This is a genomic window from uncultured Flavobacterium sp. (assembly GCF_963974175.1).
In the GTDB taxonomy this organism is placed as follows: domain Bacteria; phylum Bacteroidota; class Bacteroidia; order Flavobacteriales; family Flavobacteriaceae; genus Flavobacterium.
The window spans coordinates 1-56,659 of sequence record NZ_CAXBBR010000011.1 but is presented as its reverse complement, the minus strand read 5'-3'; the positions used below and the strand labels follow the sequence as shown (position 1 = coordinate 56,659).

The window sequence follows — 56,659 nt, the reverse complement described above, 5'->3', positions numbered from 1 at the left end:
TTCACAAGCCGAAGCTTTAGATCAATTTTTGACGTCAATAGATTCAAAAGTTGCTGCAACGATTGCCTTAGAAGCTGATGATGAGATTCTGGTAAAACGTTTGTTAGAAAGAGGTAAAACAAGTGGAAGAATTGATGATCAGGACGAAGATAAAATTCGTAATAGATATCAAGAATACAATGAAAAAACAGCGCCTTTAATGCAGTATTATAATGATCAGGGGAAATTTTATGCTGTAAACGGAATAGGAAGTATTCAAGATATTACGGAGCGTGTAAGTGCCGTTATTGATAATTTATAAGAAGCAATTTCCAGCTGTACGTTACAAGTACTTGCTCATAAAACTATTTTCTAAGTCATAAAAGGAGCTTCCTCTGGTCGCTCTTTTCTATCAAGAAAATTAAAGTTTTATAAGCTGCGTGCTTTTCACTACCATCTGGGCTATAAAAATATGGAGATACTAATAATACTTTTTCTAATTCTATTGAATGGAGTTTTCTCTATGTCAGAGATAGCATTAATATCTGCTAGAAAAAACAGATTAGAAACATCAGCAAAAAAAGGGAATAAAAGTGCTCAAGCCGCATTGGATTTGGCTAATTCTCCCAATAAATTTTTATCTACTGTACAAATAGGAATAACCTTAATAGGGATTCTAACGGGTATTTATAGTGGAGATAAGATAACAACAGATGTGCAAACATTCGTTGCTGGTTTTGCAATATTGAAACCGTATGCAGCTACTATTGCAGTAGGAGTTGTAGTAGTAGTATTAACGTTTTTTTCATTGGTGTTAGGAGAATTATTGCCAAAGAGAATTGGGTTAAACCATCCAGAAGCGATTGCTAAGAAGGTAGCAATGCCGATGAAGTTTGTTTCAATTGCTACGGCACCGTTTATCTGGTTATTGACGCATTCTACAGAGTTTTTATTAAATGTGTTACAGATAAGACCTACTGCAGATGGAAAAGTAACCGAAGAGGAAATTAAAGCCATCATTAAAGAAGGTACTGAAGGTGGAGAAGTTCAGGAAATAGAACAAGATATTGTAGAACGTGTTTTTCATATTGGCGACCGAAAAATAAACTCATTGATGACCCACAGGAAATCAGTTGTTTTTATACCATTGCATTCCGGAAAAAGCGAGGTAAAGAAAGCCATGCTTGAGGAGTTACACTCGATATACCCTGTATATGATAAGGATGATGATGATATTGTAGGGGTTGTAAACTTAAAAAATATCTTTGCTCATATAGATGATGAAGATTTTAATTTAAAAGAGATTATGACCGATGCTCCTTTTATGATGGAGTATACCACTGCTTATAAAGCTTTGGAGAAGTTTAAGAAAACGGGTATTCATTATGCTTTTGTATCTGATGAGTATGGTGTTTTTCAAGGAGTAATCACTTTAAACGATATTCTGGAAGCATTAGTAGGAAATGCCTCTGATTTTTATAAAGATGATTTTCAGTTAGTAGAAAGAGAAGATGGGAGTTGGTTAGTAGACGGACATTATTCGTTACATGATTTTCTTACGTATTTTGAATTGGATGATTTAGTAGGAGATTATGATGTAACTACCGTTAGTGGTTTAATCATGACGGAGCTTTCTCATATTCCAAAACAAGGAGAGAAGCTAATCTGGCGAAAATTTGAGTTAGAAGTCATTGATATGGATGGCATAAAGATTGATAAAGTGATGGTGAAATCATTACGAATATAAAGAAAGTGTTCAGTATTTGGTGTTCAGTTAATCTGTTCGCTTAATAAGGCTCATTTATAATAATAAAGTGTTGTTTGTTTTAGGACTTGTTTTGCAGTATTTGCTACAAACTAAGAACGGATGACGGAATACTAAAAAAATGACAGAAGATTTAAAATTAATAGGAGGACAGCGTGTGGCTGTCAGGTACTTTAGATCACTGTTGAATTAAAAAAAAGAGTTATGACTGAAGGGAACTTCGTAGATTACGTAAAAATATTTGTTTCATCCGGTAAAGGAGGAAAAGGATCTACGCATTTGCATAGAGAGAAATTTATTGAAAAGGGAGGTCCTGATGGAGGTGATGGAGGTCGTGGAGGACACGTATATCTAGTAGGAAACAAAGGACTTTGGACTTTATTTCACCTTAAGTTTGCACGTCATATTAAAGCTGGAAGCGGTGGTGATGGTAGTGGGGACAGAAGTACAGGAGCTGATGGTGATGATAAATTCATCGAAGTGCCTTTAGGAACAGTTGTAAAAGACAAAGAAACTGGTGAAACCTTGTTTGAAATCACTGATGACGGCGAGAAACAAGTGTTGTCTAGAGGAGGTAAAGGTGGTTTAGGAAACTGGCACTTTAGAAGTTCTACAAACCAAACGCCAAGATATTCTCAGCCTGGATTACCAGGAACGGAGATGGACGTAATTTTAGAGCTTAAAGTTTTAGCAGATGTAGGTTTAGTAGGTTTTCCAAATGCGGGTAAATCAACACTATTGTCTGTTCTAACATCAGCGAAACCAAAAATTGCGGATTACCCGTTTACAACTTTAAAACCAAATCTTGGAATTGTAGCTTACAGAGATTTTCAATCTTTTGTAATTGCAGATATTCCGGGTATTATAGAGGGTGCTGCAGAAGGAAAGGGATTAGGACATTATTTCTTGAGACATATCGAAAGAAATTCAACACTATTATTCTTAGTTCCTGTGGATACACCAGATATTAAAGGAGAATATGATATTTTGGTAAACGAACTAACAAAATACAACCCAGAAATGCTTGATAAAGAGCGTATGGTTGTTATCTCTAAATGTGATATGCTGGACGATGATCTAAAAGCAGAACTGAAAGAAGAATTAGACGTTTCCTTTAAAGGAATTCCTTATATGTTTATCTCGTCTGTTGCCCAACAAGGATTGACAGAATTGAAAGACAAACTATGGAAAATGTTGAATGATTAATTAATCATTTTTTACTTATAAAAAAACCGTTTCAAGAAATTGAAACGGTTTTTTGTTTTCTGTTTAATTTGAGACTTGCACTTTAATTCCTTTGGTATGACTAGAAAATTCAGGGGCATACATGCTTTGTATTGTGCTAATTCCATTAGAGAAGTTTCCTTTGTTATTAACTCGAACATCATATTCTAAAACGTAGGTTCCTTTATTGATTTTGTTAAAAAAGAAATGAGTCGCAGCATCTTTAGTGCTTTCATAGAATCCTAAATTATCTTTGTACTGATAACTTGATAAAACATCAACAGGCTCAAAACAAGAAGCTCTCATGTCTTTCAAATGTACAAATTCCATATCTTCTTTAGTAGAGATGATTAAACGCACAGTAACTAGATCACCAATATTTAATGGATTATTAGTTGTTATTTTTTGTAACACTGTGTCTTTATTTGTGTTTTTCTTTAGGTATAACTCTTTAGAAATAGACAAACTAGTATCCGAATTGGTTTTTATTTTGTCTAAATCTTCAAAATACTGCCAGTAAACACCTCCGTAACCTGGAACTTTGGACTTGTTTTCTATTTTAATAGTTGCCATTTCTTTTGTGATTTCAGAGGCTTTCCAATTCAATTTTAAGTAACCTGTTTCTGCTTCTTTTTCATTTGCAGTTAATTTTTTTGTTAGAATTTTTTCGTCTCCTAGTTTGATAATAGTATTGTCTTTTACGCTCAGCCAATCGGTACCTTGCATTAGTAATGCATATACAGCTTCAGTTGTGGCTTTTGTCGTAGGCCAGTTTTTAGCTTGCTTGTTTTTTAATAACCAAACTTTCATAGCATCCACTGACTCAGTGTCATCGCTAACTTCCATAAAAGCTTCAATCAGTAAAGCTTGCGTTTCTATAGGTGCTTGATACCAATACCAACCTGCTTTGTTAGCAATCCAATACATACCCCAATCTTCGTTATTGGAAGCCGTTTCTTTTAAACTTTCGATTATTATTTTGGCTGCAGCGGGTTCTCCAAAACGATTCAACACTAATGCTGCCATTCCTTTTTCGTATAAAGAATAACTTAGCCAATTTTCTTTGGCACTGTCAACATATATTTTGGTTGCTTTTTTCAAAGTATCCGAAAGTGGATACGTTGCTAAATAGAAACTTCGGGTATAGAGGTAATGCAAGTCGGAGTAGGGATGCATCCAAATCATTTTTTCGCCGTTTTTTAGATTGCTCGTTCTTTGTTTATGGTTTTCTAAGAATTTGATATCAAGGAACGGGATTCCGTTTTTGGAAATTTCATCTATTTTCGCATTGGTAGCATCATCAGTATTCAGTTTTTTCAAATGACCTAATCCTGCGAGAATATGTCGTGTGATGTATTCGTTTTCTTCATTACCACCATACCATGGGAATCCTCCAGAAGGTTTTTGTTTTTGTTTTAATTTGTCAAAAGTAGCTTCTTGAGCACTTTTCATTTTTTCTAAGTCGAAAAGTAAGGCTAGTTTGGTTTTTTTGTCGGCTTCGCTTTGCGTATCATTTATCCATGGTGTTTCAGCAAGAAGTATCGATTTTAGTTCTTCGTTTTCTTCTAGTTTTGAATTGTATTTTTTGTTTTTTCTCCAAGTTTCAAAAACAGCGGCGATTTTTGGATTGCTATTAATGACTTCTCCAGCCAAAGCATTTGCATAGAAACGAGCAAAGGTTTGTTCAGCACCTTCGTGTTCGTATTCCATTAAGTAGGGCAAGGATTGCAACGCAAGCCAAGCGGGATTTGACGTATATTCTAGCGTGAATTGGTGATTACGTAAACTTGTGGAAGTATTAGTTTTTAGGTTTTCAAAGGTGTATTCTTTCTTTGAGTTTTCTCGAACCCATAGAGGAATGCTTTCCGTAACGAGCATATTGTTAGTCAAAACGGGTATGATGTTTTCTTCACCATCAGAATAGTTGTCGGCTTTAGCTAAAACCTTGTACTGTACTCCTTCTAGTCCTTCCGGAATATAGATGTTCCAACTTACAGTCGTATTTCCAAATTCAGGTATTGAATAATTTTTCAAACTTTTTGTGTTCAGCATTTTACTATCGATAGATTCCATAGTTGTAGCGTCAAAAAGTTGTAAAATGGCAATCCCAATTTTGGGCTCGCTGGTAATATTTGCAATTTTACTAATAATTTGAATACTGTCTTTTTCTCTAAAGAAACGAGGGAAATTGGGTATTACCATTAGATCTTTTTGTGTAACAATAATTTTTTCCAGATAACCAGAAACTGCTTTTTTATTGTGGGCAAATAGGCGTAATTTCCAAGCTGTTAATTCCTCAGGGGAGGTGAAATTGAAACTAATGTTTCCTGATTTGTCCGTTTTTAAATTTGGATAGAAAAAAGCAGTTTCTGATAGATTAGTTCGGCTTTTAATTTGAGAAAGAGCTTTTAATGCCTTATTAGTAGTGATTATTACCGCTCCATTTTCTCCTTTTGTTCCATATCTAGTCGTTGCTTGTTCTTTCTCTAGAACTTCGATGGAAAGAATGTTTAAATAGTCTAGCATGATAGCTTGGTTTTTAGAGGCAAAGTTTCCATCAATGATATAGATAGCATTTGCGATTTCTTTATTTTTTGCAGCTGTCTTTATCATGTTTCCCGCAGCACTCCCTTCTAGAGATAGTTCTATTCCTGCGGTATTGTATATTTGATTGTCTTCCTCAACAATTTTCATGCCGGCAGCGCCTCTAATTGTTTCAGCACTTGATTTTCTGTCAAATGCGGGAGCAACAGATAATACTGCATCCGGATCTCCTTTTATAATTTCAGCACCTAATTGTTTATTCATTATTTGAGTAGCATAACCGAATGATTTTTTGTCTTTATCGATACCGTAGTCTGTCGCTACAACTTCTTCTAAACTTCCAGATTCGGGTTGTAAATTAATATTCATTTTGTTATTCTTATCGACAAGAATTGTCTGAGTCTGGTAGCCAATATAAGCAATAACTAAGGTTTCTGATTGTGAAGCATTGATTTCAAAATACCCTTCGTAATTACTAGTTGTAGCTGTTTGAGTTCCTTTTATTGTGATGCTGGCGCCGGGCAATGGATCTCCGTTTTCATCCGTAATAATGCCGGAAATCGAGTTTGTGTTTTCCAGGTTTTTATTTTGTTTCGAAAGGTATTTTTGATACTGAGCTATTGTTGCGTAGTCTTTTGCGTCAGAGAAATTAAATCCAAACCACATTAGTTGGGTTCTTTTATCAATAATAACTGGGCTGTTTGTGGGAGTGTTGAAATTTCGTAGAGAAGCCCAAGTTTTATCAAAACCAAGTTTGTTTCTATAGGAAATGCTATTGTATACATATCGGTCGAGAGTTAGCGGATTCCAATACCCTTTAGCAAACTGGTCTAATGAACTATCGTACATGGAAGCTAATACTTCAGACTCTAAGGCAGTATTGGTTGGAGCTAATTTAAAAGACCAATTTTCAATATTTCCGGGTTGTATTTTGTTTCTAAAGCTTTCGACAGTAAAATCTAAGCTTGTTTCTTCCGCTTTTAAAAATACCTCCAGTTCCTTAGTAAAGGATTGGTTTTCAAATATGGACTCTAAGCCAATTTTTATTGATTTTTCAAATTGTCTTTGTAAAGAGATTTTAAGTAGGAGTTCGTTGTTTTCTAATGTTTTATTTTCATCATAAAAGAGCTTATTAGCATACGTCGCCATTATTTTGAAATAGTGGTTAGGAATGACGGACTTGATGTTAAGCAATAGAAAGCCGTCTTTTTTTGGATTGTTATTAAGTTGCTTAATCGAAAAAAGTTCGTTAAAGTTTAATTTTTCTGAACTTTGTTTGATTTTAAATAGTACTTGTTTTTCTAACGGAAGCTCATTGATGTCTGTAGCCGTAAATACCACTTTATAATAGCCTGATTGGTAATTTGAGATAAAATCAAGTGGAATAGTTTTGTCTTTTTCTGTGTCAACCTTTTTAGAATAGACTAATGTTCCCAATTCTTTTTCGTCTACTGGTTTTTCATTATTTTCGAAGGGGAATAAGCTTTCAAAATCCTGTTTTGAAATGGCTTCAATTTCAGGAATGGGCCAGACTCTTGGCTTAATTTTATTTGGAAAATCCTTAAGAAAGTATAGATTGATTTCACCCTTAATTGCTGCAAACTGGTCGTTAAGGTTTTTACTGTTAATCTCGACAGCGGTTTTATCTTTGGTGTTGATTTCTTGGGGAACAGTTATGTCAAGATTCATGGTGTGATAACCCACGTTGATTGTGCGGGTTGCCGTGTGTGTTTCACCGTTACTATCTGTTACATCGGCATCAATTATGAAATTATAAATAGGACGGTCTTCTTTTGGAAAACGTTGGTTAGCATTGGCAATAAAATCAATATTGAACTTGCCAAAGGCATCTGTGGTTGTCTCCCCACTACCAGTTGATCCTCCTTGTCCTCTATATCTATAAGAATTGTCATGGACACTATACACCATATAGGAAATTTTGTATTTTACCTTTGAGCCAGATATATTCGCTCCCGAAAATGATTTGGCGGCACCTTCGACTCGAATATTTTGATTGATTTGATAGCTCTCTTTTATAGGTTCAAAAACAACTTCAAATTTGGGGCGTCTGTATTCCTCAACCCTAAAGCGAGTCCTTGAATTTTCAAAATTCACCGTATCCCAAAATGGATGTTCACCTCTTTTACTGCTGTCCGGCTCCTCTGCTTGAAATGTGAAATTGCCGGTTAGCCCATTCTGTGGAAGCTGAAATTCCCCAGAAAAAGAACCAAAAGAATTGGTGGTCACTTCAAAATTTTGGATGTTTTTATTATTGTTGTCTTTAACGATAATTTTCATCAAAACATTTGGGACGATACTAGTTTCATTTGCTTTTTTTTGGAAAGCAATTCCCTTATAATAAACGGTTTGTCCTGGTCGATAAATGGCTCGGTCTAGATAGAACTCAATTTTGGCATCAGTACTTTTTTTATAGGAAGTATTGTTTTCATAGCGATTTCTATTAGAAACAGTTAAGGTGTCATTCTCCTTTGTTACTATTATATCAAAGTAGTTTTGAATACTGTCATCCCGTTTAGAACTAGCATAACCATTTTTGTCAGTGACTATTTCTGTGTTATTAAATTTTATAGAAGCTTTCTCTATTGGTTTTCCCGTTTTTCGATCCAATATTTGGTAATAGTTAGTTTCATTTTTATAATCAGTCAGTACGGTAAGGTTAGTTACAGTGATCGTTTCGTATGCAAATGCTTTAGTATTTTTTATATCTGAATCGCTTTCAAAATAAACTAAATAGCAGCCAGTTTCAAGTTGAGGCAGTAGGATTTCAGTAGAAGAACTGAAGTAGTCATTCTTATTTGGTAATGCGTTTGTAATGCTTTTCGCTAAGGGGTTTTTCTCGATTATAGTTGCGGCAATGCTATCTTTTTTTCTGTGCATTCTCCAGTCGTTAAGTTTTGAGATCGTTTTCTGATCAATTTTGAAGTAAGATATGCTAAGTGTATTTATGTTTTTATAAATTACGAATGTTCTTGTATTTTCGTTATTATAACTTTTCTCTAAAAGTTGAATGCTTAGACTTTTCTTTTCTAACTCATGTTTTCTTTGGAAGGCTCGTTTGTAAGCATTAGATCTGCTTTTTGTAGACAAGATAGTGTCGAATAATGCGATTGCTTTTTGGTTGTAATCAGGATGGCTGTCTTTTGATGCAAGTGTCGTGTATAGATTTGCCTTTTCAACTTGGATATCCTGTAAGAGTAAAAGAGGAATACCCGTTTCTTGTATTTGATCTAAAGCATTTAGATAATCGGTAGCATTTTTGTTTAAATAGGTGTGACAGAATTGCATGCGCGAGAAGCGATTGTCTAAGGAGTTGTTGTTATTTTCTTTTTTTTGATATAAAGTGATGAGTTTTTTTAAATTGTTATCCTTTACTAAATCGAGGTTTAAGGATTGAAAGGTATTTGAATCACCGTATAAAGTATCTTTTGACTTTGCGAAAATGGAGGTTTCTATATTCCAAGAACTTAGAGTTTGAGTAAGATAATTAATGTTTTCATTCAATAGGTACTCATATAAATTTTGTTCTTTTAACTTTTCTGGATAATAGTAATCAAATAGAGATTGATAGGACTTCAAAGAGGTTTTTTTTAAAATTGCTTCGTTTGTGATGCTTTTGGCGAATGCAATGCCAATTTGCTTTTTGAAAGTTTTATTTGACCATAAGAGAAAATCAGTTGCTGAGCTGTCTGTGGTGGTTCTATAGTATATTTTACCGTTATTTTCTAAATAGTAATCATTCAAACATTTCGCATACACATAATTGAGTATTGCTTTTGATGGCTCTGAAACGGTTTTTATTTGGCGTTTTAGATTGTTTAAAATTTTTGTTTGAGCTTCTTCTTCTACTGTTTGGATGTATTTTGAATTATAAAAGAAACATCGTATCAGCTGTTCTTCATTATTACTGGAAACGGCTTTGTTGTATATTTTATCTACGAGAGTACTTGCAGATTTAATTTTGCCTGCTTTTTCTAATTCGATAACGGCATCCCATTTTTTGTCAAATTGTTGGGCTATTGCGGGCAGAGACGTCAAAAGGAAGAATAGGAATAATTTTTTCATGCAGCTTTATAAAATGTATTTTTTTTTGTTAAGTGAATATAAGACTATTTATTGTAAGTTTTTATTTATTTTCTGTTGTGATTATTATAACCAGCATTTATAATAATGAGTAGAAGTGTGTTTTTTTTGGGTTTTTCGCAAAAGATATTAGAGAGATTAATACCTCTTCTTGAAGAATTAAATCGCATCTCTGCAATAAATGAGGTAGATTTTTCAGTTTAAAATGTCAAAGCTTTCATAATGATGCAGGATTACAATTATAAATTTCCTTATTTTTGAGGAATGAAACAAATTGTATATCTCATTTTATTCTTACCAATGATGATTTGGTCCCAATCTAGTTTTGATAAAGCAGAAAAGTTATTCAAAGAAGAGAAGTACGAACAAGCGCAACCTATCTTTGAAGCATTGCTGAAAACGGATCCATCTAATTTAAAAACAATTGAGTATTTAGGTGATATTGCAGGTAGTCGCAAGTCATGGGAAGAAGCTATAGATTATTATGGAAAACTGAAGGACTTAAAGCCATCAGAGGCCGATTATTTTTACAAATTTGGTGGGGCTACTGGGATGCGTGCTTTGGAAGTAAATAAATTTAGAGCTCTTGGAATGATCGATGATATTAGAGAATCATTCGAAAAAGCAATTAAACTTGATCCAGGGCATATTGATTCGAGATGGGCTTTGATAGAGTTAAACATTCAATTGCCAAGGATTGTTGGTGGGAGTGAAGGTAAAGCAATACGATACTCGAATGAATTGTTGAAATTGTCTCCAGTTGATGGTTATATGTCAAGAGGTCGTATCGAAGAATATTATAAAAGGTATAAGGCCGCAGAGTTTCAGTACAAAAAAGCAATTGCTGTAGGCAGTTCTGTAGAAGGTTATAAAATGCTCGCCGACTTATATAAAAATAAGATGAACCAACCGGAGCGAGCCAGAGTAACGTTGGAAGAATTTAAGAAGAAAAATCAGGCCAATAAGTAATAATTTTGTCTGGTTAATTTAACATACAAACGCATAATCGAATAAACATAAATGAGAACACATTTCATCGCCATAGGAGGGAGTGCTATGCACAACCTAGCATTAGCATTACATAATAAAGGATATAAAGTAACAGGAAGTGACGATGCAATCTTTGAACCTTCTAAATCACGTTTAGATAAAAAGGGAATTCTACCAGCTGAATTGGGTTGGTTCCCAGAAAAAATAACAAATGATATTGAAGCAGTAATTTTGGGAATGCACGCTAAAGCGGATAACCCTGAATTATTGAAAGCACAGGAATTAGGACTGAAAATTTATTCCTATCCAGAGTTCCTATATGAGCAATCAAAAAATAAAACACGTGTAGTTATAGGTGGTTCTCATGGGAAAACAACTATAACATCCATGATTCTTCATGTAATGCATTACCATGATATTGCTGTCGATTATATGGTAGGGGCACAATTAGATGGTTTTGATACTATGGTTCATCTTACCGAAGAAAATGATTTTATCGTTTTAGAAGGAGATGAGTATTTATCTTCGCCAATTGATAGAAGGCCGAAATTCCATTTGTACCAGCCTAATATTGCTTTGATATCAGGAATTGCTTGGGATCATATCAATGTCTTTCCTACATATGAGAATTATGTAGAACAGTTTGAGATTTTTGTCGAAAAAATTACCCGTGGCGGAATTCTAGTTTATAATGAAGACGATGCAGAAGTGAAACGTGTGTCGGAAGCAGCTGTGAATCCAACCCGTCGACTAGCCTATACTACTCCAAATTATAAAGTGGAGAACGGAACAACTTTACTAGAAACTCCTGAGGGCGATATGCCTATTGAAGTTTTTGGAGCTCATAACCTAAATAATTTGGCTGGAGCCAAATGGATTTGTCAAAACATGGGTGTTGATGAAGCTGATTTCTACGAAGCCATTGCTAGTTTTAAAGGAGCTTCAAAACGATTGGAAAAAATTGCCGAAAGTAAAACGACTGTAGCTTATAAAGATTTTGCTCATTCACCAAGTAAGGTTGCGGCGACAACCAAAGCTGTAAAAGAACAATATCCAGATAGAACTTTGGTGGCTTGTTTAGAATTGCATACGTATAGTAGTTTGAATTCGGAATTTTTGAAGGAATACGAAGGAGCATTGGAATATGCAGATGTTGCGGTTGTTTTCTATTCCCCAGACGCGGTAAAAATCAAACAATTGGAAGAGGTGACCTACGATCAGATTGCTCAAGCTTTTAATAGAAAAGACTTGATTATCTATACAAATCCAAAAGACTTCAAAGAGTATCTGTTTAATTTAGATCTAGGAAACTCAGCATTACTGTTGATGAGTTCAGGAAATTATGGAGGATTAAATTTTGATGAGGTAAAAGGATTGATTGAGTAATTCTTCAATGGATTAAAAATGGACGATAACATAAGGGTCAGTAAAACGACCAGCGAAAATGAGGGTTTTATAACTTTGGTAGCAGCATTAGATCAAAGTTTATGGGAAAGTTATCCAGAACTGAAATCTGATTATTGGGGGAATAATATTTTAGAAATAAACCCTAATGTTGTGGTAATGTATCGAGATAATAAGGCGGTTGCTTGTGGGTGCTTTAAGAAAAAGGGAAAAGATGCGATTGAAATAAAGCGTATGTTTGTTTTACCTGAAGCTAGAGGTAATGGTTTTGCACAAAATATTTTGAAGGAACTAGAACAATGGGGTGTAGAGTTAGGGTTTTCGTTTTCAGTTTTGGAAACTTTATATAAGCAGACAGAGGCTATCGGTATGTATCAGAAATGTGGCTACGCGATAGTTGAGAATTATGAGCCCTACGTGGGTTTGAAAAATAGTATTTGCATGCGGAAACAAATTTAAAGAATTAGCCAATGTCTGAACACGCTTTTTTCCCTATTACTAATTGGTCCGAGGACGATAAACCACGTGAAAAACTAATGCTGAAAGGCAAAGGTGCATTGAGTGATGCTGAATTAATTGCTATTTTAATTGGTTCTGGAAGTCGAAATGAATCGGCGGTAGATTTAAGTAAAAGGATTTTAAAGAGTGTGGACAACAATCTGAATGCCCTAGGTAAGTTGTCTATTTCACAGTTAATGGTTTTTAAAGGAATAGGCGAGGCCAAAGCAATTTCCATTATCGCCGCTTTAGAATTAGGGAGGCGAAGAAGATCTGAAGATGCGGTAGAATTGATTAAAATCACTTCTAGCAAAATGATTTTCGAGATTATGCAGCCGATAATAGGTGAATTGCCGCATGAAGAGTTTTGGATTGTCTATTTGAATAATTCAAACAAGATTCTGTCAAAAGCGCAATTGAGCAAAGGCGGAATAACGGGGACTTTGGTAGATGTGCGATTGGTTTTTAAAACGGCGCTAGAAATGGGAGCAACTGGACTAATACTATGTCACAACCATCCGTCAGGAACTTTAGTGCCCAGTGAAGCCGATAAACAAATTACAAAGAAGTTAAGAACTGCCGGAGACAGCCTAGAAATAAAAGTGTTAGATCATTTAATTGTTGCCGAGTTCGGTTATTATAGTTTTGTTGATGAAGGAATATTTTAAAAAAAAGTATAGCATGAAAGTTACGAATATAAAAGATGTCTTTTTTGACTTAGATCATACGCTTTGGGACTTTGATAAAAATTCAGAGATGACCTTTGAGGGGATTTTTCAAAGAAATCATCCTAGTGTTGAAATAAAGATATTCATTGAGAAGTATGTGCCGATAAATCAGGCGTGCTGGAAATTGTATCAATACGATAAGATTTCACATGAGGAGTTGCGATACAATAGATTGAAGCATTCTTTTGATGCAATCAATTATTCCGTGTCTGATGAGCAAATTGAAAGCATAGCGCAGGAATACATCCAATTATTACCAGACAACAACCATCTTTTTGATGGGACCTTTGAGATTTTGGATTATTTAAATAAAAATTATAAGCTACACATCATTACTAATGGTTTTGCGGACGTCCAACATAGAAAAATTAAAAATTCTAAGTTGCATGACTATTTTCATACCATCACAAATTCTGATATGGCAGGGGTAAAGAAACCCAATCCCATTATTTTTGAATATGCGTTAGACTTGGCCAAAGCCAAAAAAGAAAATAGTATTATGATAGGAGATTCTCTGGACGCTGATGTGCAAGGAGCTTTAGATATGGGGCTTGACGCTATTTTTTTTAATGAAAAAAAGACACAGATTGGGAATCATATCAAACAAGTAAACCATTTATTAGAATTAAAAAATTACCTTTAAATTATGAAAAAATATATTTTATTACTTCTGTTCGTTGTTGCAGGAAATGGTTACTCGCAGTCTGTAAATGATTATAAAGCGGTAATTGTTCCCGTGAAATTTGATTTCCTGAAAAAGGAAAATCAATACCGTCTTACGACCTTGTCAAAATTCAATTTAAAGAAAGCCGGTTTTGAGGCTTTTTATAGCAATGAAACGACGCCAATGGGGTTTGGCGAAAGATGTGATTTGTTGTATTTTGATTTGCAAAATGAAGGAGGTTTTTTGATTACTAAACTATTCATTACTTTAAAAGACTGTAATGGAAAGATTGTTTTTCAATCAGCTACTGGAAGAAGTAAAGAAAAAGATTATGAAGCGGCTTATACAGAATGCTTTAATGAAGCTTTCGAATCTGTACAAGCTTTAAACTATAAGTATGATGGCACTAAAACTGAATCTAATATTGGCATGAAGTCAATCAAAGAAGAGGTAGTTGAAGTGAGAGAAGTGGTAGTTGAGAAAGTTGCCGTACCGGTGAAGGAAATCAACTCAGAAACATCCGTTAAGTTCCTTTATGCACAGCCTGTAGCCAATGGATATCAATTAGTAGATACTACGCCAAAAGTGGTGATGAAAGTATTTAAAACATCTAACCCTAGTTGTTATATAGCAGTAAAAGGGGATAATCAGGGAGTTTTAATTGCTAAAGGAGCAGATTGGTTTTTTCAATACTATAAAAATGAAAATTTAATTTCAGAAAAAATCGAAGTTAAGTTTTAAATAGATTCATAATTCAGAAAATAAAAAAGTTCTAAGAAGTACAGCTAAGCGGTACTTCTTAGAACTTTTTTACTTAATAACCGTATTTTCCTTTCCAGCGATTTTTCAAAAAATCTCTGGTTGTATTTTCTCTGGAGTTGTTGCCAGGAACATATAATGGTGTGTTTTTGACTGCGTCAGGCAAAAATTCCTGGTCGGCAAAATTATTGGCAAAATCATGTGAGTATTTATATTCGTCACCATAACCTAATTCTTTCATTAGTTTAGTAGGCGCATTTCGCAAATGGATAGGGACGGGTAGGTCACCAGTTTGCTTCACTAACTGTTGGGCTGTGCCAATAGCTAAATAGGAGGCATTACTTTTTGGAGACGTAGCTAAATAGATGGCACATTGGCTTAAGATGATCCGGCTTTCTGGATATCCTATCGTTGCAACTGCTTGAAAAGTGTTGTTGGCCATTATAAAAGCAGTAGGGTTTGCATTCCCAATATCTTCACTTGATAGAATAAGCATTCTTCTAGCGATAAATTTCACGTCTTCCCCTCCTTCAATCATTCTGGCAAGCCAATAAACAGCTCCATTAGGATCGCTGCCACGAATCGACTTTATAAATGCCGAAACGATGTCATAATGTTGTTCGCCACTTTTGTCATACAATACTGTGTTTTGCTGTACTAGTGCAAAAACCCTATCGTTAGTGATGATAATTTCAGTGTCAGCGGATGCATTTACGACTAGTTCAAAGATATTTAATAGCTTACGTCCGTCGCCACCTGAAAGTCGCAATAACGCCTCCGTTTCCCTTAATTCGATGTTTTTAGAGGCGAGAAGCACGTCCGTTTTCAAAGCGCGTTGTAATAAGGACTCTAAGTCGTCCTTTGTGAAAGCATTTAGAATATAAACTTGACAGCGGGACAATAAGGCGGGAATAACTTCAAAGCTGGGGTTTTCGGTTGTAGCACCTATTAATGTGATCCATCCTTTTTCAACGGCGGCTAATAAAGAATCTTGCTGTGATTTACTAAAACGATGAATTTCATCTATAAATAAAATCGGATTCTTTGTAGTAAAAAGACCTCCGCTTTGTTTTGCTTTTTCAATTACATCCCTGATGTCTTTCACGCCTGAATTGATGGCACTTAAAATATAAAAAGGACGTTTTGATTCTTGCGCAATGATTTGTGCTAATGTCGTTTTACCCGTTCCCGGCGGTCCCCATAGTATTAGTGAAGGGATAATTCCTTTTGCTATTTGTTGGGTCAAAGAACCATTTGGTCCCACAAGATGGGATTGACTTATGTAGTCGTCTAGTTTTTGGGGGCGTATTCTTTCTGCTAACGGTGCTTCCATTTTGTAAAATTACTATTTTTATTTGAAGCTATTCCAGCTCTACACTATATCTTTTGTCTCGTTAAGAAACGAAACAAAAGGATGCCGTTTCGATCTGGGCTAATTAGTCGATTCGTTGATTTTAGGGACGGATAGATTCCATTTCCGGATTGTTTATTTTAATATATGACAAAATAGCACTAAATTGCTTTTGGACATATATTTGATTTGTCTTTTAAAATAAAAAGACCAAGATGGATAATCATTTTAAGTTTACCAATGCTGTTGTAGGAGTGCCACTTTTTTTCGTGTTGTTCCTTTGGTTTATCTATTGGATGGAAATTCGATTTGGATTTGATTTTGATAGAAACGGAATTTATCCTCGTACATTCTCTGGTTTACAAGGAGTCTTTTTTAGTCCTTTCATTCACTCAGATTTAAATCATCTTTATAATAATTCGATGCCTTTGCTAGTTTTACTGGCCGCTTTACAGTTTTTTTATGCAAAGCAATCGTATGCGGTTATTGGATATGGAATTTTGTTTTCTGGGATTTTGACTTGGTTAATTGGGAGGTCAAACTATCATATTGGTGCCAGTGGGTTGATCTATGTTCTAGTCGCCTTTATCTTTTTTAAAGGAATATTGACCAGATATTATCGTTTAGTTGCTTTGTCCCTGGCTGTGATAATAATGTATGGAGGAATACTTTGGTATGTTTTTCCAAAGGTGGATGACACCATTTCCTGGGAAGGGCATTTGGCAGGTTTGATTACTGGTTTTGTGCTTTCTTTCGTTTACAAGACACCAGAGTATAAAAAACCAGTCAAATACGATTGGGAACAGCCTGATTATGATCCATCCGATGATAGATTTATGCAGCGTTTTGACGAGAAAGGGAATTTTGTGAATAGTCCAATAGTACAAGAAGAGGAGGAGCCTGAAGTAGTGTTAGGTTATTTTACTTCAAATGTAGCGGTGGATTATGAGATTGTTGAAAATAAAAAAAATGAATCAAAACCGGAGTCTTAATTCATTTTTTTTATCTAGAATTTCCTTTAATAAGGTTAGCTTCTTTGTCTTAGTACTTCGTATAAAAAAGCACCACAAGCAACGGATACATTTAAAGATCCAATGGTTCCAAACATAGGTAGTTTAGCTTTTTCGTCTACGATCTTCAATACTGATGGGTTTACGCCACGATCTTCAGATCCCATTATAATTGCTACGGGCTCGTTTAAGGAAACGTTATAAATAGTAGTGTCTGTCTTTTCAGTTGCAGCAATAGTTTTAATTCCGCTCGCTTGCAAAAGAAAGATAGCGTCTTTTATGTGTTCTACTTTACAAATAGGAATATTAAATACAGCTCCTGCTGAAGTTTTTACGGTATCTCCATTTACGGGTGCTGAGCCTGCTTTTTGTACTATAATACCATTTACCCCAGTACATTCAGCAGTTCTGATGATTGCACCAAAATTACGTGCATCAGAAATCTGATCGAGTATAAGAAATAATGGTTTTTTTCCGTTTTCAACCACTGTATCAATCAAGGTCTCTAAATCAAAAAAGGAAATAGGAGAGATGCTTGCTACAGCACCTTGGTGGTTGTTAGGCGTTAATCTGTTTAATTTTTCTACAGGAACATAAGAGAAGTTTACATTGGCACGCTTCATCACTTTCATTAAGTCTTTCATTAATTCGCTGCTCGCTTCTTTCTGAATATAGACTTTGTCTACTGTAGTACCTGCTTGAATAGCTTCGATTATTGCTCTAATCCCAAATATTTGATGTTCTTTTTCCATGGCGCAAAGATATAAAAAAAAAGCACGAGTTTTTGAATGGAAATTTTAATAATATTTAATCGGATTATGTTGTTCGGTTTTTGTGGTCGTAGCTACTGAGGATCATGGATTGTAGTTGCCATACAGGAATATCGGATAATGGAATGAACACTATTCGCAAGTTATTAGTTAAGTAATATTTGAAGAAAGAAAGCTATGTTTTTTTATTCAGGTGATATTAATTTGATATTATATTTTGTTGAGATTTCACAATAAAAAAGGCTACCCATTGGGTAGCCTTTAATAGATTGTAATCTAACAATAGTTTCTTAGTTTTTATCCCAGAAAAGTTTTGTTGTTTGTTTATCACCACCTATTGCTGTAGAAGCAGCAGTATAGTTAGTTTTATTTAAGTTTTGTTCGCTAATAGGATATGTATATCTTGTAGGAACAGGTAGTCCAGATACAGCAGGTAGGTTGAAACCTGGCATGTCATAAGTTCTCCAAGCAGTCCATGCTTCAAAACCTCTGTTGTACATTGCTAACCAAAGTTGGTTACCAATTTTTACTTTCCATGTTCCTGGTGCTGTAGCATAAGCTACGTTAGGATTAAGTAAGTAAGCTGCTACACCTGTAGCTCCCCATTGTTCAAATGAAGCTGTAATACCTTTATTGTAAAAACCTGCTGCTGAAACTGGAGTTCCTGAAATAGAACGTTCAGCTGCATCTGCTAAATAGAAGTTTACTTCTGCGTAGTCTAATAAAGATGCTGGATTTGTAGGGTCAATAACGGTGCTACTTACGTGAGTGTAAGATGTAAAGCTATTGTTTTCACCGTAAGGTCCACCTTTGTAAACTCCTGTACCTAGATTTTGATCAAAGTAAACTGATCTTCTTGGATCACTAAGGTTATTCATGAAGTCAACTAAAGTGTTAGCTATAACGAAATCAGATCTTCCAGATTGTACTAAGTCAACCCATACTGGATTAGTATTAGGAGAAGCGCTTTCGTATTTCAAAGCTGCATTGTCTGCATTTGAACTAAATACTCCACCACTAACAGCAGTTGTAATTGCTGATTGTGCTTTAGCTGACATTGCTGGAACGTCTACGATACGGATACCCATTCTCAATTTCAATGAATTACCAAACTTTTTCCAAGAAGCTGGGTTTCCAGCATAAATTGGATCTGAAGCACCAAAACCAGTATTAGTTAGATTTGGAATTGCAGCATTTAAACGTGTAAGTAGGTCAGAGTAAATAGTAGCTGCATCATCATAAACAGGTAAAACATAAGTACCTGGGTTTAATGATTGAGAATAAGGAATATCTCCAAAAGTCTCAACTAAGTTAGCCCAAGCATAAACACTTAAAATTTCGATTTGAGCAAGTCTTGAATCTTTAGTTGCTTGAGTAAAACTAGGGCTGATAGCAGTTGCTTCAGTATTAGTTTTTGCAGTAGATAAATCTAGAATCACATCTCTGTACATTTCAGACCAGTGTGCATTCGTGATGTTACGTGTATTGAAGTCATAATTTGCTTCATCTACATACGTTGTTTCAGTCCAGTGTTGTCCTAACATTCTAAAGATGTTAGTGTTTACATTGGTACTTGTCATTTGATCAACTAAACTTTTGGTAGCATTGTTGTATAAAAACGATGCATCAACCTTAGTTGGATTCTTGGGATCTCTATTTAAGTCTTCGTATGCGTCATTAGATTGACACGATACTAATGCTAGAATAGATAACGCTGTTAATATTATTTTTTTCATAATTTTTTTTTTTAAAACTGTAATTTAAGACTTGCTCCAATTTCTCTAATAGAAGGGTAAGCACCAGATTGGTAACCTTGAACGTTTCCAGAACTTAAACCAGCTTCAGGATCTGAATATGGAGTGTTTTTGTCGATAATCCATAAGTTTCTTCCGATGATTGAAAGGGAAGCAGTAGTGAAAGGTAATCTGTCTAATGTTTTAGCACCAAAGTTATAAGTTAAACTTGCTTCACGCAATTTAATATATCCAGCATCGTAAACATGCAGTTTATTAGGAGCTCTTGCGTAACCCCATGCGTTTGCATAGATGTTAGCATTAGCTCTTACTGTATTTGTTGTTCCATCAGGAGCAACACCAGGTAAGATAACACCACCTGAATTAGCACCGTAGTTACCAGGAGTACCTGTAACGATATCTCTTACTGGGTTTCCTAGTTCGTTATTTGCAGCAGAGAAATCATACATCCCTGTAGCGTAACCATACCATGTGTCAAGAGAGAAAACATCTCCACCTTTTTGCATGTCAAGTAAGAAACTTAAATTTAAGTTTTTGTAAGTAAAGCTGTTGTTAAGACCAGCTTTCCAGTCAGCATTGATATCACCAATTACATTGTTACTAGAACCTGTTCTTTGGTATGTACCAATTCTACTTGCAGAACCTGTTTGGTTGATAATAGGTTGACCATTGTCAGCGTAAATAAAATCACTACCTCTTATTGTTCCGTAAGGTTGTCCTGGAGTTGCATTGATTGAAATTCCACCTTGTAAACTAGCTAATTGCAAGTTTTCAATTCCGTTTAATAATTCAACAACTAAACTTTTGTTTTGTGTCCAGTTTAAGTTTAAATCCCATTTGAAATCAGTAGTTTTAAATGGAGTAGCATTAAATTGTACTTCAATACCTTTGTTTTCGATAGTTCCAGCATTTAATAAAGCTTGAGAGTATCCAGTTGAAGTAGATAATGGAATAGCTGTAATTTGGTTGATGTTTTGATTGTTGTAATATGATACGTCAAAACCAACACGTCTATTTAAGAAAGACATTTCTAGTCCAAGTTCATAACTTTCTTGTCTCTCAGGTAAAAGATTCAAGTTAGCTTGAGCACCAGGATTCGATGCGATTCCAGTTCCGTTAAATGGAGTTCCAATATTGAATGTATTAAATACATTGTAAGGATCTGTAGCACTACCAACTTCAGCGTAATTTGCTCTTACTTTACCAAATGATAACCATGGAGCGTCAACTAGTTGAGAGAAAACTAAACTTCCAGATACTGAGAAATAATCAAATCTGTTGTTAGCTTTTGGTAATGTAGAAGAACGGTCAGATCTGTATGATCCTTCTAAGAAAGCAAAACCATCATATCCTAAACTTGCTCTAATATATTCACCGTCAACCATGCTGCTTGAATCATATTCTAATGGAGCATTGATAGGTGTTACACTATTTGAAAGAGAATATAAACTTCTTAAGTTTAATCCACCATTAGTTTGAGCAGAGATACTGTTTCTTACATTGTTTCTTAAGTTGAAACCAATGTTTCCTTCTAAGTTTAATTTTTCAGTTAAATCTTTATTGAAATTTAACATTGCATCATAATTATATTCAGAAACATTACTGTTACGTCTGTAGTATGAAGATACATCAGAACTTCCAACATTGATTCTTTCTTCCTGTAATTCACTGTATGTGTCAAAAGAGAAACGTACCATAGCACTTAACCAATCAGTAATTTTGTTGTCTAATGCAACATTACCAAAATATCTTGATCTTGTATCAGTCTCGTAGTTTTCGTAGAAAGTCCAGTATGGATTGTCTGAATAGATAGGTTTTAGGTTGCTTGGACCATTAGGGTTCCATGTGATGTTATCTCCTGTAAGGAAGTAAGCATCTTTTTGCGCTCCAAAATCAACGTTCATTTGATTCCATTGTCTAAATTGTTGCATAACGTTACCAGCAGAATAACCAGTACCGTTTCTACCTTTACCGTCAGCTTTTATAAAGTTGAAGCTAGCAGAAGCAGTTAATTTATCAGAAAGATCTTGTGATCCAGAAAAAGTGATTGTGTTTCTTTTAATATTACTGTTTGGTAAGTTACCTTCAGCTAATAAGTTAGTAAAACCTAATCTAAATGAGCTCTTGTCTGTACCACCATCTAATGAAACAGAGTTAACAGCAGTACTACTTGTACCCCAAACTGAGTTTGGATTGTTTTTACCAGCTACCCATGGAGTTGCTTTTCCAAAAGTTTCAGTTAATTGTGGGTAAATTGAGTTCCATTGGTAAACCAATAAACTTGGGTCGAATGCAGCTCCGTAAGAAGCATCTTCAGTAAATGGAGTTGTTAAATCATCAATACCATCTCCGTTGATATCAGCTAAGTTAAAGTAACCATCAGCAGAATCATAATAAGGACCATAACCTGCTCCGTATTTGTTTTGATACTTAGGTAAAGTTTCTTTGTCAGCATTTCCTAAAGTTAAACTAGAAGATATAGTTACACCTAGACCTTTACGGCTTCTTCCTTTTTTAAGGACAATCATAACTACACCATTAGAAGCACGAGAACCGTATAGTGCGGTTGCAGCAGCTCCTTTTAGAACGTTAATAGACTCAATGTCATCTGGATTGATATCAGACGCGGCATTACCGTAGTCATAACCACCTCTACCAGATTGTTGAGATGCACCGTTAGAGTTACCGTTGTCTATTGGCACTCCATCAACAACAAATAAAGCTTGGTTATTACCAGCGATTGAGTTGTTACCTCTAATAACCACTTGAGTAGACCCACCGAAATTTCCCGATGTTTTAATGTCTAAACCAGCAATTTTACCAGAAAGTGAGTTTACAAAATTCGAGCTTTTTACATCAGATACTTCGTCACCACTAACTTGTTGTGTTGCGTATCCAAGTGCTTTTTTCTCTCTTTTAATACCTAAAGCAGTTACTACAACTCCTTCAAGTTCTACTGCAGTTCCAATCATTGTAACATTTACAACCGTTGAACTAGCAGCAAGTGATTGGGTTTTCATCCCAATGTAGCTAAAAAGTAAAATTTGACTTGGAGCAGCTTTAATTGCATATTTCCCGTCAAAATCAGTTTGTGCGCCAGATTTAGTTCCTTTAACTAATACACTTACACCTGGTATAGGCATTCCTGCATCATCGGAAACAACACCTGTCACGGTTCTCTCTTGCGCAAAAGTTAGTTGCGCCATCAGTACTACAAGTAGTACTAAGATTCCATTGAACTTTAGTTTCATTTTTAATTATTTTGAATTAGTGACACAAAACTCTTAATAATTTGTTAACATTCCTAATAAAAGAAAAGCTTTTTTATGCGCGCATCTAAAATTTAACATTGTAACTTATATGGATGATTGTGTTATAAAAATTTATTTTTTGACTTTGAACGCCTCCATTTGCTATTGATATTTTTAGTATTCCGCTAGGTGTTTGTACGCCAAACCCTATTCCGAGACCTAATAAATTTGTTGTTTTTTTCGGTGTTGTAGTGTCCTGAAGCCAGCAGTAGTCTAGGATTGTGTGAAAGTAGACGCTAGGGGAAACGATGTAGCGGTACTCTGTTATGATAGCGGTCATTAAGTTTGCTGACAAGCTATTTTCTATAAATCCTCTGATGGAATTTACGCCGCCAAAGCGGTGTAATTCATTGTTTAGGTAGTTTGAGCTTTGTAAATAATAATTCTGAGTTTTTAGGTTAATAGTATGTTTCGAGTTCAAATAGAAGTTGTGCATAGCCTCTAGCTCGATGAAGAATTGCTTTTGTTTTTCGCTGGATTCTGTTTGATTATTTAATTCTCTCTTTCCTAGTCCTGTTTTAAAGAAGAGGGCGGACTTTTTGTAAAAAAGTGTATTGCCATTTTCTAATTTTGAATAGTCTATAGTAGCGGTTGTAAATTTATTGTTAAAATCTGCGATGATTGAGCTATTGGAGTTTTGTATGTCGCTAGATGTAGTTGATTGATACCCTATATAGGTGCGGGTATTATGATCGGCAATATAGCTGATGGCGATTTCGGTTTTAGTGTTTTGAAAAAGGCTGTCTTGTTTGAAAATGTTTAATTGTGCTTTTAGTCCAATCGGAGTTTTGAATAAGTAGGGTAGTTCTAAGGAGGTGTTGAAAATTCTTTGCTTGTTACCGTCGGTTTTCCAGTAGAGTGAAAATTTTTCACCTACTTGTAAGGTGTTTTCTAAAGTTATGTCGAGGTACCCATTGAGGGTTATTTTTTTATTCTCATTATTGCTGAATCCCAAGTATCCATCAAAAGTGTTTGATTTTTTGTTGTCTAGATACAGGTAAACTTTAGTAGAGTCTTTTGTAAATAGAATTTCGGGATATTTTGTTTGAGATACAAAACTAAATTTTTGAAATTCATTGTAGATTTTAGTTACGATGTCTTGGTTAAAGGTTTTGTTTCTGTATTTGCGATTGATTTGTGTTAGATAGCCAGCGGGGAAGTTCTTGTTTTGTTCCTTATTCTTGTGTTTAATAACAATAGCGTTTAATTGTCGTGCTTTTTCTGATTCGAATTGTAGATCAGTAAAGAGGGTATTGCTTTTCTGGTGAATATTTGTTAGTTTAAGTTTAGCGAGTGAATAGCCTTTTCTTTCTAGGGCAGCGGTGTTTTCGTTTAAAAAGCGTTCAACATCGGTATATGGTAGAAAAATGCTGTCTTGTGTTGGGGCGGGTGTTAGTAGTTTAGTGATTATCGGATCAGTTCTTACATATATATGTAGGAGTTCTATTTTAACTCCTAAGCTAAACCATGTTATATAGGTAGAGTCATTTTGTGTGAGTTGTTCTATTACTCTGTTTTCAATGTATCCTAGTTTTGAAAGTTTCTGAGAGGTGGCCTCGATTTCGTTGGTTATTGATTTTATATTTTTGTGCTTGGAAATGTAGTTTAAAGAGTCAATTATTTTACTTTCTAATAAGGAGTTTGCTTTTAATTGCAGTTCAAAGTTTTGAGCGTAGCAATTTATGCTAAAAGTCAGTAGTAAAATAAGAAGTAGGGAATATTTCAATTTATTTCTAAGTTTTTATAAAAGTAGTGCAAATATCGAAGGTTTGTAGTAAAAATCAAATTGCGCAGTGAGTGTAGGTGAAATAGCTTCAAAATGAGCAGTGCGTTCTTGCTTCATCGTGGATAAGCGAGATTCTTTATAGCGTTAAATGACAAATGTTTACTTGAAATTAAATTTAATGAATTAACGTTTGCAGAGTGAAAAAGATTTCATACATTTGCAACCCCGTAAAAAGCGGGAATTAAATATACATAATAAATTTTTAGTATTAATTATGCCAACAATTCAACAATTAGTAAGAACAGGAAGAACTCAGATGACTAAGAAGAGTAAATCGGTTGCTTTAGATTCTTGTCCTCAAAGAAGAGGGGTTTGTACGCGTGTTTACACTACAACACCAAAAAAACCAAACTCTGCAATGCGTAAAGTAGCGCGTGTACGTTTGACAAATGGTAATGAAGTAAATGCATACATCCCTGGTGAAGGACACAATTTACAAGAGCACTCGATAGTATTAGTTAGGGGTGGAAGGGTAAAAGATTTGCCAGGAGTTAGATATCACATCGTTCGTGGTGCACTTGATACGTCAGGAGTAGCAGGAAGAACGCAAAGAAGATCTAAGTACGGAGCAAAACGCCCAAAAGAAGCAAAAAAGTAATTTAAAACGTTATTCTTGTAGTGACACGATTTTTCGTGCTGGTATAGGTGTAGCATTTTATTAAAAAAAAGACATGAGAAAAAGAGCGGCAAAGAAAAGACCACTTTTACCAGATCCAAGGTTTAACGACCAATTGGTAACACGTTTTGTGAACAACTTAATGTGGGACGGTAAGAAATCAACAGCTTTTAAAGTATTTTATGATGCAATTGACATTATAGAGGCTAAAAAGCAAGATGCAGAAAAACCATCATTAGATATTTGGAAAGATGCTTTAGCAAACGTTATGCCTCACGTAGAAGTACGTAGTCGTAGAGTTGGTGGAGCTACATTTCAAATTCCAATGCAAATTAGACCAGACAGAAAAATTTCTATGGCAATGAAGTGGTTAATACTTTATGCAAGAAGAAGAAATGAAAAATCGATGGCTCAAAGGTTAGCTTCAGAATGTTTAGCTGCGGCTAAAGAAGAAGGAGCTGCTGTTAAGAAAAGAATGGATACTCACAAAATGGCAGAAGCTAATAAAGCGTTCTCTCACTTTAGATTTTAATTCATAAGAAATGGCTAGAGACTTAAAATATACAAGAAATATAGGAATTGCTGCTCACATTGATGCTGGTAAAACAACAACAACAGAGCGTATTCTTTTTTATACTGGTAAATCACACAAAATTGGTGAAGTACACGATGGTGCTGCAACAATGGACTGGATGGCTCAAGAGCAAGAAAGAGGTATTACAATTACTTCTGCTGCTACAACTTGTGAGTGGAATTTTCCAACTACACAAGGAAAGCCGTTACCGGAGACGTTACCTTACCACTTTAATATTATTGATACTCCAGGACACGTTGATTTTACCGTAGAGGTGAATCGTTCATTACGTGTATTGGATGGTTTAGTTTTCTTGTTTAGTGCTGTTGATGGTGTTGAGCCTCAATCAGAAACTAACTGGAGATTAGCGGATCAATATAGAGTTCCTCGTATTGGTTTTGTTAATAAAATGGATAGACAAGGATCTAACTTTTTGATGGTATGTCAACAAGTAAGAGATATGTTAAAATCAAACGCAGTTGCGATCACTTTGCCAATTGGTGAAGAGAATGATTTCAGAGGTGTTGTGGATTTGGTGAAAAACCAAGCTATTGTATGGCATGAAGAAGGTTTAGGAGCAACTTATGATATTGTGCCTATTCCTGAAGATATGCTTGAAGAAGTTAAGGAATACAGATCGATTCTTATTGAAGCAGTAGCTGATTATGATGAGAATTTGCTTGAAAAATTCATGGAAGATGAAAACTCTATTACAGAGGAAGAAATCAACATTGCATTAAGAGCAGCTGTTATGGACATGGCTATCATCCCGATGATTGCTGGTTCTTCTTTTAAAAACAAAGGTGTTCAATTTATGTTGGATGCAGTTTGTAAATACTTACCTTCTCCAATGGATAAAGATGGTATCGAAGGGATTCATCCCGATGATGCTGAATTATTAGAAGAAGATCAAACTAAAATATTGCGTAAGCCAGATGTTAAAGAGCCATTCGCTGCTTTAGCATTTAAGATTGCTACTGATCCTTTCGTAGGTCGTTTGGCTTTCTTCCGTGCTTATTCAGGACGTTTAGATGCGGGTTCTTATGTATTGAACACACGTTCAGGAAATAAAGAAAGAATCTCAAGAATATACCAAATGCATGCTAACAAGCAAAACCCAATCGATTATATCGAAGCAGGTGATATTGGAGCAGCAGTAGGATTTAAAGATATTAAAACTGGAGATACATTGTGTGATGAAAAACACCCAATTATTCTTGAGTCAATGAAATTCCCTGCACCGGTAATTGGTATTGCAATTGAGCCTAAAACTAAGGCTGACGTAGATAAAATGGGTATGGCTTTGGCTAAATTAGCTGAAGAGGATCCAACGTTTACAGTTAGAACAGATGAGGCTTCAGGGCAAACTATTATCTCAGGTATGGGTGAGCTTCACTTAGATATCTTAGTTGATAGAATGCGTCGTGAATTCAAAGTTGAAGTGAACCAAGGTGAGCCTCAAGTTGAATACAAGGAAGCTTTTACAAAGACTGCTATTCATAGAGAAACATACAAGAAACAATCAGGAGGTCGTGGTAAATTCGGTGATATCGTATTTAAACTTGAGCCAGCTGATGAAGTTGACGGTAAAGTTCCTGTTGGTTTACAGTTTGTTAACGCTGTGAAAGGTGGTAACGTACCTAAGGAATATATTCCTTCTGTAGAAAAAGGTTTTAGAGAAGCTATGAAAACTGGTCCTTTGGCTGGTTATCAAGTGGATAGTTTAAAAGTAACTTTAACTGACGGATCTTTTCACCCTGTCGATTCTGATGCGCTCTCTTTTGAGTTAGCTGCAAGAATGGGGTATAGAGAAGTTGCTAAGGCTGCTGGTGCTGTTATTCTTGAGCCAATCATGAAAATGGAAGTTATTACACCAGAAGAAAACATGGGAGATATCGTAGGTGATATCAACCGTCGTAGAGGTCAGGTTAATGATATGGGTGATAGAGCTGGTGCTAAAACTATTAAGGCTGATGTGCCATTATCAGAAATGTTTGGTTATGTTACGACATTAAGAACATTATCATCTGGTAGAGCAACATCTACTATGGAATTTTCACATTACGCGGAAACTCCTTCTAATATTTCAGAAGCAGTAATCAAAAAAGCAAAAGGAAACGCTTAATCTTTAAGAAAATGAGTCAAAAAATCAGAATAAAACTAAAATCTTACGATCACATGTTGGTAGACAAGTCTGCTGAGAAGATTGTAAAAACGGTTAAGAGTACCGGTGCAGTAGTAACAGGACCAATTCCATTACCAACTCACAAAAAACTTTTTACAGTGCTACGTTCTCCGCACGTTAACAAGAAAGCGAGAGAGCAATTTGAAGTAATGTCATACAAGAGATTGATTGATATTTATTCATCTTCATCTAAAACTATTGATGCTTTAATGAAATTAGAATTGCCTAGTGGAGTTGAAGTAGAGATCAAAGTTTAAGGATTTACTTAAGAGTAAAAAGGGCACTTTGTTTAAGTGGAAATTTTTTTTGGATTGTGTGTAAATAAGTTATACTTTTGCACCACTTTAAAAATGAGTTCCACTTAAATGATGTGTTCTATTTTTATATTTAATAATTAATAATTAATATTTATGTCTGGGTTAATTGGTAGAAAAATCGGCATGACTAGTATTTTCGATGAAAACGGGAAGAATATTCCTTGTACAGTAATTGAAGCTGGTCCTTGTGTTGTTACCCAAGTCAGAACCATTGGTGTTGACGGGTACGAAGCGTTGCAACTAGGTTTCGATGACAAAAACGAGAAACATTCCACAAAAGCGGCTTTAGGTCACTTTAAAAAAGCGGGAACTGTAGCTAAGAAAAAAGTCGTTGAATTCCAGAATTTTGCAACAGAACAAAAACTAGGAGATCTTATAGATGTTTCTATGTTTGTTGAAGGAGAATTTGTAGATGTACAAGGTGTATCTAAAGGTAAAGGTTTTCAGGGAGTTGTAAAACGTCACGGTTTTGGTGGTGTTGGTCAAGCAACTCACGGTCAACATAACCGTTTAAGAGCGCCAGGTTCTGTAGGGGCTTCTTCTTATCCATCTAGAGTATTCAAAGGAATGCGTATGGCTGGAAGAATGGGAGGAGAAAATGTAAACGTTCAAAACCTTAGAGTTTTAAAAGTAGTGACTGAAAAGAACCTACTTGTTATAAAAGGATGTGTTCCTGGATGTAACAACTCTTATGTAATCATTCACAAGTAATGGAAGTAAAAGTATTAGATTTCAACGGAAAAGATACTGGAAGAAAGGTTGAACTTTCTGATTCAGTATTCGCAATTGAACCAAATAATCACGCTGTATACCTTGATGTTAAGCAATATTTAGCTAATCAAAGACAAGGAACGCACAAAGCTAAAGAAAGAGCTGAAGTAGCGGGAAGTACACGTAAGATTAAAAAACAAAAAGGAACTGGTACTGCTCGTGCGGGTAGTGCAAAGAATCCATTGTTTAAAGGTGGGGGAACAGTTTTTGGACCTAGACCAAGAAGTTATTCATTCAAATTGAATAAAAGCTTGAAACGTTTAGCAAGAAAATCTGCGTTCTCAATGAAAGCAAAAGAATCAAATATTATCGTTCTTGAAGACTTTAAATTTGAAACACCAAACACTAAAAATTTCATTAATGTTTTGAAAGCTTTAGAGTTAGAAAATAAAAAATCTCTATTTGTGTTGGGCGATACGAATAAAAATGTATATTTGTCGTCACGCAATTTAAAGGCATCTAATGTTGTAAGTAGCTTAGAATTAAGTACTTACGCTATATTAAATGCTAATAACCTAGTTCTTTTAGAAAGCTCTTTGGAGATAATTGAAGAAAATTTAAGTAAATAATAGGATATGAGTATCATAATTAAACCTATAGTAACGGAAAAAGTAACCAAAGAAAGTGAAGTTTTAAACCGCTTCGGATTCGTTGTTAACAAAAAAGCAAATAAAGTTGAGATTAAGAAAGCTATTGAAGCTGCTTATGGTGTGACTATTTTGAGTGTTAATACGATGAACGTAAGACCGGATAGAACTACAAAATACACTAAAAGTGGTTTAATCAGTGGAAAGACTAATGCAATTAAAAAAGCAATTGTTCAAGTACAAGACGGAGAAACAATTGATTTTTACAACAATATCTAAGATAGAAAAATGTCAGTAAGAAAATTAAAACCTATTACCCCAGGTCAGCGATTTAGAGTTGTGAATGGTTATGACGCCATTACAACTGATAAGCCGGAACGCTCTTTGATAGCGCCGATAAAAAACTCTGGAGGTAGAAATAGTCAAGGAAAGATGACCATGCGTTATACGGGTGGTGGTCACAAGCAGAGATATCGTATCATTGATTTCAAAAGAACAAAGGAAGGAATTCCTGCGACAGTGAAGTCAATTGAATATGATCCAAATCGTACTGCATTTATCGCATTGTTAGCTTATGCTGATGGTGAGAAAACTTATGTTATTGCTCAAAACGGATTGAAAGTAGGTCAGAAATTAGTTTCTGGTCCAGATTCTCAACCGGAAATTGGTAATGCATTGCCGTTAAGCAGAATTCCATTAGGAACTGTAATTTCTTGTATTGAGTTAAGACCAGGTCAAGGAGCAGTAATTGCTCGTTCTGCTGGAACTTTTGCTCAATTAATGGCAAGAGACGGGAAATACGCAACAATCAAAATGCCTTCAGGTGAAACAAGATTAATCTTGTTAACTTGTGCTGCTACAATTGGAGCTGTTTCTAATTCAGACCACCAATTAGTTGTATCTGGTAAAGCAGGTAGAACAAGATGGTTAGGTAGAAGACCTAGAACAAGACCTGTTGCAATGAACCCTGTCGATCACCCAATGGGTGGTGGTGAAGGACGTTCTTCTGGTGGACATCCACGTTCAAGAAATGGAATACCAGCAAAAGGTTATAGAACTCGTTCTAAGAAAAACCCGAGTAACAAGTATATCGTAGAACGTAGAAAGAAATAATAAGATATGGCACGTTCATTAAAAAAAGGACCTTTCGTTCATTATAAGTTAGACAAGAAAGTTCAAGAAAACATCGCAGGTGGAAATAAAGGAGTTGTTAAGACATGGTCTAGAGCTTCAATGATTACTCCAGACTTTGTTGGGCAAACTATCGCTGTTCATAACGGTCGTCAATTTGTACCAGTTTACGTAACAGAAAACATGGTAGGTCACAAATTAGGAGAGTTTTCACCAACTAGATCTTTTAGAGGTCATGCTGGAGCAAAAAATAAAGGTAAAAAATAAGAAGCAATGGGAGTTCGTAAAAGAGAAACAGCAGATGCGAGAAAAGAGGCTAATAAGTCTATTGCTTTCGCAAAATTGAATAACTGCCCTACTTCACCTAGAAAAATGCGCTTAGTAGCGGACTTGGTAAGAGGTCAGAAGGTAGAGAGAGCATTAAACATCTTAAGATTTAGTTCTAAAGAAGCTTCAAGAAAATTAGAGAAATTGGTTTTATCTGTTATTGCCAACTGGCAAGCAAAAAACCCTGACGCTAATATGGAAGAAGCAGGTTTATTTGTTAAAACGATTACAGTAGATGGTGGAATGATGTTGAAAAGACTTCGTCCAGCTCCTCAGGGTCGTGCACACAGAATAAGAAAACGTTCTAACCACGTTACAATCGTGTTAGGATCTATTAATAACACACAAGCAATTTAATACAAGATGGGACAAAAGACAAATCCAATTGGAAATAGACTTGGTATCATCAGAGGATGGGACTCAAACTGGTATGGTGGAAATGATTATGGTGATAAACTTGCCGAAGATCACAAAATCAGAAAGTATATCCATGCTCGTTTATCAAAAGCTAGTGTATCAAAAGTAATCATCGAGAGAACTTTGAAACTTGTAACCGTTACTATCACTACTGCTAGACCTGGTATCATTATCGGAAAAGGTGGACAAGAGGTAGACAAGTTAAAAGAAGAACTTAAGAAAATTACTGACAAAGAGGTTCAAATCAACATCTTTGAAATCAAAAGACCTGAACTTGACGCGTATCTAGTTGCTACAAGCATCTGTCGTCAAATCGAAAGCCGTATTTCTTACAGACGTGCAATCAAAATGGCTATTGCTGCTTCTATGCGTATGAACGCTGAAGGTATCAAAGTTTTGATTTCTGGTCGTTTGAATGGTGCTGAGATGGCACGTTCAGAAGGTTTCAAAGAAGGAAGAGTTCCTTTATCAACTTTCAGAGCCGATATTGATTATGCATTAGCTGAAGCGCATACTACTTACGGTAGAATGGGTATCAAAGTGTGGATCATGAAAGGTGAAGTTTACGGAAAGAGAGATCTTTCTCCGCTTGCTGGAATGGACAAGAAACAATCTGGCGGAAAAGGTGGAGATTCTCCTCGTGGGAAATCTAACTTTAATAAAGGTGGAAAACCAGACGCTCGTAAAAGAAAGTAATTTTTAAATTAAAGAAAAATGTTACAGCCTAAAAGAACAAAATACCGTAAGGTACAAAAAGGTAAAATGAAAGGGAACTCTGGAAGAGGGCATGAACTTTCTAATGGAATGTTTGGTATTAAATCTGTACATGAAGATGGAATGTTTCTAACTTCTCGTCAAATTGAAGCTGCACGTATCGCTGCAACTCGTTTCATGAAAAGAGAGGGACAATTATGGATCAAAATATTTCCAGACAAACCAATTACTAAGAAGCCTCTTGAGGTACGTATGGGTAAAGGTAAAGGTGCAGTTGAGTATTGGGCTGCCGTTGTTAAACCCGGAAGAATTATGTTTGAAGTTGGAGGAGTTCCTTTGTCAGTTGCAAAAGAGGCGTTACGTCTTGCAGCTCAAAAGCTTCCAGTAAAAACTAAATTCGTAGTTGCTAGAGATTTCGAAGCATAATCTATATTATATTATGAAACAATCAGAAATAAAAGATCTTTCTGCAGCGGAGTTGCAAGAGAAGCTTAGTTTGACTAAGAAAACATATGCTGACCTAAAAATGGCTCATGCTATATCACCAATTGAGAACCCACTTCAAATTAGAGGTGTAAGAAGAACAATTGCAAGATTAGCTACAGAGCTAACTAAAAGAGAATTGCAACAATTGTAATCTGCTGAAAGATGGAAGAAAAAAGAAATTTAAGAAAAGAAAGAGTTGGTGTTGTAACTTCGGACAAAATGGATAAATCTATTGTTGTTGCAGAAGTGCGTAAAGTAAAACACCCGTTATACGGTAAGTTCGTGTTGAAAACTAAAAAGTATCATGCACACGACGAAACGAACGACTGTAACGTTGGGGATACTGTAAGGATTAGCGAAACGCGTCCTTTAAGTAAAACTAAATGTTGGAGGTTAGTTGAAATCCTAGAAAGAGCTAAATAATTATGGTACAACAAGAATCAAGACTAAAAGTAGCAGATAACACAGGAGCTAAAGAAGTTTTAACTATCCGTGTTTTAGGAGGTACCAAAAGAAGGTATGCTTCAGTTGGTGACAAGATTGTAGTTTCTATCAAAGATACAACTCCAAACGGAAGCGTTAAAAAAGGAGCTGTTTCAACTGCAGTTGTTGTACGTACCAGAAAAGAAGTGAGAAGAGCCGATGGTTCTTATATCCGTTTCGATGACAATGCATGTGTTCTTTTGAACGCTGCAGGGGAAATGAGAGGAACTCGTGTTTTTGGACCGGTAGCAAGAGAACTTCGTGAAAAACAATTCATGAAAATTGTATCATTAGCACCTGAAGTGCTTTAATTCGTTTTAAGATGATAAAGCTAAAAATAAAAACTGGCGACATTGTAAGAGTAATTGCTGGAGACCATAAAGGTTCAGAAGGTAAAGTATTACGTGTTGACCGCGAGAAAAACAAAGCGATTGTTGAAGGTGTAAACATGGTTTCAAAACATACGAAACCAAGTGCAAAAAGCCCTCAAGGTGGTATTGTGAAAAAAGAAGCTGCTATTCAAATATCTAACATATCTCTAATTGATCCTAAAACTAAGGAAGCAACTAGAGTTGGAATTAGAGTTGAAGGAGATAAGAAAGTAAGATTTTCAAAAAAATCTAATCAAGTACTATAGTAATGGAGTATACACCTAGACTAAAAGAAGAATATAAGAACAGAGTAATATCTGCTCTTAAAGAGGAGTACGGATACACAAACGTAATGCAAGTTCCAAAATTGGAAAAAATCGTTTTGAGCCGTGGAGTTGGAGCAGCAGTTTCTGATAAAAAATTAATCGACTATGCAGTTGATGAATTAACAAAGATAACTGGACAAAAAGCGATATCTACAATTTCAAAGAAAGATGTTGCATCTTTCAAATTGAGAAAAGGAATGCCGATTGGTGCTAAAGTTACTTTACGTGGAGAAAGAATGTATGAGTTTTTAGATAGACTTATTACTTCTGCTTTACCACGTGTTAGAGATTTCAGTGGTATAAAAGCTACAGGTTTTGACGGAAGAGGAAACTATAACCTTGGGGTTTTAGAACAAATCATTTTCCCGGAAATTGACATTGATAAAGTAAACAAAATATCAGGTATGGATATCTCTTTTGTAACTACTGCAAAAACAGATAAGGAAGCAAAGTCATTATTGACTGAATTAGGATTACCTTTTAAAAAGAATTAAGATATGGCTAAAGAATCAATGAAAGCCCGTGAGGTGAAGAGAGAAAAAACGGTAGCTAAGTATGCTGAGAAAAGAAAAGCTTTGTTAGAGGCTGGAGATTTCGTAGGTTTGCAGAAATTACCTAAAAACGCTTCACCTGTTCGTTTACACAACAGATGTAAAATTACAGGTAGACCTAGAGGTTATATGCGTCAATTTGGTGTTTCACGTGTTACATTTCGTGAAATGGCAAATAACGGATTGATACCAGGGGTTAAAAAAGCCAGTTGGTAAAAAATTAATTTTAATTGGTTAAAGGTTCTTCAGAAGGTCTGAAGAAAACCATAACCGCAAATTTATACATATGTATACAGATCCTATTGCAGATTATTTAACAAGGGTTAGAAACGCTGTGGCTGCAAACCACAAAGTTGTTGAGATCCCTGCATCTAATCTAAAAAAAGAAATAACTAAGATCTTATTTGATCAAGGTTATATCTTAAGTTACAAATTTGAAGACAACGCTGTTCAGGGTTCAATCAAAATTGCTTTGAAGTATGATAAAGATACTAAAGAGTCAGTAATAAAAGATATCCAAAGAATTAGTAAACCAGGTTTACGTAAATATTCAAGTTCTTCAACCATTCCAAGAATCCTTAACGGATTAGGTATTGCTATTGTTTCTACATCAAAAGGATTGATGACAGGAAAAAAAGCAAAACAATTGAATGTTGGTGGTGAAGTAATTTGTTACGTATACTAATAAATAGACTATAAGATGTCAAGAATAGGTAAAAGCCCAATTGTAATCCCTGCTGGAGTAACTGTAGAAGTTAAAGATGGTATTATTACAGTAAAAGGAAAAAATGGTCAACTTACACAGGAGTTTTCGGACGTAACTGTTACAGTTGAAGACGGTCAGGTTCAAGTAGACAGATCGTCTGATCACAAAGACCAAAGAGCAAAACATGGTTTGTACAGATCTTTAATCAATAACATGATTATCGGTGTAACAGATGGTTTTACAAAATCATTGGAATTGGTAGGAGTTGGTTATAGAGCTTCAAATCAAGGACAAAAATTAGATTTAGCTCTTGGATATTCTCACAATATCGTTTTGCAAGTTGCTGCTGAAGTAACTTTAGAAACTATATCTGAAAAAGGTAAAAACCCAATTGTTAAACTTACATCGTTTGACAAACAACTTTTAGGTCAAGTTGCGGCAAAAATTAGAGCTTTTCGTAAGCCTGAGCCGTACAAAGGAAAAGGAGTTAAATTTGTGGGTGAAGTATTAAGAAGAAAAGCAGGTAAATCAGCTTAAAAAATAAGATTATGTCATTATCAAAACCTGAAAGAAGACAGAGAATTAGATTCAGAATTAGAAAGACGATTAGTGGTTCTGCTACAAATCCAAGACTATCTGTATTTAGAAGTAACAAAGAAATTTATGCTCAACTTATTGATGACGTAAACGGAGTTACTATTTTGGCTGCTTCTTCAAGAGAAAAAGAAATAGGAAAAGGTACAAACGTAGAGGTTGCTATTGCAGTTGGAAAACTTGTAGCAGAGAAAGCGTTAAAAGCTGGGATAGAAGTTGTAACATTCGATAGAGGAGGTTACTTGTATCACGGTCGTATTAAATCATTAGCAGAAGGCGCGAGAGCGGCTGGACTTAAATTCTAATATATTATGTCTAATAAATACAAGAATGTAGAGTTGGTAAAACCAAGTGGTCTTGAATTAAAAGATCGTTTGGTGAGTGTTAATCGTGTTACTAAAGTTACAAAGGGTGGTAGAGCTTTCGGTTTTTCTGCTATTGTAGTTGTAGGTGATGAAAATGGTGTTGTAGGTCATGGATTAGGAAAATCTAAAGATGTTTCTGAAGCAATTGCGAAAGCAGTAGAAGATGCTAAGAAAAATCTAGTAAAAATTCCTTTGAATGGACAATCAGTACCACACGAACAAAAAGGTAAGTTTGGTGGAGCTCGTGTATTTTTAATTCCTGCCTCTCATGGTACAGGAGTTATTGCAGGTGGAGCTGTTCGTTCAGTTCTTGAGTCAGTTGGGATTCACGATGTATTATCGAAATCTCAAGGATCATCAAACCCTCACAACGTAGTTAAGGCAACTTTTGATGCGTTGTTACAAATGAGAAGCGCCTATAGTGTTGCAAAACAAAGAGGAGTTTCTTTAGAAAAAGTTTTTAAAGGTTAATTCAAGGAAATTATGGCTAAATTATTAGTAAAACAAGTTAGAAGTAAAATCAACTGTCCTCTTACTCAAAAAAGAGGATTGGAAGCTTTAGGTCTACGTAAAATGGGACAAATTGTAGAGCATGATTCAAACCCTACAATCCTTGGGATGATAAACAAAGTTAAACACTTAGTTTCTGTAGAGGAAACTAAATAACAAATACTGTTATGAATTTAAGTAACTTACAACCAGCTGAGGGTTCAACACACAGTCAAAATAAGAGATTAGGTAGAGGAGAAGGTTCTGGAAAAGGTGGTACTTCGTCAAGAGGTCACAACGGACAAAAATCTCGTTCTGGTTATTCTAAAAAGATTGGTTTTGAAGGAGGGCAAATGCCACTTCAAAGACGTGTGCCTAAGTTTGGTTTTACAAACATCAATCGTAAAGAATACGAAGGTGTGAATCTTGATACACTTCAATTGTTAGTAGACAATGGAATTGTAACTGATGCTGTCGATATGACAACTTATGTTGCAAACCGTTTAGCTACTAAGAATGAAATCGTTAAGATTTTAGGAAGAGGAGAATTGAAAGCAAAATTAAAAGTAACTGCTCACAAATTTACTGCTACTGCAAAAGCTGCTATTGAAGCTGCTGGAGGAGAAGCTGTAACAATGTAATTTTTCAATTAATATGAAGAAATTTATTGAATCAATAAGTAATGTTTGGAAAATCGAGGAACTAAAAAACAGAATCCTAATTACGTTAGGTCTGCTTTTAGTTTATCGTTTTGGAGCACATGTTACGCTTCCGGGAATCGATGCAACACAATTAAATAGTTTAGCAGGCCAAACCAAAAGTGGTATTGGATCTATCCTAGATATGTTTACTGGTGGTGCATTCTCTAAAGCGTCAGTTTTTGCTTTAGGAATTATGCCTTACATTTCGGCTTCTATTGTTGTTCAGCTTATGGGAATTGCGATTCCTTATTTGCAAAAACTTCAAAACGATGGTGAGAGTGGTAGAAAAAAGATTAATCAGATAACACGTTGGTTAACTATTGTTATTACACTAGTACAAGGACCAACTTACATCTACAATCTATATAGAACTTTACCTAGTAGTGCATTTTTATTAGGGTTTAATTCTTTTGAATTCTTATTTTCTTCAGTGATTATCTTAGTTACAGGTACAATATTTGCCATGTGGTTAGGTGAAAAAATAACTGATAAAGGAATTGGAAATGGTATTTCACTTTTAATTATGGTAGGTATACTTGCTAGATTTCCTCAAGCATTTATACAGGAATTTACTACTAGAGTTACGAATAACAACGGTGGACCAATGTTATTGGTTATCGAAATTATTATTTGGCTTTTAGTTATTGTTGCCTGTGTTTTATTAACTATGGCAATTAGAAAGATACCAGTACAGTACGCTCGTCGTACTACGTCAGGTGATTTTGAACAAGATATGATGGGTGGTAATAGACAATGGATTCCATTAAAGCTTAATGCTTCTGGAGTTATGCCGATTATCTTTGCTCAAGCTATCATGTTCATTCCTGCTGCTGTGGCTGGGTTGTCTAAATCAGATGCATCGCAATCAGTTGTTGGCGCTTTTAGTAATATGTTCGGTTTTTGGTATAACCTTGTTTTTGCAACTTTAATAGTTGTATTTACATTCTTTTATACTGCAATTACAGTTCCTACTAATAAGATGTCAGATGATTTGAAAAGAAGTGGAGGATTTATTCCAGGTATTAGACCAGGTGTAGAGACTTCTGATTTTCTTGACAAAGTGATGTCTTTGATAACTTTCCCAGGATCTTTATTTCTAGCTCTAATAGCTGTGTTCCCAGCGATTATTGTAAGTCTTATGGATGTTCAACAATCTTGGGCAATGTTTTTTGGGGGTACCTCATTAATAATTATGGTTGGTGTTGCCATAGATACAATTCAACAAATTAATTCATACTTGTTAAACAAACATTATGACGGTTTAATGAAGAGTGGAAAAAATAGAAAAGCAGTAGCTTAATCTTATGGCAAAACAATCAGCAATAGAACAAGACGGATCCATAATTGAAGCATTATCAAATGCGATGTTCCGTGTAGAGTTAGAAAATGGACATATCGTAATTGCTCATATATCTGGAAAGATGCGTATGCATTATATCAAATTATTACCTGGTGATAAAGTGAAACTAGAAATGAGCCCATACGATTTGTCAAAAGCAAGAATTACTTATAGATATTAAAGGATATTCACAATGAAAGTTAGAGCATCAGTAAAAAAGAGAAGTCCCGAGTGCAAGATTGTGCGTAGAAAAGGGATATTGTACGTTATAAACAAAAAGAATCCTAGATTTAAACAAAGACAAGGATAATTATGGCAAGAATAGCAGGGGTAGATATCCCGAAAAACAAGAGAGGTGTTATAGCACTTACCTATATCTTCGGATTAGGAAATAGTAGAGCTATTGAGATTTTAGAAAAAGCTCAAGTTAGCCAAGATAAAAAAGTTCAAGATTGGAATGATGACGAGATCGGAGCAATTCGTGAAGCGGTATCAGAATTCAAAATTGAAGGAGAATTGCGTTCTGAAGTTTCTTTGAACATCAAACGTTTAATGGATATTGGTTGTTACAGAGGTATCCGTCATAGAACTGGTCTTCCTTTAAGAGGACAAAGAACTAAAAACAACTCTAGAACAAGAAAAGGTAAAAGAAAAACTGTTGCCAACAAGAAAAAAGCAACTAAATAATAAGTAATATGGCTAAAGCAACTGCAAAAAAACGTAAAGTTATCGTTGAATCAACGGGAGAAGCTCATATTTCTGCTACCTTCAATAACATCATTATTTCTTTGACAAACAAAAAAGGTGAAGTTATTTCTTGGTCTTCAGCTGGTAAAATGGGTTTTAGAGGTTCTAAAAAGAACACTCCATACGCAGCCCAAATGGCAGCAGAAGATTGTAGTAAAGTAGCTATTGAAGCAGGACTTAAAAAAGTGAAAGTTTATGTAAAAGGACCAGGAAATGGACGTGAGTCTGCGATTCGTTCTTTGCATAACGGTGGAATCGAAGTAACTGAGATTATCGATGTTACTCCAATGCCTCACAATGGATGTCGTCCTCCTAAGAGACGTAGAGTTTAATAATATATTTAAGTATAACTAGGTAGAAAACACGATTATCGAAGGATATGACCTGAATTCATAATCTCTACCTTAATAAAATTTTTAGAAATGGCAAGATATACTGGTCCAAAAACTAGAATTGCTCGTAAATTTGGCGAAGCAATATTCGGAGATGACAAAGCGTTCGAAAGAAGAAGTTACCCACCTGGGCAACACGGAATGGCTAAAAAAAGAGGTAAAAAATCTGAATACGCAATCCAGTTAATGGAGAAGCAAAAAGCTAAATATTCTTATGGAATTTTAGAAAAACAATTCAGAGGTTTATTCAAAAAAGCATCAGCTACTAAAGGTGTTACTGGTGAAGTTCTTTTACAATTATGTGAAGCAAGATTAGATAACGTAGTATTTAGAATGGGTATCGCTCCTTCTAGAAGAGGCGCTAGACAACTTGTGTCTCACAGACACGTTACCGTTAATGGTGATGTAGTAAACATTGCTTCTTACCACCTTAAACCTGGTGATAAAGTAGGAGTTCGTGAAAAATCTAAATCATTAGAGGCTATCGAACGTTCTTTATCTAATTCAAGTCATGTTTATGAATGGATTACTTGGAATAATGACGTTAAAGAAGGTACTTTCGTTTCTGTACCAGCTAGACTTCAAATTCCAGAAAACATTAAAGAACAATTAATCGTAGAGTTGTACAACAAATAATAATTGACTTAGTCGAAATTTATGGCAATATTTAATTTTCAGAAGCCCGATAAAGTTATCATGATCGATTCAACCGATTTTGAAGGTAAGTTTGAATTCAGACCTTTAGAACCAGGATACGGATTGACCGTTGGTAATGCACTTAGAAGAGTTTTGCTTTCAGCATTAGAAGGTTATGCAATTACATCCGTTCGCATTGAAGGTGTAGATCATGAGTTTTCTACTATCTCAGGAGTTGTTGAAGATGTTACCGAAATTATTCTTAATCTTAAACAAGTACGTTTCAAACGTCAAATTGAAGATATAGATAATGAGGCAGTTACTATTTCTGTTTCAGGTAAAGATCAATTGACAGCTGGTGATTTTCAAAAATTCATTTCAGGTTTCCAAGTTTTGAATCCAGAACTTGTTATCTGTAATCTAGATCCAAAAATCAAACTGAACTTCGATTTAACAATCGAAAAAGGTAGAGGATATGTTCCTGCAGAGGAGAACAAAAAACAGAACGCTGCAATTGGAACCATTTTTACGGATTCTATTTTTACTCCGGTAAAAAACGTAAAATATTCAATTGAAAACTTCCGTGTTGAGCAAAAAACAGATTATGAGAAATTAGTTTTTGAAATAAAAACTGATGGATCTATCAATCCAAAAGATGCGCTTACTGAGGCTGCTAAAGTTTTGATTCACCATTTCATGTTGTTTTCTGACGAAAGAATTACACTCGAGGCTGATGAAATCGCACAAACAGAATCGTATGATGAGGAATCATTACATATGAGACAATTGCTTAAAACTAAGCTTGTTGATATGGACTTATCTGTAAGAGCATTAAATTGTTTGAAAGCGGCTGAAGTTGATACACTTGGAGATTTAGTATCGTTCAATAAAAATGACCTAATGAAATTCCGTAATTTTGGTAAAAAATCTTTAACTGAACTAGATGAACTAGTTGCTATTAAAAATTTGAACTTCGGAATGGATTTAGCAAAATACAAACTAGATAAAGAATAATTTACTTCATATTTTGCTCTCCATAATGGATTGTAGCAAGATGAAGTTAAAATAAATTGGTCATGAGACACGGAAAAAAATTCAATCACCTTAGTAGACAGACTGCACATAGAAAATCTATGTTAGCTAATATGGCTTGTTCTCTTATAGAGCACAAACGTATTAACACTACTGTCGCTAAAGCAAAAGCGCTTAAACAATTCGTTGAGCCTTTAATAACAAAATCAAAAACTGATACGACTCACAATCGTCGTATTTGTTTCGCTTACTTACGTAGCAAATATGCGGTAACTGACTTGTTCAGAGACGTAGCTGCTAAAGTAGGAGACCGTCCAGGTGGATACACTCGTATCATTAAAGTTGGAAATCGTTTGGGAGATAATGCTGATATGGCAATGATCGAACTTGTAGATTTCAATGAACTTTACAATGGTGGTAAAAAAGAAGTTAAAAAAGCAAAAAGCCGTCGTGGTGGAAAAGCTAAAAAAGCAGATGAAGCTACAGAAGAAGCTCCAGTTGCTGAAGCTGATACAACTACAGACGCAGCTGAGTAATTATGAAGATAATCATTCAATAAAATTTAAGGATAAACTATTAATAGTTTATCCTTTTTTTTTGCTTTTTTTCGAACAAATGAATGTAGGGTTTTATATTTTTCTACTATTCTGTTTGTTTTGTTACATTCTATTAAGTAAAAGCGGTCATAAGGGCTAGTTTTAACTTTTGTTTTATAATAACTTTTAAAAGTTTGCATCCATTGTATTAATGGATTAAATTTGCACAATATTTAACTACTCATGAAATATACAACACGACAAAGCGCCATACTTTTACTAAGTGATGGAACCATTTTTCACGGAAAATCGATAGGAATCAGTGGAACAACTTTTGGAGAAGTATGCTTTAATACCGGAATGACCGGTTATCAGGAAATTTTTACTGATCCTTCTTATTTTGGACAATTAATGATCGCCACTAATGCTCATATTGGGAATTATGGCGTAAATGAAAATGAAGTAGAATCTGATGGTATAAAGATATCTGGTTTGGTTTGTAAAAACTTTAGTTTCAATTATTCCAGAGCAGATGCTTCAGAGAGCTTAGAAGACTACTTCATTAAACAAAACCTTATTTGTATTTCAGATGTGGATACTAGGGCACTTGTAAGTTACATTAGAGACAATGGAGCTATGAATGCTGTTATTTGTACCGATGGTACTTCTGTAGAGGATTTGAAAATGTCTTTGGCAAATGTTCCTGATATGAAGGGATTAGAACTAGCTTCAAAAGTTTCTACTAAAGAGGCATATTACTATGGTGATGAAAATGCTACCTACAAAGTTTCAGCTTTAGACTTAGGTATTAAAACAAATATCCTTCGTAACCTTGCTAAAAGAGATTGTTATATTAAGGTTTTTCCTTTTGACTCAACATACAGTGATTTAGCTTCTTTTAGTCCGGATGGTTTTTTCTTGTCTAATGGTCCTGGTGATCCAGAACCTCTTTCAGGAGCTATTCAAGTGGCAAAAGAAATTTTGGAAAATAATAAGCCGTTATTCGGAATTTGTTTAGGCCACCAAGTAATTGGTTTAGCTAATGGAATTTCGACATATAAAATGTTTAATGGGCACCGAGGAATAAATCATCCTGTAAAGAATTTAATTTCTGGGAAAGGTGAAATTACTTCTCAGAATCATGGTTTTGCAGTTAACAAGGAAGAGTTGGAGAACAATTCTGATATGGAAATTACGCATGTTCATTTAAATGACGGAACTGTTGCAGGTATGAAAATGAAACACAAAAATTGTTTTTCAGTTCAGTATCATCCTGAAGCTAGTCCAGGACCTCACGATTCCTCTTATTTATTCGATCAGTTTATTGAAAATATCAAAGGGTAAGATTAAGAGTTCTCTTTTTTATAAAAACTATAGGGATACTTTCTTTTTAATTAAAGTTAGTATCCTTTTTTAGTTAATATGGTTTTGAATAATACGTTTTAAACCGTAAAATAGAGATATTGGTACCATTGTTAATTTATCTTATGTGGTGATTTTGCATGGATTGAGCCAATAGTTTTCTTTTTTACTTAAAAAAAAAGCAAGAGTGCTATGTTATTTCTATAAAAATTAGCGTAGAATTTTTATTTATATATAATTATAACGTTTTCGTTAATAAGATTCATTATTTTCATATTATCATTAGAAAAGATAGAATATATTTGTGTTATTAAAATTTAAAATAAAGTAGTATGAGTATTATTATCAAAATTCACGCAAGACAAATTTTCGATTCAAGAGGGAATCCTACAATAGAAGTAGATGTAGTTACTGAACATGGTGTTTTGGGTAGAGCGGCAGTTCCATCTGGAGCTTCAACTGGAGAACATGAAGCAGTGGAATTACGTGACGGAGGAAAAGCTTATTTAGGAAAAGGAGTTTTAAATGCAGTGAAAAATGTTAATACCATTATTGCTGAAGAACTTTTAGGGACGTCTGTTTTTGAACAAAATGTAATTGATCAAATGATGATTGATTTGGATGGTACGCCAAACAAATCTAAGTTAGGTGCAAATGCGATTTTAGGTGTTTCTCTTGCAGTAGCAAAGGCAGCCGCTAATGAATTAGGTTTGCCATTATATAGATATGTAGGTGGTGTTTCTGCAAATACATTGCCTGTGCCAATGATGAATATCATCAACGGTGGTTCACATTCTGATGCGCCGATTGCTTTTCAAGAATTCATGATCTTTCCTGTTAAGGCAACTTCATTCACCCATGCAATGCAAATGGGGACAGAGATTTTTCATAGTTTGAAAAAAGTATTACATGATAGAGGTTTGAGTACGGCTGTAGGTGATGAAGGAGGTTTTGCGCCAACATTAGCTGGTGGTACGGAAGATGCTTTGGATACAATTAAATTAGCAGTTGAAAATGCTGGATATACGTTTGGTGACGAGATCATGATTGCTTTAGATTGTGCTGCTGCTGAATTTTATGTAAACGGTAAATACGATTACTCTAAATTTGAAGGTGAAACTGGTAAAATTAGATCTTCTGCTGAACAAGTAGACTATTTAGCTGAATTGGTTGCTAAATACCCAATTATCTCTATCGAAGACGGTATGGATGAAAACGACTGGGATGGATGGAAGTTGCTTACAGACAAAATTGGAGATAAAGTTCAGTTAGTTGGAGATGATTTGTTCGTGACTAATGTAGAGCGTTTGTCTACAGGTATCGAAAGAGGTATTGCTAATTCAATTTTAATAAAAGTGAACCAAATTGGTACATTAACAGAAACTATTGCGGCTGTAAATATGGCTAAAAATGCAGGTTATACTTCTGTAATGTCACATCGTTCTGGAGAAACAGAAGACAATACAATTGCTGATTTAGCAGTTGCGTTAAATTGTGGTCAAATTAAGACTGGTTCTGCTTCGCGTTCTGATCGTATGGCAAAATACAATCAGTTATTAAGAATAGAAGAAGAGCTTGGTGACACAGCGTATTTCCCTGGAAAAAAAGCGTTCAAGATAAAATAATAGTATTATTTTTATTTATATAAAGCCATTCGAGTTATTCGGATGGCTTTTTTGTTGAATTTAACAATAACATTATCAATTTCGCTTTTTATTTAATGTTATTATCCTTAGATTTGGTAGATTATTAAATATAAAGTTTTATTTTCAAAATATTATGTCAAAAACAGCTATAGTAGAAATTGATGGTAAGAGGTATGAGTTTCCAGTTGTAGAAGGAAGCGAAAACGAAGAAGCTATCGATATTAACAAATTACGAGATTTAACTGGGGTAATTACTCTTGACCCAGGGTATAAAAATTCAGGTTCTTGTACCAGTAAAATCACTTTCTTAGATGGAGAACTAGGAATACTTCGTTACAGAGGGTATTCAATTGAAGAATTAGCTGATAAAGCTGATTTTTTAGAAGTGTCTTTTCTTTTAATTTTTGGAGAGTTGCCAACTGCAGTTCAGTTGACGCAATTTGAAGATGATATTAGAAGACACACATTAGTTAATGAAGAAATGAAAAGCATCATTGATGGTTTTCCAAGAACGGCGCATCCGATGGGTGTTTTAGCTGCTTTAACTAGTGCGTTAACAGCATTTAACCCTAAATCAGTAAATGTTGATAATGAAAAAGAAATGTATCATGCCGTTTGTAAGACGATGGGGAAATTCCTAGTAATTGCAACATGGACGTACAGAAAAAGCATGGGTTATCCTTTAAACTATTATGATAACACAAAAGGATACGTGGAGAACTTCATGAAATTAATGTTTGAAATACCAACAGGACCTTATAAAGCAAGTCCAATTGTTATCGATGCATTAAATAAATTGTTTATCCTTCATGCAGATCATGAACAAAATTGTTCCACATCTACAGTAAGAATGGTAGGTTCTTCTCATGCTGGATTATTCGCTTCAATTTCAGCAGGTGTTTCTGCACTTTGGGGACCTCTACATGGAGGAGCAAATCAAGCAGTTCTTGAAATGCTAGAAGAAATCCATAACAATGGAGGTGACACGGATAAGTATATGGCTAAAGCCAAAGATAAAAACGATCCTTTTAGACTGATGGGTTTTGGTCATAGAGTTTATAAAAACTTTGATCCACGTGCTAAAATTATCAAAAAAGCGGCAGATGAAGTTTTAGAAACTTTAGGTGTTGATGATCCAATTCTTGCAATTGCAAAGAAATTAGAAGCATTGGCTCTAGAGGATGAGTATTTCAAATCAAGAAGCTTATATCCAAATGTAGATTTCTATTCTGGAATCATTTATAGAGCATTAGGAATTCCTACTGATATGTTTACGGTGATGTTCGCTATTGGACGTTTACCGGGTTGGATAGCACAATGGAAAGAAATGCGCGAAAACAAAGAGCCTATCGGAAGACCAAGGCAAATATATACTGGGTCTCCTTTGAGAGATTTTAAAACAGTAGATAAACGATAAATTCAATTTTAAAAAGCTTCACTTTCTAGTGAGGCTTTTTTTACCTTTGTCCAAATTGAAATACTATATGTTAAAATTAAATGTAAAGAACGAGAGTTCAAGATTACGAGCAGTAGTTTTGGGAACAGCAATTAGTAATGGTCAAATTCCGTCAGTAGATGAAGCATATGACCCAAAATCATTAGAGCATATATTAGCAGGAACCTATCCAGTTGAAAAAGATATGGTGGCTGAGATGGAAGCTTTTAATAAAGTGCTTCATAAATATGATGTCACAATTTATAGACCCGAGTTAATTGCTGATTATAATCAGATATTTACAAGAGATATCGGTTTTGTAATTGACGGGATTTTTATCAAATCAAATATTTTACCGGAACGCGAGAGAGAGTTGGATGCTATTCAATATGTGCTTGATCAGATAGATCCTAAAAAAGTAGTTCGTCCTCCTGAAGAGGTTCATATCGAAGGTGGAGATGTAATGCTTTGGGACGACCATATATTTATCGGTACTTATAAAGGAAGTGATTATAAAGATTATATTACCGCAAGAACAAATAAAGAGGGAGTACAATTTATAAAAGACTTGTTTCCTAATAAAGTAGTGAAAGAATTCGATTTGGTGAAATCTAAAATTGAAGCCAGGGATAATGCTTTACATCTTGATTGTTGTTTCCAGCCGGTAGGCCTCAATAAGGGAATTATCTACAAGAGCGGATTTCGTGAAGAAGCGGATTATATGTATCTGGTGAATCTTTTTGGTAAAGAAAACTTATTTCATATCACTAGAGATGAGATGTACACTATGAATTCTAATGTGTTTTCTATTGACTCTAATGTTGTGGTTTCCGAAAAGAACTTTACAAGATTAAATAATTGGTTGCGATCTGAAGGTTTTACAGTGGAAGAAGTTCCCTATGCCGAGATTTCCAAACAAGAAGGACTATTACGCTGTTCCACACTACCTTTAATAAGAGACTAAAAATTTCGTTTCACGATTTAAGGTCTTAAGTTTGGCCGTTCGCAACTTGATTTGAGTACCGTGAACTAGCGGAACAAACCTTAAACTTTAAATTTTAAACAAAAAAACAGCATGAAACAAACAACAAATTCTATATTGATGATTCGTCCGGTGGCGTTTAGGATGAACGAACAAACGGCAGTTAATAATTACTATCAAAAAGTATTAGACGATCTTTTACCGGCAACAGTAAATGCAAAGGCACAACAAGAATTTGACACTTTTGTTGAAAAACTAAGAGCTGTTGGTGTTGATGTCACTGTAGTCGATGACACATTAGATCCAGATACTCCAGACAGTGTTTTTCCAAACAATTGGGTTTCTTTTCATGAAAATGGAGATGTGGCATTGTATCCTATGTTTGCAGTGAACCGCCGTCATGAACGTCGTGAGGAAATTTTGGATATGTTAGAAGATAAAGGATTCAAGATTGAAAACATTGTAGATTATACTTCTGCAGAGGAAGATGGTTTTTTCTTAGAAGGTACTGGAAGTTTACTCCTTGATAGAGCGAATGAAAAAGCATATTGTGCTTTGTCTCCAAGAGCTGATGAAGAATTGTTTATTGAGTTCTGTGAAGATTTTGACTATGCACCAGTATTGTTTGAAGCTTTTCAAACTGTAAATGGAGAACGAAAATTGATTTATCACACGAACGTTATGATGTGTTTGGGTGAAACTTTTGCGGTAATTTGTGCTGATTGCATCGATGATAGAAAAGAACGCAAAACGGTTCTGGACAATCTAAAGAAGGACAACAAAGAGGTGATTTTGATCACGGAAGAACAGGTTAATACTTTCGCTGGAAACATGCTGGAAGTGCGAGGTGCAGATGATAAAAGATATTTGGTAATGAGTGCGGCTGCACATCAGAGCTTAAAGCCAAAACAAATAGAGCAGTTAGAAAAACACGCGACAATTCTAAGTTCAAGTTTAGATACTATTGAAGCTTGTGGCGGTGGAAGTGCCCGATGTATGATGGCAGAAATTTTCTTACCAAAAGCATAAAAAAAAGACCTTCTTTATTGAAGGTCTTTTTTTTTTTTGAATTATAGCGATCTGTTTTTTACATCAAATTTGTTTTGACTATTGTTAGGATAGAGCTAATAATGTATTGAACTCCTATGGCAATTACGATAAAACCTACGATTCTTGAAATAGCCACAATTCCGGAAGCTCCAAGTATTTTAGCTAGATAATGTGCGCTTCTTAAGGTGATAAAAATTGCGATGGCTACGGCTATCATGGCTAAAACGGAAATTATAATTTCGGATGTTTGTTGATGTTCACTATAAAATGCAATTAGCAGGGACATAGATCCCGGCCCAGCAAGCATGGGAATGGCTAATGGAGTTAAAGCAATATCATTTCGCTTTTGTGCATCACTTTCTACTTTTTTACTCACACCTCTTTTTTTGTTAAATTGGCCTGAGAGTAAAGAAAACCCTGAAGTAGCTATAACAATTCCTCCTGCTATACGTAGAGCTTCCATACTAATTCCGAAAAAGGATAAAACATATTCCCCTAAAAAAAAGGAGATAATCATAATCACAAAAACATTGACTGCTGTCCACAGTGAAATACGGGAACGTTCTTTTTTGTCATCATCCTGTGTGAGTCCAACAAAAATGGGAACTGTACCAATAGGGTTGATAACTGAAAAAAGGGCAGCAAACAAATAAATAAAAAGTTCCATGTTTTTTCGCGAAATTAGTTGGTTGTATTGCCTGTTAAAGCATTTTTAGGATTAAGAAAAGGTTATGATATGAAGAATAGAATTGTAATATAATAGTATTAGAAATCGAAAGATATTAATTTTAATTAAAACGGACTATAGTATTTTAGTACTTTTACCAAAAAATAATAAAATAATGAAAAATAAAAAAACTTTAGTTCTTGGTGCATCAGCAAAACCAGAGAAATATGCATACAAAGCGATTACTATGCTTGTTGAGAAAGGACACTCTGTTCTTGCTATTGGTCAAAATGCTGGAGAAGTGGCTGGGATAAAAATTCAAACTAAAGCAATTCCTTTAAAAAACATTGATACGATTACCTTATATTTAAACCCAGCGCGTCAAAAAGATTATTATAATTATATAGTAGAAACTAAACCAAAACGCGTGCTTTTTAATCCAGGTACTGAAAACCCAGAATTTTACCAGCTTTTGGAATTGAATAACATAAAATCAGAAGTGGCTTGTACATTGGTTTTATTGACTACAAATAGGTATTAAACACCTAAATTTGTTTATGAATTTTGAAGTATCTTATTACTTCATGAAATGAGAATATTGTGTTCATTCCGTCTCGTTTTTACAACGAGACGGAATGCAATTACAAAACACTTTCTTCGGACTTTGTATGAATATTAAAAACGAGTTTCTTCTATAGCTGGTTTACTAATCAATAGCAATCCTATGAAAGTGATTAGTCCGTTTATGATAATCAGTTCGTTATCGAATACATATCCAAAAAATAATACTTTTGAATTTTCGCTAAGTAAAAAAGTTAGGCCAGGAGATAACAAACAGATAAATGGTACAAATTGGTCCTTAACTGTTTTTGTTTTCATAAATAAACCGAAACTGTACAATCCTAATAATGGGCCGTAGGTATAGGAAGCGATCCTAAAAATCATTCCTACTACAGAGCTGTCGTTGACAGAATTAAAAAACACAATCACTAAGAACATTAGAAAGCAGAAGCCAAGATGAGTAAAATGTCTTGCTCTTATTGCAGTGGTCTTGTTCCTGTTTTCAGTTTTGTCCATTCCTAGAAAATCGACGCAAAAGGAAGTTGTTAATGCAGTTAAGGCCGAGTCTGTTGTTGCAAATGTAGCCGCTGTTAATCCTAGTAAGAATATTACTGACGGAATCAAAGTTAAGTGATGAAAGGCTATTTCAGGAAAAAGCAAATCCGTTCTTGGTTTTCCGGTTACCAAATCCGTTGGGACTTCAATGCCATTTTTTGCAGCATAAATATAAAGTAAGGCACCTACACTTAAGAAAAATATATTGATCAGTACAAATATTCCAGTGAAAGCAAACATGTTTTTTTGGGCTTCGCCAATGGTTGCGCAACTTAAATTTTTCTGCATTAAGTCCTGATCTAATCCTACCATAGCAATCGTTACAAAAATTCCGCCCAGAATTTGTTTTACAAAATGAAATTTACTGCTTAGAAAATCTTCGAAGAAAAATACTTTAGAATAATTACTATTTTTCACTTCTTCAAAAGCTTCTATAATATTCAAGTTTAAGCTTTGGCAAATAAAATAAATCGTCAGAAAAACGGAAGTTACTAAGAAAAATGTTTGTAAAGTGTCAGTTATGATAATTGTTTTTAAGCCTCCGCGATAGGTGTAAGCAAATATTAGAGCTAATGAAATTAGTACAGTAACTGCGAATGGGATTCCGTAAAAATCAAATACAAATCGTTGCAATACAATGACAACGAGATACAATCTAAATGCAGATCCAATGGTGCGGCTTATTAAGAAAATTGTAGCTGCAGTTTTATAAGAATAAGTTCCCAGACGACGTTCTATATATCCATAAATAGAAGTCAAGTTCATTCGGTAGTACAATGGTAATAGTACTTTGGCAATGAATATAAAACCTATTGCGTTTCCAAGAACAAACTGAAAATACTTGAATTGTTCTCCACTTGGAGCTCCCACTTCTCCGGGAACCGAGATGAAAGTCACGCCGGAAAGTGCTGTTCCGATCATCCCGAAAGCGACCAAATACCACTTCGAATTTTTGTTCGCTTTAAAGAAAGCATCATTTCCGCTGTCTTTTTTACTGGTAATATGGGAAATAGTAAATAATATTCCGAAGTAGATAACGATAAGGGATAGGATAGCGAAGGGTGTCATTTTTTGTATTTTGAAAAGCCAAAATACAAATTTTTAGTTAATCCGTTAATCGATGCCTCCTTTATTTATTCGAGCATGAATTTATAGAAGGGATTAGGTAAATAACCATTTAAACAATTAAACAAATTGCTACATTTGCAGTTATGGAATTTTCTTCAAAATTAATAGAAAAAGCAGTTAACGAAATATCTCAGTTACCGGGTATAGGAAAGAGAACTGCCTTGCGTTTGGTGTTGCATTTATTGAAACAACCCAAAGAGCAAACTGGTTTTTTGGCTCAAGCATTGGTAAACATGCGAGAAGATATTAAGTATTGTACAAATTGCCACAACATTTCAGATAGTGCTATTTGTGAGATCTGCGCTAATAAAAATCGGAATCATCAAATTGTTTGTGTTGTAGAAGATATTCGTGATGTCATGGCAATCGAGAATACAGGACAATTTAGAGGAGTTTATCACGTTTTAGGTGGTAAAATATCTCCTATTGATGGAGTAGGTCCTAGTCAGTTGCGAATTACAACATTGGTAGAAAAGGTAAAGGCCGGTAGTGTAAATGAAGTTATTTTTGCTTTAAGCTCAACAATGGAAGGAGACACCACTAATTTTTACATCTATAAGCAGATAGCAGATGCTGATATTGTGATTTCTACCATCGCGCGCGGAATTGCCGTAGGAGATGAATTAGAATATGCAGATGAAGTTACTTTAGGTAGAAGCATATTGCAGCGCGTACCCTTTGAAAAGTCTTTCAAAAACAATTAATTGTCTTAATAAATAACTAAACTTTTGATATAGTAAATGAAAAGCTATATTTGTTAAATAAAACATAAAAATGAACAAACATATATTCTATTTATTACTAGGTATTAGTGTGTTATTTACTTCATGTATTCCAACTCAGGATTTAATTTACTTGCAAAAAAAGGATAATTCTGAAACTGAAATAGGAATCTCTGCTATTGTCGCAAAACCATATCGATTGCAAACTAACGATGTGTTGAGTATTAGTATCAAGGCGATTGATCCAAAATTAGTTGCTATTTTTAGTACCACAAACGAAGTAGCCGCTGGAAAATCAGAATCGGGATTGTATTTTGATGGTTTTACGGTTGATGATCATGGGAATATTAGAATGCCCGTTTTAGGAGAACTTAATGTAATTGGTTTTACTTTGGATGAAATAAGAGTTAAAATTGAAAAGCAGTTGTTATCTGAATATTTTAAAAAGGAAGCTAATATTTTTGTTATTGTAAAATTAGCGGGCTTTAAGTATACTATCAATGGAGAAATTGGAAGTACAGGAACGAAGACTTTATTTCAAGAAAACGTGAATATTATGGAGGCTATCGCAAATGCGGGAGATATTACTATAACAGGGAATAGAAAAGCGGTTACAATTATTAGAAACTCGCCAACAGGCGTACAAATGCATGATCTTGATCTTACGGACATCAATGTAATGAATTCGCCTTATTTTTATTTACAGCCTAATGACTATATTTATGTAAAACCACTCAAACAAAAAACTTGGGGAACAGGAAAAACGGGAATAGAATCGATGGGAACAATTATTACTTTGCTTTCATTGGCCACAACGACCTTTTTCTTACTATTTAAAAATTAAAACAGAGATCAAAAAATGTTAGATATAAAAGATTTTTCGATTTTTGAAGACCAGGTTAGTTTTGACTTTAAGGGGTTTTTAATAAAAATTGGAAGTTACTGGAAATGGTTCTTATTAAGCTTAATTATCACCTTTACCATCGCGTATCAGGTAAATATTCGTAAAAGCAAAGTGTATAGTATGGAGACGCTTATTTCTGTAAAGGAAGAAAGTAATCCGTTGTTTACTTCTAATACCAGTCTTGTTTTTAATTGGGGTGGTACTTCGGATCAGGTTCAAACTATTTCGACGACAATACAATCCAGGTCACATAACGAATTGGTAGTCGACAAGCTTCAATACTACATTAATTATTTAGTTCAGGGTAAATATGCGCTTGAGGATGCTTACGGTGCAGTTCCTTTTTATGTTGAGATTGATAAATCAAAAGGGCAGCTAGCAGGAAGTCTCATAGGAATTACGTTTGTAAGTGAAAATGTTTATGAAATTCGAATCCCATTTGCAAGTCAAAATGTTTCGTTGATTACTTATTCAGATAATTCATATAGTAATACGGCTGTTGCTACAGGGGATTTTATTAAGAGATATAAGGTTGGTGAACGGGTTTCTTTGCCTTTTTTGAATTGGAAATTGCAAATAAATGATAATCCAGGATTTTATAAAGGCAATGAGTATTTTGTTTCGTTTAGCGATTTTAATGGAACAGTTGCGGGGTATAAAGGAATAAATGTTCGTTCAGACGACAAAGGAGGTTCTATAATTACACTTGGAATGCAAGGGGGAAATAAGGCAAGGATGGTTAAATACCTGAATTCGACCGTAGAAATGCTTATCAAAAGACAATTGGACAGCAAGAACCAATTTGCTACAAACACAATCGCTTTTATTGATAGTACGTTAATTGCGATGGAATCGCAGTTGAAAGAAACGGGAAATGAACTAAAATCATTTAGAAAAGGCAAGAATATCTACGATATTGAAGAAGGAGGAGCTAAGTTTTCTGATAAGATGCTTGAATTTGATGTGAAGAGAGATGAAGTAAACCGTAAAATCACGTATTACAACACCTTAAAGTCGTATCTAAAAAATAGTGTGGATTACTCAAAACTTCCAGCGCCATCAGTAGCGGGTATTGACGATCCAAATGTGGTGACTAATGTTTCCAAATTGATTTCGCTTTCAGGCCAAAGATCAGAAATGGCTTATGCTGTAAAAAGCGATAAGATATTTAAAGATTTTGACAATCAAATGGCAGCTATTAAAAATGTATTGTTAGAAAATATTGCGTCTGCAAAATCGTCTTTGCAATATGATTTGGCATTGGTAAATAATAAAATTAGCCAAACGGAAAGTACAATAAAGACGCTTCCAGACGACCAGCAGGAACTAATTAAAATAAAAAGGAAGTATGATTTAAGTGACAACATTTATAGTACTTTTCTTCAAAAAAGAAGCGAAGCAGATATTGTAAAAGCGGCAAATTTGTCTGACATTCATTTTATCGACCCGGCAAAAGATGTGGGTGGTGGGCAAATAGGTCCAAGGACATCCGCTAACTATGTGTTAGCACTGTTTCTGGGGATACTTTTTCCGTTGTTATTTGTGTTTTTTATTTTCTTTATTAATAATTCCATTCAAAATACGGATGATATTGGAAAACTGACAAAAATTCCTTTAATCGGAGTAGTAGGTCTAAATAAAGAAATTTCTGATTTGGCGGTGTATGACAGACCTAAATCAGCATTATCTGAATCCTTTAGAGCGATACGTTCTTCGCTTCAGTATTTGTATAAAAAACAAAATGTGGATGGTGCGAAGACATTGATGATTACATCCTCTGTCAGTGGAGAAGGAAAAACATTCTGTTCTATAAATATCGCTACCGTTTTTGCGTTAAGCGGAAAAAAAACGGTGATTATTGGGTTAGATTTAAGAAAGCCCAAATTATTTGATGAGTTCAATTTATCAAATGAAGTTGGAATCGTTAACTATTTAATTAAGCAAAAAAGTGTTGATGAGATTATCAACCATACTCAGATTCCTTATCTTGATGTAATTCTTTCAGGCCCTATTCCTCCTAATCCGTCAGAAATGATTATGAGTGATGGAATGGGAGAATTGATTGAAGAATTAAAGAAAACCTACGATTATATCATTTTAGATACACCACCAGTTGGACTAGTTTCCGATGCTCTGGAATTATCTCAGTACTCTGATGTCACTCTATATATTGTGAGACAGAATTTTTCCAAAAAGGAAATGATTACGTTGTTGAATAATAGAGTGAAACGAGGAGAACTTGACAATGCCAGTATTATTTTTAATGGTTTTGAAAACAAGGCTAAATATGGTGCAGGTTATGGCTATGGTTACGGCTATGGTTATGGATACGGTCCGTATTCAAATGGATACACGGATGAAGGCAAACCGCGGAATTTCTTTGATGCAATCAGTAGAAAATTGGGGTTAAAACGAAAAAAATAATGGGAGCATTTTTAAATTAATATAAATGAAAGAGGGAGTGAAAAGCAGAATATTAATTACGGGTGGAGCTGGATTTATTGGCTCTAATCTATGTGAGTATTTTTTATCCAAAGGGCATGAAGTAACTTGCTTTGATAATTTTGCTACGGGACACCGACATAACTTAAAACACTTTATCGATAATCCTAACTTTCGGTTGATTGAAGGCGATATTAGAAATGCTATTGATTGTCAAAATGCGGTGAAAGGGGTAGATTATGTTTTGCATCAGGCAGCACTTGGTTCTGTACCGCGTTCTATTAATGATCCCGTTACTACCAATGATGTAAATGTATCTGGTTTTTTGAATATGCTGGTAGCTACTACCGATGCCAAGGTGAAGCGATTTGTGTATGCAGCCAGCTCTTCAACTTATGGAGATTCGGCTGGATTGCCAAAAGTGGAGGATGTGATAGGGAAACCACTCTCTCCTTATGCAATAACTAAATATGTAAACGAACTGTATGCTGATATTTTTAGCAAAACATACGGCTTGGAAACGATAGGTTTGCGTTATTTTAATGTTTTTGGTCGAAAACAGGATCCTAATGGCGCTTATGCTGCGGTTATTCCAAAATTTGTGATGCAATTGATGAATCATGAAACGATTACCATCAACGGAGACGGAAATTATTCACGCGATTTCACTTACATTGAAAATGTTATTCAGATGAATGAATTGGCTATGACTACAGAAAACCCGTCGGCGGTAAATACGGTGTATAATACTGCTTTTGGAGATAGAAATACCTTAAATGATTTGGTGAATTATTTGAAAGAATATTTAGCAAAATATGATCCTGCGATAGCGGATACAGAAGTATCCTATGGTCCAAATAGAGCAGGAGATATTCCGCATTCTTTGGCCAGTATTGCTAAAGCAAAAGAGTTGTTGGGTTATAATCCGCAATTTTCCTTACAGCAAGGATTGAAAGAAGCGATTGATTGGTACTGGAATAATTTAAAGTAGATCGTTGTTGGTTAACTGTTATGAGTTATTTTTGGTCAGTTATGGGTTATCCGTTAGTATATGTTGAGTTATAGGATGGAGAATTATTTCCAATAGAGCAAAGATAACAAGGCACAAAGTGCCGAAAACCGAAAACCGAAAACCGAAAACCGAAAACCGAAAACCGAAAACCGAAAACCGAAA

General features: G+C 34.9%; 60 protein-coding genes (1 of these 60 cut by a window edge). 52 read left to right on the top strand and 8 right to left on the bottom strand.

Annotation, left to right across the window (positions count from 1 at the left end):
* From AAC069_RS15015 to obgE, 3 genes are all read left to right on the top strand, one after another.
* A protein-coding gene (locus tag AAC069_RS15015; RefSeq protein WP_339921248.1) for an adenylate kinase crosses the window boundary here: on the top strand, positions 1-301 show its 3' portion. 272 nt of this gene lie to the left of the window's left edge; only the last 301 of its 573 coding nucleotides appear in the window; its start codon lies off the left edge, out of view; its stop codon occupies positions 299-301.
* Positions 302-451: 150 nt separating this feature from the next.
* Entirely contained in the window at positions 452-1,726 is a 1,275-nt protein-coding gene (locus AAC069_RS15010) for a hemolysin family protein (RefSeq protein ID WP_339921247.1), read from the top strand.
* 222 nt (positions 1,727-1,948) lie between these two features.
* Entirely contained in the window at positions 1,949-2,950 is a 1,002-nt protein-coding gene (gene obgE / locus AAC069_RS15005; RefSeq protein ID WP_091091531.1) for a GTPase ObgE, read from the top strand.
* 63 nt (positions 2,951-3,013) lie between these two features.
* Here the strand turns inward: obgE and AAC069_RS15000 are convergent, their stop codons facing one another.
* A complete protein-coding gene (locus AAC069_RS15000) occupies positions 3,014-9,595 on the bottom strand; it encodes a carboxypeptidase-like regulatory domain-containing protein (protein ID WP_339921246.1) in 6,582 nt (2,193 codons plus the stop codon).
* Between the two features lie 282 nt (positions 9,596-9,877).
* Here AAC069_RS15000 and AAC069_RS14995 point away from each other — a divergent pair, with 282 nt between their 5' ends.
* Genes AAC069_RS14995 through AAC069_RS14970 form a run of 6 tightly spaced genes read left to right on the top strand, consistent with a single transcriptional unit; the run spans position 9,878 to position 14,638 of the window.
* Complete coding sequence (locus tag AAC069_RS14995; protein ID WP_339921245.1) at positions 9,878-10,582, top strand: hypothetical protein; 705 nt, start codon at positions 9,878-9,880, stop codon at positions 10,580-10,582.
* Between the two features lie 51 nt (positions 10,583-10,633).
* The gene (locus AAC069_RS14990; RefSeq protein ID WP_339921244.1) at positions 10,634-11,989 is read left to right on the top strand and encodes a Mur ligase family protein; all 1,356 of its coding nucleotides are present in this window, start codon (positions 10,634-10,636) and stop codon (positions 11,987-11,989) included.
* Between the two features lie 18 nt (positions 11,990-12,007).
* Entirely contained in the window at positions 12,008-12,466 is a 459-nt protein-coding gene (locus AAC069_RS14985; RefSeq protein WP_339921243.1) for a GNAT family N-acetyltransferase, read from the top strand.
* 11 nt (positions 12,467-12,477) lie between these two features.
* Positions 12,478-13,173 carry a DNA repair protein RadC gene (radC, locus tag AAC069_RS14980; RefSeq protein ID WP_339921242.1) on the top strand — a complete coding sequence of 232 codons (696 nt, stop codon included), beginning with the start codon at positions 12,478-12,480 and terminating at the stop codon, positions 13,171-13,173.
* A gap of 13 nt (positions 13,174-13,186) precedes the next feature.
* On the top strand, positions 13,187-13,876 hold the full coding sequence (locus AAC069_RS14975) for a YjjG family noncanonical pyrimidine nucleotidase (protein WP_339921241.1): 690 nt from the start codon (positions 13,187-13,189) through the stop codon (positions 13,874-13,876).
* 3 nt (positions 13,877-13,879) lie between these two features.
* Positions 13,880-14,638: a hypothetical protein gene (locus AAC069_RS14970; protein WP_339921240.1), complete on the top strand. Its 759-nt coding sequence runs from the start codon at positions 13,880-13,882 to the stop codon at positions 14,636-14,638.
* Between the two features lie 73 nt (positions 14,639-14,711).
* Here the strand turns inward: AAC069_RS14970 and AAC069_RS14965 are convergent, their stop codons facing one another.
* A complete protein-coding gene (locus AAC069_RS14965; RefSeq protein WP_339921239.1) occupies positions 14,712-15,989 on the bottom strand; it encodes a replication-associated recombination protein A in 1,278 nt (425 codons plus the stop codon).
* Between the two features lie 233 nt (positions 15,990-16,222).
* On the opposite strand from AAC069_RS14965, the gene AAC069_RS14960 reads away from it, so the two are divergent.
* A complete protein-coding gene (locus AAC069_RS14960; protein ID WP_339921238.1) occupies positions 16,223-16,999 on the top strand; it encodes a rhomboid family intramembrane serine protease in 777 nt (258 codons plus the stop codon).
* A gap of 35 nt (positions 17,000-17,034) precedes the next feature.
* Here the strand turns inward: AAC069_RS14960 and rlmB are convergent, their stop codons facing one another.
* From rlmB to AAC069_RS14940, 4 genes are all read right to left on the bottom strand, one after another.
* On the bottom strand, positions 17,035-17,769 hold the full coding sequence (rlmB, locus tag AAC069_RS14955) for a 23S rRNA (guanosine(2251)-2'-O)-methyltransferase RlmB (protein WP_339921237.1): 735 nt from the start codon (positions 17,767-17,769) through the stop codon (positions 17,035-17,037).
* Between the two features lie 308 nt (positions 17,770-18,077).
* Complete coding sequence (locus AAC069_RS14950) at positions 18,078-19,523, bottom strand: SusD/RagB family nutrient-binding outer membrane lipoprotein (RefSeq protein WP_339921236.1); 1,446 nt, start codon at positions 19,521-19,523, stop codon at positions 18,078-18,080.
* Positions 19,524-19,534: 11 nt separating this feature from the next.
* Positions 19,535-22,792 (bottom strand): SusC/RagA family TonB-linked outer membrane protein, encoded by a 3,258-nt coding sequence (locus AAC069_RS14945; RefSeq protein ID WP_339921235.1) that lies wholly within the window; start codon positions 22,790-22,792, stop codon positions 19,535-19,537.
* An 85-nt stretch (positions 22,793-22,877) separates the two neighbouring features.
* On the bottom strand, positions 22,878-24,578 hold the full coding sequence (locus AAC069_RS14940) for a hypothetical protein (RefSeq protein ID WP_339921234.1): 1,701 nt from the start codon (positions 24,576-24,578) through the stop codon (positions 22,878-22,880).
* A gap of 274 nt (positions 24,579-24,852) precedes the next feature.
* Between AAC069_RS14940 and rpsL the strand changes: the two genes are divergently transcribed.
* The 37 genes from rpsL to AAC069_RS14755 all read left to right on the top strand — a co-directional run bounded on the left by rpsL (position 24,853) and on the right by AAC069_RS14755 (position 48,485).
* Entirely contained in the window at positions 24,853-25,236 is a 384-nt protein-coding gene (gene rpsL, locus AAC069_RS14935) for a 30S ribosomal protein S12 (protein ID WP_022828353.1), read from the top strand.
* A gap of 73 nt (positions 25,237-25,309) precedes the next feature.
* Positions 25,310-25,786, top strand: coding sequence for a 30S ribosomal protein S7 (gene rpsG, locus AAC069_RS14930; protein ID WP_091091578.1), 477 nt, complete (start codon positions 25,310-25,312; stop codon positions 25,784-25,786).
* Between the two features lie 10 nt (positions 25,787-25,796).
* On the top strand, positions 25,797-27,953 hold the full coding sequence (gene fusA, locus AAC069_RS14925) for an elongation factor G (RefSeq protein ID WP_091091581.1): 2,157 nt from the start codon (positions 25,797-25,799) through the stop codon (positions 27,951-27,953).
* Between the two features lie 11 nt (positions 27,954-27,964).
* The gene (gene rpsJ / locus AAC069_RS14920) at positions 27,965-28,270 is read left to right on the top strand and encodes a 30S ribosomal protein S10 (RefSeq protein ID WP_011963470.1); all 306 of its coding nucleotides are present in this window, start codon (positions 27,965-27,967) and stop codon (positions 28,268-28,270) included.
* Positions 28,271-28,423: 153 nt separating this feature from the next.
* Positions 28,424-29,041, top strand: coding sequence for a 50S ribosomal protein L3 (gene rplC, locus AAC069_RS14915; protein ID WP_074724346.1), 618 nt, complete (start codon positions 28,424-28,426; stop codon positions 29,039-29,041).
* Positions 29,041-29,670 carry a 50S ribosomal protein L4 gene (gene rplD, locus AAC069_RS14910; RefSeq protein ID WP_339921233.1) on the top strand — a complete coding sequence of 210 codons (630 nt, stop codon included), beginning with the start codon at positions 29,041-29,043 and terminating at the stop codon, positions 29,668-29,670. Before rplC ends, rplD begins: the two co-directional genes overlap by 1 nt.
* Positions 29,671-29,676: 6 nt before the next feature.
* Positions 29,677-29,967 (top strand): 50S ribosomal protein L23, encoded by a 291-nt coding sequence (gene rplW, locus AAC069_RS14905; RefSeq protein WP_074724344.1) that lies wholly within the window; start codon positions 29,677-29,679, stop codon positions 29,965-29,967.
* 9 nt (positions 29,968-29,976) lie between these two features.
* Positions 29,977-30,801, top strand: a complete 825-nt coding sequence (gene rplB, locus AAC069_RS14900) for a 50S ribosomal protein L2 (protein ID WP_091091587.1) — start codon at positions 29,977-29,979, stop codon at positions 30,799-30,801.
* A gap of 6 nt (positions 30,802-30,807) precedes the next feature.
* Positions 30,808-31,086, top strand: coding sequence for a 30S ribosomal protein S19 (rpsS, locus tag AAC069_RS14895; RefSeq protein WP_007136562.1), 279 nt, complete (start codon positions 30,808-30,810; stop codon positions 31,084-31,086).
* A 6-nt stretch (positions 31,087-31,092) separates the two neighbouring features.
* The gene (gene rplV / locus AAC069_RS14890; RefSeq protein WP_007136561.1) at positions 31,093-31,503 is read left to right on the top strand and encodes a 50S ribosomal protein L22; all 411 of its coding nucleotides are present in this window, start codon (positions 31,093-31,095) and stop codon (positions 31,501-31,503) included.
* A gap of 6 nt (positions 31,504-31,509) precedes the next feature.
* Positions 31,510-32,259, top strand: coding sequence for a 30S ribosomal protein S3 (gene rpsC, locus AAC069_RS14885; protein WP_026707012.1), 750 nt, complete (start codon positions 31,510-31,512; stop codon positions 32,257-32,259).
* Positions 32,260-32,277: 18 nt separating this feature from the next.
* On the top strand, positions 32,278-32,703 hold the full coding sequence (gene rplP / locus AAC069_RS14880) for a 50S ribosomal protein L16 (protein WP_016989325.1): 426 nt from the start codon (positions 32,278-32,280) through the stop codon (positions 32,701-32,703).
* A gap of 13 nt (positions 32,704-32,716) precedes the next feature.
* Entirely contained in the window at positions 32,717-32,914 is a 198-nt protein-coding gene (rpmC, locus tag AAC069_RS14875; RefSeq protein ID WP_091091590.1) for a 50S ribosomal protein L29, read from the top strand.
* An 11-nt stretch (positions 32,915-32,925) separates the two neighbouring features.
* Positions 32,926-33,186 (top strand): 30S ribosomal protein S17, encoded by a 261-nt coding sequence (gene rpsQ / locus AAC069_RS14870; RefSeq protein WP_091091594.1) that lies wholly within the window; start codon positions 32,926-32,928, stop codon positions 33,184-33,186.
* Positions 33,187-33,188: 2 nt separating this feature from the next.
* Positions 33,189-33,557 (top strand): 50S ribosomal protein L14, encoded by a 369-nt coding sequence (rplN, locus tag AAC069_RS14865; RefSeq protein WP_007136556.1) that lies wholly within the window; start codon positions 33,189-33,191, stop codon positions 33,555-33,557.
* Positions 33,558-33,568: 11 nt separating this feature from the next.
* Complete coding sequence (rplX, locus tag AAC069_RS14860; protein ID WP_091091597.1) at positions 33,569-33,883, top strand: 50S ribosomal protein L24; 315 nt, start codon at positions 33,569-33,571, stop codon at positions 33,881-33,883.
* A gap of 2 nt (positions 33,884-33,885) precedes the next feature.
* Positions 33,886-34,437, top strand: a complete 552-nt coding sequence (gene rplE / locus AAC069_RS14855; protein WP_339921232.1) for a 50S ribosomal protein L5 — start codon at positions 33,886-33,888, stop codon at positions 34,435-34,437.
* Positions 34,438-34,440: 3 nt separating this feature from the next.
* A complete protein-coding gene (gene rpsN / locus AAC069_RS14850) occupies positions 34,441-34,710 on the top strand; it encodes a 30S ribosomal protein S14 (RefSeq protein ID WP_074724338.1) in 270 nt (89 codons plus the stop codon).
* Between the two features lie 70 nt (positions 34,711-34,780).
* Positions 34,781-35,179: a 30S ribosomal protein S8 gene (gene rpsH / locus AAC069_RS14845; protein WP_066081018.1), complete on the top strand. Its 399-nt coding sequence runs from the start codon at positions 34,781-34,783 to the stop codon at positions 35,177-35,179.
* A 15-nt stretch (positions 35,180-35,194) separates the two neighbouring features.
* Complete coding sequence (gene rplF / locus AAC069_RS14840) at positions 35,195-35,737, top strand: 50S ribosomal protein L6 (RefSeq protein WP_091091600.1); 543 nt, start codon at positions 35,195-35,197, stop codon at positions 35,735-35,737.
* Between the two features lie 11 nt (positions 35,738-35,748).
* The gene (rplR, locus tag AAC069_RS14835; RefSeq protein WP_091091603.1) at positions 35,749-36,099 is read left to right on the top strand and encodes a 50S ribosomal protein L18; all 351 of its coding nucleotides are present in this window, start codon (positions 35,749-35,751) and stop codon (positions 36,097-36,099) included.
* Between the two features lie 6 nt (positions 36,100-36,105).
* Complete coding sequence (gene rpsE, locus AAC069_RS14830; protein WP_091091607.1) at positions 36,106-36,630, top strand: 30S ribosomal protein S5; 525 nt, start codon at positions 36,106-36,108, stop codon at positions 36,628-36,630.
* 12 nt (positions 36,631-36,642) lie between these two features.
* Positions 36,643-36,825, top strand: coding sequence for a 50S ribosomal protein L30 (rpmD, locus tag AAC069_RS14825; RefSeq protein WP_073210382.1), 183 nt, complete (start codon positions 36,643-36,645; stop codon positions 36,823-36,825).
* An 11-nt stretch (positions 36,826-36,836) separates the two neighbouring features.
* Positions 36,837-37,289 carry a 50S ribosomal protein L15 gene (rplO, locus tag AAC069_RS14820; protein ID WP_091091611.1) on the top strand — a complete coding sequence of 151 codons (453 nt, stop codon included), beginning with the start codon at positions 36,837-36,839 and terminating at the stop codon, positions 37,287-37,289.
* Between the two features lie 13 nt (positions 37,290-37,302).
* On the top strand, positions 37,303-38,649 hold the full coding sequence (gene secY / locus AAC069_RS14815; RefSeq protein WP_074724334.1) for a preprotein translocase subunit SecY: 1,347 nt from the start codon (positions 37,303-37,305) through the stop codon (positions 38,647-38,649).
* A gap of 4 nt (positions 38,650-38,653) precedes the next feature.
* Entirely contained in the window at positions 38,654-38,869 is a 216-nt protein-coding gene (gene infA, locus AAC069_RS14810) for a translation initiation factor IF-1 (RefSeq protein ID WP_007136545.1), read from the top strand.
* A gap of 12 nt (positions 38,870-38,881) precedes the next feature.
* Positions 38,882-38,998 carry a type B 50S ribosomal protein L36 gene (ykgO, locus tag AAC069_RS14805; protein WP_074724333.1) on the top strand — a complete coding sequence of 39 codons (117 nt, stop codon included), beginning with the start codon at positions 38,882-38,884 and terminating at the stop codon, positions 38,996-38,998.
* Positions 38,999-39,000: 2 nt separating this feature from the next.
* Positions 39,001-39,375, top strand: coding sequence for a 30S ribosomal protein S13 (rpsM, locus tag AAC069_RS14800; protein ID WP_074724332.1), 375 nt, complete (start codon positions 39,001-39,003; stop codon positions 39,373-39,375).
* 8 nt (positions 39,376-39,383) lie between these two features.
* Positions 39,384-39,767, top strand: a complete 384-nt coding sequence (rpsK, locus tag AAC069_RS14795; protein WP_007136543.1) for a 30S ribosomal protein S11 — start codon at positions 39,384-39,386, stop codon at positions 39,765-39,767.
* A gap of 90 nt (positions 39,768-39,857) precedes the next feature.
* A complete protein-coding gene (rpsD, locus tag AAC069_RS14790) occupies positions 39,858-40,463 on the top strand; it encodes a 30S ribosomal protein S4 (protein ID WP_074724331.1) in 606 nt (201 codons plus the stop codon).
* A 21-nt stretch (positions 40,464-40,484) separates the two neighbouring features.
* Positions 40,485-41,477, top strand: a complete 993-nt coding sequence (locus tag AAC069_RS14785) for a DNA-directed RNA polymerase subunit alpha (RefSeq protein WP_074724330.1) — start codon at positions 40,485-40,487, stop codon at positions 41,475-41,477.
* A gap of 62 nt (positions 41,478-41,539) precedes the next feature.
* On the top strand, positions 41,540-42,031 hold the full coding sequence (gene rplQ / locus AAC069_RS14780) for a 50S ribosomal protein L17 (protein WP_091091615.1): 492 nt from the start codon (positions 41,540-41,542) through the stop codon (positions 42,029-42,031).
* 243 nt (positions 42,032-42,274) lie between these two features.
* The gene (gene carA, locus AAC069_RS14775; protein WP_339921230.1) at positions 42,275-43,375 is read left to right on the top strand and encodes a glutamine-hydrolyzing carbamoyl-phosphate synthase small subunit; all 1,101 of its coding nucleotides are present in this window, start codon (positions 42,275-42,277) and stop codon (positions 43,373-43,375) included.
* A 350-nt stretch (positions 43,376-43,725) separates the two neighbouring features.
* Positions 43,726-45,018, top strand: coding sequence for a phosphopyruvate hydratase (gene eno / locus AAC069_RS14770; protein WP_091091622.1), 1,293 nt, complete (start codon positions 43,726-43,728; stop codon positions 45,016-45,018).
* A gap of 154 nt (positions 45,019-45,172) precedes the next feature.
* The gene (locus AAC069_RS14765; protein ID WP_339921228.1) at positions 45,173-46,456 is read left to right on the top strand and encodes a citrate synthase; all 1,284 of its coding nucleotides are present in this window, start codon (positions 45,173-45,175) and stop codon (positions 46,454-46,456) included.
* A 67-nt stretch (positions 46,457-46,523) separates the two neighbouring features.
* Positions 46,524-47,438: an arginine deiminase family protein gene (locus tag AAC069_RS14760; protein ID WP_339921227.1), complete on the top strand. Its 915-nt coding sequence runs from the start codon at positions 46,524-46,526 to the stop codon at positions 47,436-47,438.
* A 111-nt stretch (positions 47,439-47,549) separates the two neighbouring features.
* A complete protein-coding gene (locus tag AAC069_RS14755) occupies positions 47,550-48,485 on the top strand; it encodes an arginine deiminase-related protein (RefSeq protein ID WP_339921226.1) in 936 nt (311 codons plus the stop codon).
* 58 nt (positions 48,486-48,543) lie between these two features.
* Here AAC069_RS14755 and AAC069_RS14750 read toward each other — a convergent pair whose 3' ends face one another.
* Entirely contained in the window at positions 48,544-49,173 is a 630-nt protein-coding gene (locus AAC069_RS14750; protein WP_339921225.1) for a MarC family NAAT transporter, read from the bottom strand.
* A gap of 175 nt (positions 49,174-49,348) precedes the next feature.
* Between AAC069_RS14750 and AAC069_RS14745 the strand changes: the two genes are divergently transcribed.
* On the top strand, positions 49,349-49,714 hold the full coding sequence (locus AAC069_RS14745; protein ID WP_091091637.1) for a CoA-binding protein: 366 nt from the start codon (positions 49,349-49,351) through the stop codon (positions 49,712-49,714).
* Positions 49,715-49,848: 134 nt separating this feature from the next.
* Here the strand turns inward: AAC069_RS14745 and AAC069_RS14740 are convergent, their stop codons facing one another.
* Positions 49,849-51,357, bottom strand: coding sequence for a sodium:solute symporter (locus AAC069_RS14740; RefSeq protein WP_339921224.1), 1,509 nt, complete (start codon positions 51,355-51,357; stop codon positions 49,849-49,851).
* A gap of 143 nt (positions 51,358-51,500) precedes the next feature.
* Between AAC069_RS14740 and recR the strand changes: the two genes are divergently transcribed.
* The 4 genes from recR (at position 51,501) to AAC069_RS14720 (ending at position 56,476) form a co-directional block, all read left to right on the top strand.
* Positions 51,501-52,121 carry a recombination mediator RecR gene (gene recR, locus AAC069_RS14735; RefSeq protein ID WP_339921223.1) on the top strand — a complete coding sequence of 207 codons (621 nt, stop codon included), beginning with the start codon at positions 51,501-51,503 and terminating at the stop codon, positions 52,119-52,121.
* A gap of 70 nt (positions 52,122-52,191) precedes the next feature.
* Entirely contained in the window at positions 52,192-52,983 is a 792-nt protein-coding gene (locus tag AAC069_RS14730) for a polysaccharide biosynthesis/export family protein (RefSeq protein WP_339921222.1), read from the top strand.
* 15 nt (positions 52,984-52,998) lie between these two features.
* A complete protein-coding gene (locus tag AAC069_RS14725; protein WP_339921221.1) occupies positions 52,999-55,467 on the top strand; it encodes a polysaccharide biosynthesis tyrosine autokinase in 2,469 nt (822 codons plus the stop codon).
* Between the two features lie 25 nt (positions 55,468-55,492).
* Positions 55,493-56,476, top strand: coding sequence for an SDR family oxidoreductase (locus tag AAC069_RS14720; protein WP_339921220.1), 984 nt, complete (start codon positions 55,493-55,495; stop codon positions 56,474-56,476).
* Positions 56,477-56,659 lie beyond the last annotated feature (183 nt).

What these genes read in the sequence shown, in the direction of transcription:
- AAC069_RS15010 (WP_339921247.1), top strand. Translation starts at nt 452, where the DNA reads ATGGAGATACTAATAATACTTTTTCTAATTCTATTGAATGGAGTTTTC.
- obgE (WP_091091531.1), top strand. Translation starts at nt 1,949, where the DNA reads ATGACTGAAGGGAACTTCGTAGATTACGTAAAAATATTTGTTTCATCC.
- AAC069_RS15000 (WP_339921246.1), bottom strand. Translation starts at nt 9,595, where the DNA reads ATGAAAAAATTATTCCTATTCTTCCTTTTGACGTCTCTGCCCGCAATA.
- AAC069_RS14995 (WP_339921245.1), top strand. Translation starts at nt 9,878, where the DNA reads ATGAAACAAATTGTATATCTCATTTTATTCTTACCAATGATGATTTGG.
- AAC069_RS14990 (WP_339921244.1), top strand. Translation starts at nt 10,634, where the DNA reads ATGAGAACACATTTCATCGCCATAGGAGGGAGTGCTATGCACAACCTA.
- AAC069_RS14985 (WP_339921243.1), top strand. Translation starts at nt 12,008, where the DNA reads ATGGACGATAACATAAGGGTCAGTAAAACGACCAGCGAAAATGAGGGT.
- radC (WP_339921242.1), top strand. Translation starts at nt 12,478, where the DNA reads ATGTCTGAACACGCTTTTTTCCCTATTACTAATTGGTCCGAGGACGAT.
- AAC069_RS14975 (WP_339921241.1), top strand. Translation starts at nt 13,187, where the DNA reads ATGAAAGTTACGAATATAAAAGATGTCTTTTTTGACTTAGATCATACG.
- AAC069_RS14970 (WP_339921240.1), top strand. Translation starts at nt 13,880, where the DNA reads ATGAAAAAATATATTTTATTACTTCTGTTCGTTGTTGCAGGAAATGGT.
- AAC069_RS14965 (WP_339921239.1), bottom strand. Translation starts at nt 15,989, where the DNA reads ATGGAAGCACCGTTAGCAGAAAGAATACGCCCCCAAAAACTAGACGAC.
- AAC069_RS14960 (WP_339921238.1), top strand. Translation starts at nt 16,223, where the DNA reads ATGGATAATCATTTTAAGTTTACCAATGCTGTTGTAGGAGTGCCACTT.
- rlmB (WP_339921237.1), bottom strand. Translation starts at nt 17,769, where the DNA reads ATGGAAAAAGAACATCAAATATTTGGGATTAGAGCAATAATCGAAGCT.
- AAC069_RS14950 (WP_339921236.1), bottom strand. Translation starts at nt 19,523, where the DNA reads ATGAAAAAAATAATATTAACAGCGTTATCTATTCTAGCATTAGTATCG.
- AAC069_RS14945 (WP_339921235.1), bottom strand. Translation starts at nt 22,792, where the DNA reads ATGAAACTAAAGTTCAATGGAATCTTAGTACTACTTGTAGTACTGATG.
- rpsL (WP_022828353.1), top strand. Translation starts at nt 24,853, where the DNA reads ATGCCAACAATTCAACAATTAGTAAGAACAGGAAGAACTCAGATGACT.
- rpsG (WP_091091578.1), top strand. Translation starts at nt 25,310, where the DNA reads ATGAGAAAAAGAGCGGCAAAGAAAAGACCACTTTTACCAGATCCAAGG.
- fusA (WP_091091581.1), top strand. Translation starts at nt 25,797, where the DNA reads ATGGCTAGAGACTTAAAATATACAAGAAATATAGGAATTGCTGCTCAC.
- rpsJ (WP_011963470.1), top strand. Translation starts at nt 27,965, where the DNA reads ATGAGTCAAAAAATCAGAATAAAACTAAAATCTTACGATCACATGTTG.
- rplC (WP_074724346.1), top strand. Translation starts at nt 28,424, where the DNA reads ATGTCTGGGTTAATTGGTAGAAAAATCGGCATGACTAGTATTTTCGAT.
- rplD (WP_339921233.1), top strand. Translation starts at nt 29,041, where the DNA reads ATGGAAGTAAAAGTATTAGATTTCAACGGAAAAGATACTGGAAGAAAG.
- rplW (WP_074724344.1), top strand. Translation starts at nt 29,677, where the DNA reads ATGAGTATCATAATTAAACCTATAGTAACGGAAAAAGTAACCAAAGAA.
- rplB (WP_091091587.1), top strand. Translation starts at nt 29,977, where the DNA reads ATGTCAGTAAGAAAATTAAAACCTATTACCCCAGGTCAGCGATTTAGA.
- rpsS (WP_007136562.1), top strand. Translation starts at nt 30,808, where the DNA reads ATGGCACGTTCATTAAAAAAAGGACCTTTCGTTCATTATAAGTTAGAC.
- rplV (WP_007136561.1), top strand. Translation starts at nt 31,093, where the DNA reads ATGGGAGTTCGTAAAAGAGAAACAGCAGATGCGAGAAAAGAGGCTAAT.
- rpsC (WP_026707012.1), top strand. Translation starts at nt 31,510, where the DNA reads ATGGGACAAAAGACAAATCCAATTGGAAATAGACTTGGTATCATCAGA.
- rplP (WP_016989325.1), top strand. Translation starts at nt 32,278, where the DNA reads ATGTTACAGCCTAAAAGAACAAAATACCGTAAGGTACAAAAAGGTAAA.
- rpmC (WP_091091590.1), top strand. Translation starts at nt 32,717, where the DNA reads ATGAAACAATCAGAAATAAAAGATCTTTCTGCAGCGGAGTTGCAAGAG.
- rpsQ (WP_091091594.1), top strand. Translation starts at nt 32,926, where the DNA reads ATGGAAGAAAAAAGAAATTTAAGAAAAGAAAGAGTTGGTGTTGTAACT.
- rplN (WP_007136556.1), top strand. Translation starts at nt 33,189, where the DNA reads ATGGTACAACAAGAATCAAGACTAAAAGTAGCAGATAACACAGGAGCT.
- rplX (WP_091091597.1), top strand. Translation starts at nt 33,569, where the DNA reads ATGATAAAGCTAAAAATAAAAACTGGCGACATTGTAAGAGTAATTGCT.
- rplE (WP_339921232.1), top strand. Translation starts at nt 33,886, where the DNA reads ATGGAGTATACACCTAGACTAAAAGAAGAATATAAGAACAGAGTAATA.
- rpsN (WP_074724338.1), top strand. Translation starts at nt 34,441, where the DNA reads ATGGCTAAAGAATCAATGAAAGCCCGTGAGGTGAAGAGAGAAAAAACG.
- rpsH (WP_066081018.1), top strand. Translation starts at nt 34,781, where the DNA reads ATGTATACAGATCCTATTGCAGATTATTTAACAAGGGTTAGAAACGCT.
- rplF (WP_091091600.1), top strand. Translation starts at nt 35,195, where the DNA reads ATGTCAAGAATAGGTAAAAGCCCAATTGTAATCCCTGCTGGAGTAACT.
- rplR (WP_091091603.1), top strand. Translation starts at nt 35,749, where the DNA reads ATGTCATTATCAAAACCTGAAAGAAGACAGAGAATTAGATTCAGAATT.
- rpsE (WP_091091607.1), top strand. Translation starts at nt 36,106, where the DNA reads ATGTCTAATAAATACAAGAATGTAGAGTTGGTAAAACCAAGTGGTCTT.
- rpmD (WP_073210382.1), top strand. Translation starts at nt 36,643, where the DNA reads ATGGCTAAATTATTAGTAAAACAAGTTAGAAGTAAAATCAACTGTCCT.
- rplO (WP_091091611.1), top strand. Translation starts at nt 36,837, where the DNA reads ATGAATTTAAGTAACTTACAACCAGCTGAGGGTTCAACACACAGTCAA.
- secY (WP_074724334.1), top strand. Translation starts at nt 37,303, where the DNA reads ATGAAGAAATTTATTGAATCAATAAGTAATGTTTGGAAAATCGAGGAA.
- infA (WP_007136545.1), top strand. Translation starts at nt 38,654, where the DNA reads ATGGCAAAACAATCAGCAATAGAACAAGACGGATCCATAATTGAAGCA.
- ykgO (WP_074724333.1), top strand. Translation starts at nt 38,882, where the DNA reads ATGAAAGTTAGAGCATCAGTAAAAAAGAGAAGTCCCGAGTGCAAGATT.
- rpsM (WP_074724332.1), top strand. Translation starts at nt 39,001, where the DNA reads ATGGCAAGAATAGCAGGGGTAGATATCCCGAAAAACAAGAGAGGTGTT.
- rpsK (WP_007136543.1), top strand. Translation starts at nt 39,384, where the DNA reads ATGGCTAAAGCAACTGCAAAAAAACGTAAAGTTATCGTTGAATCAACG.
- rpsD (WP_074724331.1), top strand. Translation starts at nt 39,858, where the DNA reads ATGGCAAGATATACTGGTCCAAAAACTAGAATTGCTCGTAAATTTGGC.
- AAC069_RS14785 (WP_074724330.1), top strand. Translation starts at nt 40,485, where the DNA reads ATGGCAATATTTAATTTTCAGAAGCCCGATAAAGTTATCATGATCGAT.
- rplQ (WP_091091615.1), top strand. Translation starts at nt 41,540, where the DNA reads ATGAGACACGGAAAAAAATTCAATCACCTTAGTAGACAGACTGCACAT.
- carA (WP_339921230.1), top strand. Translation starts at nt 42,275, where the DNA reads ATGAAATATACAACACGACAAAGCGCCATACTTTTACTAAGTGATGGA.
- eno (WP_091091622.1), top strand. Translation starts at nt 43,726, where the DNA reads ATGAGTATTATTATCAAAATTCACGCAAGACAAATTTTCGATTCAAGA.
- AAC069_RS14765 (WP_339921228.1), top strand. Translation starts at nt 45,173, where the DNA reads ATGTCAAAAACAGCTATAGTAGAAATTGATGGTAAGAGGTATGAGTTT.
- AAC069_RS14760 (WP_339921227.1), top strand. Translation starts at nt 46,524, where the DNA reads ATGTTAAAATTAAATGTAAAGAACGAGAGTTCAAGATTACGAGCAGTA.
- AAC069_RS14755 (WP_339921226.1), top strand. Translation starts at nt 47,550, where the DNA reads ATGAAACAAACAACAAATTCTATATTGATGATTCGTCCGGTGGCGTTT.
- AAC069_RS14750 (WP_339921225.1), bottom strand. Translation starts at nt 49,173, where the DNA reads ATGGAACTTTTTATTTATTTGTTTGCTGCCCTTTTTTCAGTTATCAAC.
- AAC069_RS14745 (WP_091091637.1), top strand. Translation starts at nt 49,349, where the DNA reads ATGAAAAATAAAAAAACTTTAGTTCTTGGTGCATCAGCAAAACCAGAG.
- AAC069_RS14740 (WP_339921224.1), bottom strand. Translation starts at nt 51,357, where the DNA reads ATGACACCCTTCGCTATCCTATCCCTTATCGTTATCTACTTCGGAATA.
- recR (WP_339921223.1), top strand. Translation starts at nt 51,501, where the DNA reads ATGGAATTTTCTTCAAAATTAATAGAAAAAGCAGTTAACGAAATATCT.
- AAC069_RS14730 (WP_339921222.1), top strand. Translation starts at nt 52,192, where the DNA reads ATGAACAAACATATATTCTATTTATTACTAGGTATTAGTGTGTTATTT.
- AAC069_RS14725 (WP_339921221.1), top strand. Translation starts at nt 52,999, where the DNA reads ATGTTAGATATAAAAGATTTTTCGATTTTTGAAGACCAGGTTAGTTTT.
- AAC069_RS14720 (WP_339921220.1), top strand. Translation starts at nt 55,493, where the DNA reads ATGAAAGAGGGAGTGAAAAGCAGAATATTAATTACGGGTGGAGCTGGA.